General features: G+C 60.8%; 54 protein-coding genes and 1 tRNA gene (2 of these 55 cut by a window edge). 26 read left to right on the forward strand and 29 right to left on the reverse strand.

From position 1 onward, the window contains the following. The 8 genes from ACQZ60_RS22930 to ACQZ60_RS22965 all read right to left on the reverse strand — a co-directional run. A protein-coding gene (locus ACQZ60_RS22930) for an acetoacetate--CoA ligase (RefSeq protein WP_448736193.1) crosses the window boundary here: on the reverse strand, positions 1-294 show its 5' end (the start). The gene continues 1,662 nt to the left of window position 1, outside the view; the window shows 294 of its 1,956 coding nt (coding positions 1-294); the start codon lies at positions 292-294; its stop codon lies beyond the left edge, outside the window. Further along, positions 291-1,175, reverse strand: coding sequence for a 3-hydroxyisobutyrate dehydrogenase (gene mmsB / locus ACQZ60_RS22935; protein ID WP_448736194.1), 885 nt, complete (start codon positions 1,173-1,175; stop codon positions 291-293). Before mmsB ends, ACQZ60_RS22930 begins: the two co-directional genes overlap by 4 nt. A 13-nt stretch (positions 1,176-1,188) precedes the next feature. Then, positions 1,189-2,784 (reverse strand): GMC family oxidoreductase, encoded by a 1,596-nt coding sequence (locus tag ACQZ60_RS22940; RefSeq protein ID WP_031233946.1) that lies wholly within the window; start codon positions 2,782-2,784, stop codon positions 1,189-1,191. A gap of 74 nt (positions 2,785-2,858) precedes the next feature. Further along, a complete protein-coding gene (locus tag ACQZ60_RS22945; RefSeq protein ID WP_020810486.1) occupies positions 2,859-3,866 on the reverse strand; it encodes a branched-chain amino acid ABC transporter permease in 1,008 nt (335 codons plus the stop codon). Between the two features lies 1 nt (position 3,867). Next, a complete protein-coding gene (locus ACQZ60_RS22950) occupies positions 3,868-4,755 on the reverse strand; it encodes a branched-chain amino acid ABC transporter permease (RefSeq protein ID WP_269829397.1) in 888 nt (295 codons plus the stop codon). A 2-nt stretch (positions 4,756-4,757) separates the two neighbouring features. Beyond that, positions 4,758-5,459 carry an ABC transporter ATP-binding protein gene (locus ACQZ60_RS22955; RefSeq protein WP_448736195.1) on the reverse strand — a complete coding sequence of 234 codons (702 nt, stop codon included), beginning with the start codon at positions 5,457-5,459 and terminating at the stop codon, positions 4,758-4,760. Between the two features lies 1 nt (position 5,460). Further along, positions 5,461-6,246 carry an ABC transporter ATP-binding protein gene (locus tag ACQZ60_RS22960; RefSeq protein WP_448736196.1) on the reverse strand — a complete coding sequence of 262 codons (786 nt, stop codon included), beginning with the start codon at positions 6,244-6,246 and terminating at the stop codon, positions 5,461-5,463. Between the two features lie 25 nt (positions 6,247-6,271). Beyond that, the gene (locus ACQZ60_RS22965; RefSeq protein WP_448736197.1) at positions 6,272-7,480 is read right to left on the reverse strand and encodes an ABC transporter substrate-binding protein; all 1,209 of its coding nucleotides are present in this window, start codon (positions 7,478-7,480) and stop codon (positions 6,272-6,274) included. Positions 7,481-7,711: 231 nt separating this feature from the next. Between ACQZ60_RS22965 and ACQZ60_RS22970 the strand changes: the two genes are divergently transcribed. Together ACQZ60_RS22970 and ACQZ60_RS22975 are read left to right on the forward strand one after the other, a co-directional pair. Then, on the forward strand, positions 7,712-8,629 hold the full coding sequence (locus ACQZ60_RS22970) for a LysR family transcriptional regulator (protein ID WP_059756893.1): 918 nt from the start codon (positions 7,712-7,714) through the stop codon (positions 8,627-8,629). 135 nt (positions 8,630-8,764) lie between these two features. Next, entirely contained in the window at positions 8,765-9,787 is a 1,023-nt protein-coding gene (locus ACQZ60_RS22975; protein ID WP_448736198.1) for an LLM class flavin-dependent oxidoreductase, read from the forward strand. Between the two features lie 187 nt (positions 9,788-9,974). On the opposite strand, the gene ACQZ60_RS22980 is transcribed toward ACQZ60_RS22975, so the two are convergent. Next, on the reverse strand, positions 9,975-11,093 hold the full coding sequence (locus tag ACQZ60_RS22980) for a mandelate racemase/muconate lactonizing enzyme family protein (protein ID WP_020809101.1): 1,119 nt from the start codon (positions 11,091-11,093) through the stop codon (positions 9,975-9,977). Between the two features lie 231 nt (positions 11,094-11,324). Here ACQZ60_RS22980 and ACQZ60_RS22985 point away from each other — a divergent pair, with 231 nt between their 5' ends. Continuing rightward, on the forward strand, positions 11,325-11,999 hold the full coding sequence (locus ACQZ60_RS22985) for a GntR family transcriptional regulator (RefSeq protein ID WP_020809100.1): 675 nt from the start codon (positions 11,325-11,327) through the stop codon (positions 11,997-11,999). 108 nt (positions 12,000-12,107) lie between these two features. After that, complete coding sequence (locus ACQZ60_RS22990; RefSeq protein WP_020809099.1) at positions 12,108-13,577, forward strand: mannitol dehydrogenase family protein; 1,470 nt, start codon at positions 12,108-12,110, stop codon at positions 13,575-13,577. Between the two features lie 50 nt (positions 13,578-13,627). On the opposite strand, the gene ACQZ60_RS22995 is transcribed toward ACQZ60_RS22990, so the two are convergent. The 8 genes from ACQZ60_RS22995 to ACQZ60_RS23030 form a co-directional block, all read right to left on the reverse strand. Then, positions 13,628-14,473, reverse strand: a complete 846-nt coding sequence (locus ACQZ60_RS22995) for an ATP-binding cassette domain-containing protein (RefSeq protein ID WP_003522486.1) — start codon at positions 14,471-14,473, stop codon at positions 13,628-13,630. Further along, positions 14,470-15,309, reverse strand: a complete 840-nt coding sequence (locus tag ACQZ60_RS23000; RefSeq protein WP_003522485.1) for an ABC transporter ATP-binding protein — start codon at positions 15,307-15,309, stop codon at positions 14,470-14,472. The genes ACQZ60_RS22995 and ACQZ60_RS23000 overlap by 4 nt, the downstream gene beginning before the upstream one ends. Before the next feature lie 3 nt (positions 15,310-15,312). Further along, complete coding sequence (locus ACQZ60_RS23005; RefSeq protein WP_003522484.1) at positions 15,313-16,227, reverse strand: ABC transporter permease subunit; 915 nt, start codon at positions 16,225-16,227, stop codon at positions 15,313-15,315. Then, on the reverse strand, positions 16,224-17,231 hold the full coding sequence (locus ACQZ60_RS23010; RefSeq protein WP_003522483.1) for an ABC transporter permease subunit: 1,008 nt from the start codon (positions 17,229-17,231) through the stop codon (positions 16,224-16,226). Before ACQZ60_RS23010 ends, ACQZ60_RS23005 begins: the two co-directional genes overlap by 4 nt. A gap of 61 nt (positions 17,232-17,292) precedes the next feature. After that, positions 17,293-18,897, reverse strand: coding sequence for an ABC transporter substrate-binding protein (locus ACQZ60_RS23015; RefSeq protein ID WP_020809098.1), 1,605 nt, complete (start codon positions 18,895-18,897; stop codon positions 17,293-17,295). A gap of 119 nt (positions 18,898-19,016) precedes the next feature. Next, positions 19,017-20,204: a M24 family metallopeptidase gene (locus ACQZ60_RS23020; RefSeq protein WP_448736199.1), complete on the reverse strand. Its 1,188-nt coding sequence runs from the start codon at positions 20,202-20,204 to the stop codon at positions 19,017-19,019. Positions 20,205-20,757: 553 nt separating this feature from the next. Further along, complete coding sequence (locus tag ACQZ60_RS23025; protein WP_031233481.1) at positions 20,758-21,507, reverse strand: SDR family oxidoreductase; 750 nt, start codon at positions 21,505-21,507, stop codon at positions 20,758-20,760. Beyond that, entirely contained in the window at positions 21,504-22,118 is a 615-nt protein-coding gene (locus ACQZ60_RS23030) for a nucleoside 2-deoxyribosyltransferase (protein ID WP_448736200.1), read from the reverse strand. The genes ACQZ60_RS23025 and ACQZ60_RS23030 overlap by 4 nt, the downstream gene beginning before the upstream one ends. 176 nt (positions 22,119-22,294) lie before the next feature. Between ACQZ60_RS23030 and ACQZ60_RS23035 the strand changes: the two genes are divergently transcribed. From ACQZ60_RS23035 to ACQZ60_RS23050, 4 genes are all read left to right on the forward strand, one after another. Further along, entirely contained in the window at positions 22,295-22,921 is a 627-nt protein-coding gene (locus ACQZ60_RS23035) for a ribonuclease D (RefSeq protein ID WP_035263279.1), read from the forward strand. 83 nt (positions 22,922-23,004) lie between these two features. Further along, complete coding sequence (locus ACQZ60_RS23040) at positions 23,005-24,234, forward strand: hypothetical protein (RefSeq protein WP_448736201.1); 1,230 nt, start codon at positions 23,005-23,007, stop codon at positions 24,232-24,234. A gap of 48 nt (positions 24,235-24,282) precedes the next feature. Beyond that, complete coding sequence (locus ACQZ60_RS23045) at positions 24,283-24,591, forward strand: hypothetical protein (protein WP_003522476.1); 309 nt, start codon at positions 24,283-24,285, stop codon at positions 24,589-24,591. Between the two features lie 254 nt (positions 24,592-24,845). Next, positions 24,846-26,393 carry a hypothetical protein gene (locus ACQZ60_RS23050; RefSeq protein ID WP_448736202.1) on the forward strand — a complete coding sequence of 516 codons (1,548 nt, stop codon included), beginning with the start codon at positions 24,846-24,848 and terminating at the stop codon, positions 26,391-26,393. 148 nt (positions 26,394-26,541) lie between these two features. On the opposite strand, the gene rpsA is transcribed toward ACQZ60_RS23050, so the two are convergent. Further along, entirely contained in the window at positions 26,542-28,242 is a 1,701-nt protein-coding gene (gene rpsA, locus ACQZ60_RS23055; protein ID WP_003522474.1) for a 30S ribosomal protein S1, read from the reverse strand. Positions 28,243-28,412: 170 nt separating this feature from the next. After that, the gene (gene cmk, locus ACQZ60_RS23060) at positions 28,413-29,072 is read right to left on the reverse strand and encodes a (d)CMP kinase (protein WP_035263287.1); all 660 of its coding nucleotides are present in this window, start codon (positions 29,070-29,072) and stop codon (positions 28,413-28,415) included. A gap of 200 nt (positions 29,073-29,272) precedes the next feature. Between cmk and ACQZ60_RS23065 the strand changes: the two genes are divergently transcribed. Both ACQZ60_RS23065 and ACQZ60_RS23070 read left to right on the forward strand, forming a co-directional pair. Then, a complete protein-coding gene (locus ACQZ60_RS23065; RefSeq protein ID WP_003522472.1) occupies positions 29,273-29,659 on the forward strand; it encodes a TIGR02300 family protein in 387 nt (128 codons plus the stop codon). A 152-nt stretch (positions 29,660-29,811) separates the two neighbouring features. Further along, positions 29,812-29,887, forward strand: a tRNA-Ala gene (locus tag ACQZ60_RS23070). A 75-nt stretch (positions 29,888-29,962) separates the two neighbouring features. Here the strand turns inward: ACQZ60_RS23070 and ACQZ60_RS23075 are convergent. Beyond that, a complete protein-coding gene (locus ACQZ60_RS23075; RefSeq protein ID WP_035263289.1) occupies positions 29,963-30,463 on the reverse strand; it encodes a hypothetical protein in 501 nt (166 codons plus the stop codon). Positions 30,464-30,536: 73 nt separating this feature from the next. Further along, positions 30,537-30,911: a PAS domain-containing protein gene (locus tag ACQZ60_RS23080; protein WP_035263291.1), complete on the reverse strand. Its 375-nt coding sequence runs from the start codon at positions 30,909-30,911 to the stop codon at positions 30,537-30,539. Positions 30,912-31,117: 206 nt separating this feature from the next. Between ACQZ60_RS23080 and ACQZ60_RS23085 the strand changes: the two genes are divergently transcribed. The 7 genes from ACQZ60_RS23085 to ACQZ60_RS23115 all read left to right on the forward strand — a co-directional run bounded on the left by ACQZ60_RS23085 (position 31,118) and on the right by ACQZ60_RS23115 (position 36,524). After that, positions 31,118-32,020 (forward strand): NUDIX hydrolase, encoded by a 903-nt coding sequence (locus ACQZ60_RS23085; RefSeq protein ID WP_035263305.1) that lies wholly within the window; start codon positions 31,118-31,120, stop codon positions 32,018-32,020. 69 nt (positions 32,021-32,089) lie between these two features. Continuing rightward, positions 32,090-33,061 carry a quinolinate synthase NadA gene (gene nadA, locus ACQZ60_RS23090; RefSeq protein ID WP_035263293.1) on the forward strand — a complete coding sequence of 324 codons (972 nt, stop codon included), beginning with the start codon at positions 32,090-32,092 and terminating at the stop codon, positions 33,059-33,061. Further along, entirely contained in the window at positions 33,058-34,629 is a 1,572-nt protein-coding gene (locus ACQZ60_RS23095) for an L-aspartate oxidase (RefSeq protein WP_035263295.1), read from the forward strand. The genes nadA and ACQZ60_RS23095 overlap by 4 nt, the downstream gene beginning before the upstream one ends. 1 nt (position 34,630) lies before the next feature. Beyond that, entirely contained in the window at positions 34,631-35,488 is an 858-nt protein-coding gene (nadC, locus tag ACQZ60_RS23100) for a carboxylating nicotinate-nucleotide diphosphorylase (RefSeq protein ID WP_035263296.1), read from the forward strand. A gap of 150 nt (positions 35,489-35,638) precedes the next feature. After that, positions 35,639-35,890, forward strand: coding sequence for a GlsB/YeaQ/YmgE family stress response membrane protein (locus tag ACQZ60_RS23105; protein ID WP_003522465.1), 252 nt, complete (start codon positions 35,639-35,641; stop codon positions 35,888-35,890). 12 nt (positions 35,891-35,902) lie between these two features. After that, on the forward strand, positions 35,903-36,313 hold the full coding sequence (locus tag ACQZ60_RS23110; protein ID WP_059756941.1) for a DUF3597 domain-containing protein: 411 nt from the start codon (positions 35,903-35,905) through the stop codon (positions 36,311-36,313). A gap of 22 nt (positions 36,314-36,335) precedes the next feature. Then, positions 36,336-36,524, forward strand: a complete 189-nt coding sequence (locus ACQZ60_RS23115) for a hypothetical protein (RefSeq protein ID WP_003522463.1) — start codon at positions 36,336-36,338, stop codon at positions 36,522-36,524. A 148-nt stretch (positions 36,525-36,672) separates the two neighbouring features. Here ACQZ60_RS23115 and cydX read toward each other — a convergent pair whose 3' ends face one another. The 7 genes from cydX to ACQZ60_RS23150 form a co-directional block, all read right to left on the reverse strand. Then, on the reverse strand, positions 36,673-36,795 hold the full coding sequence (cydX, locus tag ACQZ60_RS23120) for a cytochrome bd-I oxidase subunit CydX (protein WP_003508602.1): 123 nt from the start codon (positions 36,793-36,795) through the stop codon (positions 36,673-36,675). A gap of 22 nt (positions 36,796-36,817) precedes the next feature. Next, entirely contained in the window at positions 36,818-37,975 is a 1,158-nt protein-coding gene (cydB, locus tag ACQZ60_RS23125; RefSeq protein WP_448736203.1) for a cytochrome d ubiquinol oxidase subunit II, read from the reverse strand. Between the two features lie 6 nt (positions 37,976-37,981). Beyond that, complete coding sequence (locus tag ACQZ60_RS23130) at positions 37,982-39,559, reverse strand: cytochrome ubiquinol oxidase subunit I (RefSeq protein ID WP_059756945.1); 1,578 nt, start codon at positions 39,557-39,559, stop codon at positions 37,982-37,984. Between the two features lie 67 nt (positions 39,560-39,626). After that, positions 39,627-41,318, reverse strand: coding sequence for a thiol reductant ABC exporter subunit CydC (gene cydC, locus ACQZ60_RS23135; protein WP_448736204.1), 1,692 nt, complete (start codon positions 41,316-41,318; stop codon positions 39,627-39,629). Then, a complete protein-coding gene (cydD, locus tag ACQZ60_RS23140) occupies positions 41,315-43,111 on the reverse strand; it encodes a thiol reductant ABC exporter subunit CydD (protein WP_448736288.1) in 1,797 nt (598 codons plus the stop codon). The genes cydC and cydD overlap by 4 nt, the downstream gene beginning before the upstream one ends. Before the next feature lie 17 nt (positions 43,112-43,128). After that, positions 43,129-43,707: a GbsR/MarR family transcriptional regulator gene (locus ACQZ60_RS23145; protein WP_003522458.1), complete on the reverse strand. Its 579-nt coding sequence runs from the start codon at positions 43,705-43,707 to the stop codon at positions 43,129-43,131. A 462-nt stretch (positions 43,708-44,169) separates the two neighbouring features. Beyond that, on the reverse strand, positions 44,170-45,201 hold the full coding sequence (locus ACQZ60_RS23150; RefSeq protein ID WP_448736205.1) for an L-idonate 5-dehydrogenase: 1,032 nt from the start codon (positions 45,199-45,201) through the stop codon (positions 44,170-44,172). A gap of 220 nt (positions 45,202-45,421) precedes the next feature. Here ACQZ60_RS23150 and ACQZ60_RS23155 point away from each other — a divergent pair, with 220 nt between their 5' ends. From ACQZ60_RS23155 to ACQZ60_RS23165, 3 genes are all read left to right on the forward strand, one after another. After that, positions 45,422-46,177, forward strand: a complete 756-nt coding sequence (locus ACQZ60_RS23155) for an SDR family oxidoreductase (RefSeq protein WP_003522158.1) — start codon at positions 45,422-45,424, stop codon at positions 46,175-46,177. Positions 46,178-46,265: 88 nt separating this feature from the next. Continuing rightward, positions 46,266-47,159, forward strand: a complete 894-nt coding sequence (locus tag ACQZ60_RS23160; protein WP_035263414.1) for an NAD(P)-dependent oxidoreductase — start codon at positions 46,266-46,268, stop codon at positions 47,157-47,159. Between the two features lie 158 nt (positions 47,160-47,317). Further along, complete coding sequence (locus tag ACQZ60_RS23165; RefSeq protein ID WP_035263421.1) at positions 47,318-48,301, forward strand: aldose 1-epimerase; 984 nt, start codon at positions 47,318-47,320, stop codon at positions 48,299-48,301. 18 nt (positions 48,302-48,319) lie between these two features. Here the strand turns inward: ACQZ60_RS23165 and ACQZ60_RS23170 are convergent, their stop codons facing one another. Then, on the reverse strand, positions 48,320-48,781 hold the full coding sequence (locus ACQZ60_RS23170) for an Lrp/AsnC family transcriptional regulator (protein ID WP_003522155.1): 462 nt from the start codon (positions 48,779-48,781) through the stop codon (positions 48,320-48,322). A 167-nt stretch (positions 48,782-48,948) separates the two neighbouring features. Between ACQZ60_RS23170 and ACQZ60_RS23175 the strand changes: the two genes are divergently transcribed. The 6 genes from ACQZ60_RS23175 to glgA form a co-directional block, all read left to right on the forward strand. Beyond that, a complete protein-coding gene (locus ACQZ60_RS23175) occupies positions 48,949-49,662 on the forward strand; it encodes an aspartate/glutamate racemase family protein (RefSeq protein ID WP_035263412.1) in 714 nt (237 codons plus the stop codon). Then, on the forward strand, positions 49,663-50,433 hold the full coding sequence (locus ACQZ60_RS23180) for a class II glutamine amidotransferase (protein WP_448736206.1): 771 nt from the start codon (positions 49,663-49,665) through the stop codon (positions 50,431-50,433). A 440-nt stretch (positions 50,434-50,873) separates the two neighbouring features. Beyond that, on the forward strand, positions 50,874-53,336 hold the full coding sequence (locus tag ACQZ60_RS23185; protein ID WP_080819958.1) for a glycogen/starch/alpha-glucan phosphorylase: 2,463 nt from the start codon (positions 50,874-50,876) through the stop codon (positions 53,334-53,336). Beyond that, the gene (gene glgB, locus ACQZ60_RS23190; protein ID WP_035263407.1) at positions 53,336-55,543 is read left to right on the forward strand and encodes a 1,4-alpha-glucan branching protein GlgB; all 2,208 of its coding nucleotides are present in this window, start codon (positions 53,336-53,338) and stop codon (positions 55,541-55,543) included. Before ACQZ60_RS23185 ends, glgB begins: the two co-directional genes overlap by 1 nt. A gap of 21 nt (positions 55,544-55,564) precedes the next feature. Then, positions 55,565-56,827, forward strand: a complete 1,263-nt coding sequence (glgC, locus tag ACQZ60_RS23195) for a glucose-1-phosphate adenylyltransferase (protein WP_003522150.1) — start codon at positions 55,565-55,567, stop codon at positions 56,825-56,827. 5 nt (positions 56,828-56,832) lie between these two features. After that, a protein-coding gene (gene glgA, locus ACQZ60_RS23200; RefSeq protein ID WP_035263405.1) for a glycogen synthase GlgA crosses the window boundary here: on the forward strand, positions 56,833-57,048 show its 5' portion. It continues 1,227 nt past the right edge of the window; only the first 216 of its 1,443 coding nucleotides appear in the window; the start codon lies at positions 56,833-56,835; its stop codon lies beyond the right edge, outside the window.

Here is a 57,048-nt window from a genome sequence, read left to right on the forward strand (position 1 = left end):
CAGAAGGTTCTCCGCATAATTGAGCCTCGCGCCCGGATAAAACTCGGCCTCCCTTATCGTCGCTCCCGGTTTGAACGCCGCGTCGCCGCGCGTGCCGATAATGCCGAGTTCGTCCCACAGCGCATTGTAAAATTCATCCGGCGCGTCGATGGACCAGCGCAGCAGGCCGGCATAGTCATTGGCGGCCTGCCCGTGCAGCTTTGCCGTTTTCGTCGCGAAGGCGAAAAGTGCCGAACGCTGCAGCCTCTTCTCCGGCGGCACCCATAAGATGTCGGATGGCGCGGCGTCCATCATGCTTCGCCCCCGCGCAGCATTTCGACGATGGCGGAAAAATCGCGCCCGCCGCTCCCCTCATCGACGAAGTTCTCATAAAGCGCCGCCGCTGCCGCACCGAGCGGAGTGGAAGCCCCGGCTCCATTCGCCGCCTCCTGCGAAAGCTTCAGATCCTTCAGCATCAGGGCCGCCGCAAATCCGGGCTGGTAATCCTTGTTTGCGGGCGATGTCGGCACCGGGCCCGGCACCGGGCAATAGGTGGTGAGCGACCAGCATTGCCCGGAAGAGGTGGAGGCGACATCGAACAGCGCCTGATGCGAAAGACCGAGTTTTTCGCCCAGCACGAAGGCTTCGGAAACCGCGATCATGGAAATGCCGAGGATCATGTTGTTGCAGATCTTGGCCGCCTGGCCGTTACCGCCCTTGCCGCAATGCACGATCTTCTTGCCCATCGCCTCCAGCACCGCCTTTGCCGCAGCGAAGGCCGCAGCCTCGCCGCCGCACATGAAGGTCAGGGTGCCCGCCGCAGCCCCGCCCGTTCCGCCCGATACGGGCGCATCGACCGATGGGCAACGCGCGGAAGCTGCCAGTTCATGCGCCTTCAGGGCACTTTCCATATCTACCGTCGAGCAATCGATAAGCAGCGTTCCAGCAGAAATTTTCCGAACCAGATCGCCATAGACCGACACGACATGTTCGCCCTTCGGCAGCATGGTGATGATCACGTCAGCCGCTTCGATGGCCTCGGCGGAATCCGCCGCTACGGGAACGCCCGCCTCTTTCGCCGCCGCGCGGCAGGCTTCGGAAAGATCGTGACCCCTGACGGCATATCCGGCCTTGACGAGATTGGCGGCCATGGGCAGGCCCATATGTCCCAGCCCGATAAAAGCGACGGTCTTCATCGGAGCGCTCCTTTCAGCGATTATCCGCAAGGATCATGTCGGCGGCCTTTTCGGCAATCATGATCGTCGGGGAATTGGTATTTCCGGATGTGATGCGCGGCATCACCGATGCGTCGGCGACGCGCAGCCCGGCGAGCCGGCGGAATTTCAGCCGCGCATCAACCACGCTTTCCATATCCGACCCCATGCGCAGCGTGCCGACAGGGTGGAAGATGGTGGTGCCGATATCGCCGGCCGCCTTTGCAAGATCATTGTCGTTTTCAAAGGAGGGACCCGGCTTGTATTCCTGCGGCTTGAAGCGCGCGAAGGCCGGTTGGGCGACGATGCGGCGCGTCAGCCGCATGGCGTCGATGGCCACCTGGCGGTCGCCTTCGGTGGAAAGATAGTTCGGGCGGATTTCCGGCTGCATGGCGAAATCCGGTCCTTTCACATGCACTGAGCCCCGGCTTTCCGGCCGCAAATTGCAGACACTTGCGGTAATGGCCGGAAAAGTGTGAACCGGATCGCCGAACTTGTCGAGTGAAACCGGCTGGACATGATATTCCAGATCGGCGGTTTCCTTCTCGGGTGAAGAACGGGTGAAGACACCGAGCTGGCTCGGCGCCATCGACATCGGCCCCGAGCGCGTCAACGCATATTCGAGGCCGATGCGCGCCTTGCCGAACAGGGTGGAGGCCCTTTCATTCAGCGTCAGGACGCCGGAGACCTTGTAGACCATGCGCAGTTGCAGATGGTCCTGCAGGTTCTCGCCCACACCCTGAACCTCCGCCACCGTATCGATACCGGCCGCCTGCAACACATCGCCACGGCCGACGCCGGAAAGCTCCAGAATATGCGGCGAGCCGATTGCGCCGGCGGACAATACCGTCTCGCGCCGCGCCCGCATTGTTTTCAAGACGCCGTCATGGTGAAACTCGACGCCGGTGACACGGCCTTCTTCGATGATGAGGCGCTTGACATGGGCCTTGGTCAGAACCGTCAGGTTCTTGCGGCCGAGCGCCGGTTTCAGGAAGGCTTTCGCCGTGTTCCAGCGCCAGCCCGCCCGCTGGTTGACGTCGAAATAACCGGCGCCTTCATTGTCGCCCCGGTTGAAATCATCGGTCGCGGGAATACCCGCCTCGCCCGCCGCCTTCTGGAAGGCATCCAGCACATCCCAGCGCACGCGGGCCTTTTCCACGCGCCATTCGCCGCCGGCGGAATGCAGATCGCTCTTGCCGCGATAAAAGTCTTCCGACTTCAGGAAATAGGGCAGGATATCGTTCCACCCCCAGCCCTCGCAGCCTAGCTGCCGCCACATATCGTAATCGCGCGCCTGGCCGCGCATGTAGATCATGCCGTTGATGGAGGAGCAGCCGCCAAGCACCTTGCCGCGCGGATAGATCAGCGAGCGACCGTTCAGCCCCGGCTCTTCCGCCGTCTTGAAACACCAGTCGGTGCGCGGATTGTTGATGCAATAGAGATAACCGACCGGAATGTGGATCCAGTGGTAATTGTCGTTGCCGCCCGCTTCCAGAAGCAGCACGCGGTTGTTCGGATCTTTCGAAAGGCGGTTGGCGAGAACGCATCCGGCACTCCCCGCTCCGATGACGATATAGTCATATTCGCCCATACTCTTCTCCATGCGCCGCCCTTGCCGCACCGTCCCGGACGCGGAGGAGGCCTTGTCTGTGTTTTCAAAAATGTCTAGCTACGGTGCTGAAAGCCGAGTTTTCTCCCGAGCCGCGACGCGTAAAATTCGCCGATCAGACCGCGCCGGAACACCAGAACGCAGGCCATGAAAACGAGGCCGGTGATGATGGTGACCGGGAAATCGGACGTCGCGAGATAGTTCTGCAGGGTGACAACGAGACCCGCACCGAAGATCGGGCCAATCATGGTGCCGATACCGCCGAGCAGCGTCATCAGGATCACTTCGCCCGACATCTGCCAGGTCACATCCGTCAGCGTCGCGAACTGGAAGACCAGCGCTTTGAGGCCACCCGCAAGACCGGCCAGCGTCGCCGACATCACGAAAGCACCGAGCTTGTAGCGCTGCACGCTGTAGCCCAGCGAAATAGCGCGCTGTTCGTTTTCGCGGATGGATTTCAGGATCATGCCGAAGGGTGAGTTGACGAAACGCCAGATGACAAGAAGCGCGAGCACAAAGGCGGCCAGCACCGTATAATAGATGTTGAGCGGCGCATTGAGATCGAGAAGGCCGAAGAGATGGCCGCGCGGCACACCCTGCAAACCATCCTCACCATGGGTGAAGGGCGCCTGAAGGCAGAAGAAATAAAACATCTGTGACAGCGCCAGCGTAATCATGGCGAAATAGATGCCCTGGCGGCGGATGGCGAAGAAGCCGATAACGAGGCCGAGAAGGGCAGCACCCGCCATGCCGATGACAAGGCCGATCTCCGGCGTCACGCCCCATTCCTTCACCGAATAGGCGGTGAAATAGGCGGCACCGCCGAAAAACGCCGCATGGCCGAAGGAAAGCAGCCCGGTGTAACCGATCAGGAGGTTGAAGGCGCAGGCAAACAGCGCAAAGCACAGAAGCTTCATCAGAAAGATCGGATAAACGAACATCGGCGCGGCGATGAGGACGGCAAGCCCTGCGAGAATAAGCACGGTCTTGATGGTGCCGGCAGTCGCGGACACTTCCGTCTGCGGTATCGTACCGGCAGTGGGGCTATGGGTGGCTTTGGACATATCAGGCGTCCTTTCCGAAAAGTCCGGCGGGGCGGATGAGCAGCACAAAGGCCATGATGACGAAGATGACGATGTTGGAGGCTTCCGGGTAGAACACCTTGGTCAAGCCTTCGGCGACACCCAGCATGTAACCGGTGACGATGGCGCCCATGATCGACCCCATGCCGCCGACCACGACCACGGCAAAGACGACGATGATGAGGTTCGTGCCCATCAGCGGCGAGACCTGATAGATCGGCGCGGCGAGAACCCCGGTGAACCCGGCAAGGCCGGCGCCCAGCGCGTAAGTCAGCGTCAGGAGAACGGGCACATTGATGCCGAAAGCCTGCACCAGCGTCGGGTTTTCCGTCGCAGCGCGCAGATAGGAGCCAAGCCGCGTCTTTTCGATCAACGCCCAGGTGGCGATGCAGACGATGAGCGAGATGACAACGACGAAAGCGCGGTAATTCGGCAGGAACATGAAGCCGAGATTGGTGCCGCCGGCAAGCTCGCGCGGCACCGAATAGGGTTGGCCCGCCGCGCCATAAAGCCAGCGGAACGTGCCTTCCACCACCAGCGCCAGACCGAAGGTGAATAGCAGCCCGTAAAGCGGATCGAGATCGTAAAGCCGCGACAGCAGGAAGCGTTCGATGATCGCACCGAACAGCGCCACGACGAAAGGTGTGACGATGAGCGCCACCCAGAAATTGATGCCGAAATATTGCAGGCCGAGGAAGGCGACGAAAGCGCCGAGCATATATTGCGCGCCATGGGCAAAATTGATGACGCGCAGCAAGCCGAAAATGACGGCAAGGCCAAGCGACAGCAGCGCATAAAACGACCCGTTGATGAGGCCCACCAGCAATTGCCCGAGCAGCGCCTGAATTGGAACGCCGAAGATCATCGTCATGGTTAAACCCCCAGCACCTTGTTTAGCTCGCCCATGCGGCCGGAAAGCTCGCTGACCGGAAAATTGCTGACCATGTGGCCGTGATCCATCAGGTAGAAACGGTCGGCGATACGGCTGGCAAAACGGAAATTCTGTTCGACCAGAACAATGGTCATGCCGCGGCTCTTCAGTTTCTGCAGCACCTCGCCGATGCGCTGCACGATGACCGGGGCAAGCCCTTCGGTCGGTTCGTCAAGCAGCAGCACCTTCACCCCGGTGCGCAGGATGCGCGCCATGGCCAGCATCTGCTGCTCGCCGCCGGAAAGCTTGGTGCCGGGGCTGGTGCGGCGTTCGTAGAGATTGGGAAACAACTCGTATATCTCATCGAGCGTCATGCCGCCGGACGCGACGACGGGCGGCAGCTTCAGGTTCTCCTCGACGCTCAGCGTCGCGAAGATGCCGCGCTCTTCCGGCACGAAACCGAGGCCGTATTTCGCCGTGCGATGCAGCGGCACCGGCATCAGATCCTTGCCGCCCAGCTTGATGATGCCCTTGCGGTTGCGGATGATGCCCATGATGGTGCGCAGCGTCGTGGTCTTGCCCACACCGTTGCGGCCGAGAATGGTGATGGTTTCGCCCTCGCCGACGGTCAGATCGACGCCGTGCAGCGCCTGGCTTTCACCGTACCAGGATTTCAGGTTGGAGACTTCGAGCATTGCCGCCATATCAAGCCTCCTCCGTGCCCATATAGGCCGTGCGCACACGCGGATCGGCGGAAACGGCGGCATAATCGCCCTCCGCCAGAATTTCACCGCGTTGCAAGACCGTGACGTGGTGGCAGATATCGGCCACAACTTTCAGATTATGTTCGACCATCAGCACCGCGCGTGTCTTTGCCACCTCGCGGATAAGTTCGGCGACGTGGGAGACATCCTCGCCGCCCATGCCGGCCATCGGTTCATCCAGCAGCAGAACCTTCGGATCGAGCGCCAGCGTGGTGGCGATTTCGAGGACCCGCTTGCGGCCGTAGGAAAGATCGGCCGCAAGCGCATGTTTTTCCCGTGTCAGGCCGACCATGGCGATCAGCTCCTCGGCGCGGGCGTTGAGCCTGTCGAGCGAGGAGAGCGGCAGCCAGAACTGCGTTGCAAGGCTGTTGGGCCGCTGCAACGCCACCCGCACATTTTCCAGAACCGTCAGATGCGGAAACACCGCCGATATCTGGAAAGACCTGACGAGGCCGAGACGCGCCACCTTGTCCGGTGGCGTCCTTGTTATGTCCGTTCCCATGAAGGTGATCGCCCCGCCTGTCGGCTGGAGAAACTTGGTCAACAGGTTGAAGACCGTGGTTTTGCCGGCACCGTTCGGACCGATAAGCGCATGCACGCGGGCATGGTGGACGTCGAGATCGACGTTTTTCACGGCCGCGAATGCGCCGAAGGTCTTGGAGAGACCGCGCGCCGAAAGAACGACGCGAGGTTCGGCCTGCCCGGCAAGGGCGGGAGCGATCGTCATCAAGCTTTCCCCTTTTTATTCTTCTTTACTGCGTTACCAGCGGGCAACCGCTCTTTGCGGGGTCCAAGAAGGCTTCCTTGCCGGGGATGGTGGCCAGTACCTTGTAATAATCCCACGGCTGCTTGCTTTCGTCCGGCTTCTTCACTTCCATGAGATACATGTCGTGGATCATGCGGCCGTTGGCGGCCACGTGGCCATCCTTCGAGAACACATCGTTGACCGGCATTTCCTTCATGGCCTTGGCGACGGCATCGGCATCGTCGGTGCCGGCCTTTTCGATGGCCTTCAGGTAGTGCAGCACGGCGGAATAGGTGCCGGCATGAACCATGTTCGGCATGGCGCCGGTGCGTTCCTTGAAGCGTTCGCCGAACTTGCGCGATTCATCGTCGCGGTCCCAATAAAAACCTTCCGTCAGCGTCAACCCTTGAGCCGCTTCGAGACCGAGGCCGTGGACTTCGGCAAGCGTGAAGAGAAGCGCCGCAAGCCGCTGGCCACCGGCCACGATGCCGAATTCGGCTGCCTGCTTGATGGCGTTGGAGGTGTCGAGACCGGCATTGGCAAGGCCGATGACCTTCGCGCCCGAGGACTGCGCCTGCAGCAGGAAGGAGGAATAATCCGTCGTTGCGAGCGGATGGCGCACGGAACCCAGAACCTTACCGCCATTGGACTTGACGAAATTGGCGGTATTTTCTTCCAGCGAATAACCGAAGGCATAGTCGGCGGTCAGGAAGAACCAGCTGTCGCCGCCCTGCTTGACGAGCGCGCCGCCGGTGCCGACCGCCAGCGAATAGGTGTCATAGGCCCAGTGGAAACCATAGGGGCTGCACTGCTTGCCGGTGAGCTCGGTGGTTGCCGCACCCGTATTGATGGTGATCTTCTTCTTGTCCTTGGACAGCGCCTGCACGGCAAGACCGACCGACGACGAGGTCAGTTCCATGATCGAATCGACCTGTTCGGTATCGTACCATTGGCGGGCGATATTGGAGGCCACATCCGCCTTGTTCTGGTGGTCGGCGGTCACCACTTCCACCGGCGCATCGAGCACCTTGCCGCCGAAATCCTCAACCGCCATCTTCGCGGCCTCATAAGAGTATTTGCCGCCGAAATTGGCGTAGACGCCCGACTGGTCGTTCAAAATGCCGATCTTGACCTTGCCGTCCGAAATCTCGGCGGCATAAGCGGCGGTGCCAGCGGCCAGCGCCATAGCCGTGGATAAAACGATACTCTTGCGCATGACTTCTCCTCCCAGAGATGATTGCGAGCCTCAGATTGTCTGTGCAACGGTGAACGAACCGCGTGGGGGACCTGCATGCCATTGCACCTGAACGGTCACACCGCCCTCCTCAAAGCGATGCATCCTGAGCCTAGACTTCTCGAATTCGGCCGTTGACACAAGAGCGGGGCATCATCAAATTGCGAACAGGATCTGTTCATTTTTGAACAGAACTCTTGATGGGAGACAAATATGGCCACCCCTTTCACCTGGGACGACCTGCAATATTTTCTGGCCGTGGCCCGCACCGGACAGCTCTCATCGGCAGCCCGAAGCCTGCGCACCAGCCACGCCACCGTCTCCCGCCATATCGACCGGCTGGAATTCTCGCTTAAAACCAAGCTGTTCGAGCGAAACCCGCGCGGTTATGAACTCACGACCGTCGGGCGGCGGCTGGTGGATACGGTCGAGCGTATCGAGGCGGAAGCGGAAAGGCTGCAATCGGATATTTCCGAAAGCGGCAGCCTGCTGCGCGGCGTGGTGCGCCTTAGCGCGCCTGAAGGTTTTTCCAATTTTTTCTTCGTGGAAAGGCTGAAAGACTTCGCTGTGACCCATCCGCACATCATGGTGGAAATGGTGACGATCCAGCAGATCATGGCGCTTTCCCGAAAGGAGGCGGATGTCGCCGTCACGCTCGATCCGCCGAAGGCCGGTCCCTATATCAACGAACAGATCATCGATTATACGCTGCATATCTATGCCTCGCGTTCCTATCTCGCCGGGCGGCCAAAAATCACCAAGCGCGAGGACCTGCTCGATCACTTCTTCATCGGTTACGTGCAGGACCTGATCTTCTCGCCGGGTCTCGACTATATGCGCGATGTGCTTCCCGGCCTGCGTCCGGGCTTTCAGTCCTCAAGTATTTTCGCGCAGCTGACGGCCACGCTGAGCGGCCGGGGCCTGTGCATCCTGCCGAATTTCATCGCCGCGCGTTTCCCGGACCTGCAGATGGTGCTTGCCGGTGAGGTGGAACTGCGGCGGGGCTACTGGCTGACGAGCCATCAAGACCTTGCCAATGTGCCGCGTGTGCGCTCGCTGATGGATTTCATTCTCACCACGGCGCGCGCGCATGAAAAACTCTTCATCCTCGACCGCAGGACGATGGTCTGAACAGCCATCGTTCACATTTCGGCGACACCGTGTCTACGCGCGGCCGGTTGGAGGATGCGCGTCCCAGCCTATATGACTGACAACAACGAAGCCGGTTTGTGAAGACCGGCATCCTCCGACATCTGGAAGGTCATCATGAAAAAGATCGGATTCCTGTCCTTCGGCCACTGGACGCCCTCGCCCCCGTCGCAGACCCGCTCGGCTGCGGACACGCTGCTGCAATCGATAGACCTCGCCGTCGCGGCGGAAGAGCTGGGCGCCGACGGCGCCTATTTCCGCGTGCACCATTTCGCCCGCCAGCTTGCCTCGCCCTTTCCGCTGCTGGCCGCCGTCGGCGCGCGCACGAAAAAGATCGAGATCGGCACCGGCGTCATCGACATGCGTTATGAAAACCCGTTCTACATGGCGGAGGACGCCGGTTCGGCCGACCTCATCGCCGGTGGCCGACTGCAGCTCGGCATCAGCCGCGGCTCGCCGGAACAGGTGATCGATGGCTGGCGTTATTTCGGTTACCGTCCGGCCGAGGGCCAGAGCGAAGAAGACATGGCGCGTCAGCACACCGAAGTCTTCCTCGAGCTTCTGAAAGGTGAAGGTTTCGCTGAGCCGAACCCGCGCCCGATGTTCCCCAACCCGCCCGGCCTTTTGCGGCTGGAGCCGCATTCCGAAGGGCTGCGCGAGCGCATCTGGTGGGGTTCGAGTTCCAATGCAACGGCGGTGTGGGCGGCAAAGCTCGGCATGAACCTGCAAAGCTCCACCCTGAAGACAGATGAAACGGGCGAGCCTTTCCACGTTCAGCAGGCGCAGCAGATCCGCACCTTCCGGGAAGCCTGGAAGGAAGCAGGCCACACCCGCGAGCCGCGTGTGTCGGTCAGCCGCAGCATCTTCGCCCTCGTCAACGACCGCGACCGGTCCTATTTCGGTTACGGCAACGAAGGCGATGACAAGATCGGTTATATCGACGACAAGACACGCGCGATCTTCGGGCGCAGCTATGCCGCCGAGCCGGAAAAACTGATCGAACAGCTGAAAGCCGACGAGGCCATCGCCGAGGCCGATACGCTGCTTCTGACCGTACCGAACCAGCTGGGCGTCGATTACAACGCCCATGTGATCGAGACGATCCTGAAGCAGGTAGCGCCGGCTCTCGGCTGGCGCTAAATTTGGAAAAATTGCATCATCCACACTCCGTCACCCCGGACTAGATCCGGGGTCTTTCGCGATCAAGTCCTTGATCGCGAAAGACTCTTTTCACGGCGCAGACGCGCCGTGGCTGGATGCCGGATCTAGTCCGGTACGACGGAGGACGTGCTTTCCATCCCTTAAAATCCGGGCTGTATACCCCTGCTCATTTCACCGCCTTGCCATAACGGGCGAAGCTTTCAGCCAGCGGCGTGGTGCTGGCGCCGGGGCGCTCCGGGCGTTTGTAAACACCGTCCCGCACATGGATCGGCTCTTCGAAATGATCCTTGATCCACGGAATATATTCGAGAATGGTCGAAGCCGGGTGCCAGTAGCTCAGATGCACATGCACCTGGCTCATCTCACCGGCATGCGGCACCACGGGCAGGCGATGGGCGAGCGCGAGATCGGCAACCTGAATATATTCGGTGATGCCGCCAAGTCGGGTCACATCCGGCTGGACATAGGCAACCGCACCGGCATCGATGAATGAGCGGAACGCATCCACCGTGTAAAGCTGCTCCCCGAGCGCAATCGGAATCGACGTATTGCGCGCCAGCCGCGCATGGCTCGTCACATCGTCATACCAGAGAGGCTCCTCGAACCAGTAGATATCCAGATCTTTCGCCGCCGCGCAGAAACGCTGGCATGTGGGCAAATCCCACTTGCCGTTGCCGTCGATGGCAATGCGGATGGACGAACCGACACGCTTGCGCACTGCCGCAAGGCGGGCAATATCGATATTCGGGTCTTCATGCCCGACCTTGATCTTCAGCCGGGTGAACCCATCCTCCTCCACCGCCCTTGCGCTGCCCGCGAGCAAATCCTCCAGCGTGAAGGAAAGCCAGCCTATATCGGTATTATAGGCCTCCACCGCCGCCGTGCGCGCGCCGCCGAGATAGTGCCAGAGCGGCACGCCCGCCTTTTTCGCCTTCAGGTCCCAGAGCGCAACGTCAACTGCGGCCAGCGCCAGATGGGTGATGCCCGCCCTGCCGACCCATTGCAGCGCCGGATAACGGGCCAGTTTCGTCCACAGCCTCGAATGCTCCGACGCATCCTCCCCCAGAAGCAAGGGCGCGTAACAATCGCTGATGCAGGATGTGATCAGTCTGTCCGACGGCAGATGCGCGTGGGTGCCGGTAAAACCATAGCCCTCAAGGCCATCGCTGGTGGTGATCTTTGCACCGACGACGCCCCAATGGGTGATGCTGTGGGTGGAATCGGAAATGGATTCCGATGTCAGCGGCAGGTGCAGGATGAAAGGTTCGACGGCGGTAATTTTCATGATCGGTCATTCCTCGATTGCTGATTGCTTACGGGGAGGAATAGACGCCGCGTCCCCGCGACCATGGGCCGCGAAGATGGCTTTGGGGAAATTGCCAGACCGCCCTCCTCCAGCAGCCGGCTTCCGCTGACGGATAGAGCTAAAGCAAAAATGGCCTTTGTAAAATAAAAAATTTTTTATTTTTAATATTCAGCCATTGCCAGCCCTTTAAAGCTGGGCAATGATGCCGCCATGAACTCTCTGGTCAAAGTCACGCTCGCCGAACAGGCGCATCAGGAACTGCGCGCACGCATCGTCAGCGGCAGATTGCGCGGCGGCGAACGCCTGCTGCCCAATGAGCTTGCCGCCGATCTCGGCATCAGCCCCACGCCGGTCAAGGAAGCCTGCCTGAAACTCGAGGCCGATGGGCTGGTGGTCAATTCCTCCCGGCGCGGCATGGTGGTGCGCGATTTCACCGTGGAGGACGTGGAGGAACTTTACGCCGCCAGAATGCTGCTCGAAAAAGGCGCGGTGGAAGTGGCCTTCGACGCCGGGCAACTGGATGGAGCGCTGCACGCGGAACTGCTGGAAAGCCTTGCGAAACATCGCGAATTCGCCAAAGGCTCGACGCTCGACGAATTATCGAAAGCGCTTTTTTACGACCGCAGCTTCCATACGACCCTTGTGTCGGCGGCGCGCATTCCGGTCATTTCCGGCTCGCATGAGCGCATTCTCGACCAGACCCACACGGTTTTCGTCTCGATCCTCGGCGACTACGCCCGCTCGGTCGAGGAGCATCAGAATATCGCCGATGCCATCGCCGCCGGCAGCAAGGCCCAGATCGTCGATGCCCTGTGGCGGCATCTCGAGCGCAGCCGCCAGAATACGCTGCGCCAGGTCCGGCTGCTCAAAGAGGCCGGCGCCTGATCATTCCGCATATAGGGGAGGAACTGACATGATGCGCCACAAGCCGGACGTCGCAATGAGAGGGGCGCGAGCCACTATCGTCCCGTTCCGCATGGGGATTTCGCATCGATGACAGACCGGCTTTACGCTGCAACCCTGCCCCGCCTGCCGCAATCCGTCACGACACCCGCCTATAACCGTCAAAGCGTCACGCCCGGCATCGTCCATCTCGGCGTCGGGGCCTTTCATCGAGCGCATCAGGCGGTTTTCATCGACGATTGCCTTAATCGCGGCGAAACCCGATGGGGCATCGTCGCGGCATCGCTGCGCAGCCCGGATACGCGCGACGCCATCGAGCCGCAGGATAATCTCTACACCTTTTGCCTGCGAGACGGTGAGAGCGAGCGCCTGCGCATCATCGGTTCGATTCTCGAAACCATCGTCGCCCCGGAAGAGCCTGAACGGCTGGTGGAGCGGATGGCCGATCCGCGCGTCCTCATCGTCACCCTGACCGTGACGGAAAAAGGTTACCTGACCAATCTCGCCTCCCGCAGCCTGCTGCGCGATCATCCCGATATCGTCCATGATCTCGAAAACCCGGAGCGGCCGCGCTCCATCTTCGGCTTCATCCTTGCCGCCACACGGCGCAGGCGCAAGGAGGATTCCCGGCCCCTGACGCTCCTGTCCTGCGACAACCTGCCCGCCAACGGCCATGTGCTGCAAAAGCTGCTGCTGGAATTTGCGGAACTGGCCGATCCGGAACTGGCGTCCTTCATCGAAACCAATATTGCCTGCCCCTGCTCGATGGTGGACCGGATCGTTCCCGCCACCACGGATGCGGACCGCGAGCAGATTTCGACCACACTCGGCCTCAGCGATGCCTGGCCGGTGGTGGCCGAACCCTATTTCCGTTTTGTCATTGAGGACCGTTTTCCGCATGGAAGGCCGGCGCTCGAGAAATCAGGCGTGGAATTCGTCGGCAATGTCGAGCCATACGAGCATATGAAGCTCAGAATGCTGAACGGCTCCCACAGCGCCATCGCCGCCATCGGCCAGATTGCCGGCCTTGCGACGGTGGCGGATGCTTGGGGTGAAAAGCCCGTGCGCGATTTCATCGACGCCTATTGGCGCGAGATCAAACGGACGCTCGATCCCGCCGTCAACGGTGCGGAATTCGCAGCCGGCCTGCGGCAGCGTTTCGCCAATCCCTCATTGCAGCACAAGACCATGCAGATCGCCTCCGATGCATCGCAGAAAGTGCCGCTGCGCATTCTCGCCCCGTTGCGTGAATTGCTTGCGGAGAAGGCTGAAAGCCGGACGGTCATTTTCGCCGTCGCGCTCTGGATCAGGTCCTGCGCGGACAAGAATGAAAAGGGGCAGCCGATCACCATTCTCGATCCCGCTTTCAAGGAGTGGGATGCGCCGGATCAACTGGCAATGGCGCCGGATGCGGTCGTCGACCGTTTTCTGACTTTCGAGCGCACATTTGGCAGCGACCTGCCCAGGAACGAAACCTTCGTCCCAGCCCTGAAAGCCGCCTATCGTGACATTCGGGAACACGGCGCGCTTGCGGCAATCGCGCGTTTCCTGAAGTCCTGAAAAAGAACAGGCCGGAAATCCGGCCTGTTTTTAACCTCGGTCGTCAGTCTTCAGGCTGTCGCTGCCAGCCGTGCCGCCTTGCGGCGTTCCACGCGGGCGCGGATGGCATCGACATCCGTGATCGGTGTCGCGGCGAAAAGCTGGCGGGTATAGGGATGTTTCGGGTCGGCGAAGAGTTCCTCGCGCGTGCCCTGCTCCACCGCCACACCCTTCGAAATGACCATCACATCATCGGCGATGTAACGCACCACCGAAAGATCGTGGCTGACGAAAACATAGGTCAGCTCGAATTCTTCCTGAAGGTCGGCGAGAAGGTTCAGCACCTGCGCCTGCACCGAAAGATCGAGCGCGGAGACCGGCTCGTCCAGCACCAGCAGCGCCGGGTTCAGCATCAGTGCGCGCGCAATGGCGATGCGCTGGCGCTGGCCGCCGGAGAACATGTGCGGATAACGGTTGAAATGCTCAGGACCGAGACCGACCTTCACCAGCATGGCTTCGGCCCGCTCGCGGCGCTCGGAAGCCGGTATCTTGGTGTTGATGACCAGCGGTTCCATCAGCACGTCGCCCACCTTCTGGCGCGGATTGAGGCTGCCATAGGGGTTCTGGAACACCATCTGCACCTTGGAGCGCATCTCCGTATCGGGACGGCGCCTGGCGATATCGACCGGCTTGCCCTCGATCTTCAGTTCGCCGCCGGACGCCGGGTCGATCAGCGCGATGATGCGGGCAAGCGTCGATTTACCGGAGCCGGATTCACCGACGATGGCAAGCGTCTTGCCGCGCTCGACGGTAAAGTCGATGCCCTTCAGGGCCTGCACCGTCTTGGCGCCGCCGAACAGGCCGCCGGGAACATGATAGTCGCGGGTAATGCCCTTGCCTTCGACAACGATGCTCATTGAACGCCCTCCTTGCCGAAGAAATCGGAAACCGTGGGCAAACGGTCGCCGGTGGCATTTTCCGGCAGGGCCGAAAGCAGTGCCTTGGTATAGGGATGCTGCGGGGCTTCGAAGAGGCTCAAGACATCCGCCTCCTCCATCTTGCGGCCCTTATATTGCACGACGACGCGGTCGGCGGTTTCCGCCACCACGCCCATGTCATGGGTGATGAGGATCAGCGCCATGCCATATTCCGCCTGCAGGTTCATCAGCAGATCGAGGATCTGCTTCTGGATCGTCACATCAAGAGCGGTGGTCGGCTCGTCGGCGATCAGCAGGCGCGGTTTGGAGGCGATAGCGATGGCGATCATCACGCGCTGGCACTGGCCGCCCGACATCTGGTGCGGATAGGCCTTGAGCTTGGTTTCCGGCTCGGGAATGCCGACAGCCCGGAACAGCTCCAGGGCGCGGGCACGCGCAGCAGCGCCGCTCATGCCGAGATTGAGGCGCAGAACCTCCTCGATCTGGAAACCCACCGTGAAGGACGGGTTGAGCGAGGCGACCGGCTCCTGGAAGATCATGGTGATCTCGCGACCGATCACCCTGCGGCGCTCCTGCGGCGACATGGCCAAAAGGTTCTTGCCATCGAAGGTCATCTCGTCGGCGGTGATCGTCGCGGTATCGGGCAGAAGCCCCATGACGGCGAGCATCGATACCGACTTGCCGGAACCGGACTCGCCGACGATGGCCAGCACCTCGTGCTTGTCCACGGAAACATCGATGCCGTTGACGGCCGTGAACGCTCCGGTGGCGGTGGCGAATTTGACGGTGAGGTTCTTGATTTTCAGCAGGCTCATCGCTCAGCTCCGCTTCAGTTTGGGATCGAGCGCATCGCGCAGGCCGTCACCCATGAGGTTGATGGCGAGCACCGAGATCAGGATCGTCAGGCCCGGAAGGGTCACGACCCACCAGGCGCGCAGGATGAATTCACGCGCTTCCGCCAGCATCGTGCCCCATTCGGAAGCGGGCGGCTGCGCGCCCATGCCGAGGAAGCCGAGAGCGGCGGCATCGAGAACCGCGGACGAGAAGGAAAGCGTTGCCTGAACGATCAGCGGCGCAAGGCAATTCGGCAGGATGGTCTTGAACATCAGCCGGATATTGCCGGCGCCGGCCACGCGGGCGGCGGTGACATATTCTCGTCTCAACTCACTCATGACCGCAGCACGCGTCAGACGCGCGAAATGCGGCTGGTAGACGATGGCAATCGCGATCATGGCATTGGTGAGACCCGGCCCGAGGACCGCCACCAGAACCAGCGCCAGAAGCAGCGACGGAAACGCCAGGATGACGTCCATCACGCGCATGATGACGGTATCCACCCAGCCGCCGAAGAAGCCGGCGACGAGACCGATGACGATACCGCCGACAAGGGCGATGGAGACGACGACGACGCCGATGAACAGCGAATATTGCGCACCGTAGATCAGGCGGGACAGCATGTCGCGGCCCACCGCATCGGTGCCGAAGAAGAAGCCGGCGCGGCCGCCTTCCTGCCAGACCGGCGGGACGAGGAGCGCATCGCGATATTGTTGTGTCGGATCATGCGGGGCCAGGATGGGCGCGAAGATCGCCACCAGCACAAGCAGGATGAAGACGGCAAGCCCGATGACGGCGCCGCGGTTCTGGCGGAAATAGAACCAGAAATCGGCAAGCATCCGGCGGCGGATGGCGGCGTCCGAAAGGCGGACGCCGGGGGTGGTGGTCACATCGGTCATTTGTGACGGATCCTCGGATTGATGAGGCCATAGGTCAGATCGACGAGCAGGTTGACGATCATCACCAGACCCGCGATCAGGAGCAGGCCGCTCTGCACGACCGGATAATCACGGCGCGAGATGGAATCGATCATCCACTTGCCGATGCCCGGCCAGGAAAAGATGGTTTCAGTCAGGATGGCACCAGCCATCAGCACGCCGATCTGCAGGCCGATGGTGGTGATGACCGGGATCATGGCGTTGCGCAGCGCATGGATGCCGACGACGCGGGCGGACGACATGCCCTTGGCGCGGGCGGTGCGCACATAATCCTCACCCATGACTTCCAGCATGGCCGAGCGCGTCTGACGCGCAATCACCGCCAGCGGAATGGTGGCGAGCACGACGGAGGGCAGGATGAGATGCGAAAAGGCCGACGCGAAGGCGCCCTTCTGGCCCGAAATCAGGCTGTCGATCAGCATGAAACCGGTGACGGAGGGGAAGAAATACATCAGCGAGATGCGGCCCGACACCGGCGTCCATTGCAGGATGCCGGAGAACATGATGATGAGCAGCAGCCCCCACCAGAAGATCGGCATGGAGAAGCCGACGAGCGCGGTCGTCATGGAAATCTGGTCGAACCAGGAACCGCGACGGATGGCGGCGATGACGCCGACCGGCACGCCGATCAAGGTTGCGATGATGATGGCGACGAGACCAAGCTCGACCGTCGCGGGGAAGAGCGACAGGAACTCGGTGAGAACCGGCTTCTTGGTGACCAGCGAATTGCCGAGATCGCCCTGAAGCAGCCGTCCGAGGAAATGAAGATATTGCTGCCAGATGGGCTGGCTGAAGCCGAGCTGTTCGGCAAGCTGCGCATGCCGTTCGGGTGAAATGCCGCGTTCGCCCGCCATCAGCAGCACGGGATCTCCCGGCAGGACGCGCACGAAGGAGAAGGCGACAAAGGTGATCCCGAGAAATGTCGGAACGAGATAGAGAAGTTTGCCGAGAATGAACCGGATCATGGCTTTTTCCTGAAAAGACGCGCGGAAGAACAGGGTCCTTCCGCGCGTCCGTTGTTTGGGATTATTCCGCGATGTCGACGTTTTCGAAGGTGAAGTCGCCAAGCGGGCTCATGGTGAAGCCGGAAACCTTGGCGGACATCGGAACGAACTGCGTGGAATGCGCAAGCGTCGCCCACGGAGCCTGTTCCTTGAAGATCACCTGCGCCTGCTCGTAAAGCTTGGTGCGCTCGGCAACGTCAGTCGCCTGCTTCGCCTTGGAAATCAGCTCGGAGAACTCCTTGTTGCACCACTGCGCACGGTTCGTGCCGCCTTCGCCTGCCGAAGCGCAGGAGAGCAGAACGCCCATGAAGTTGTCCGGGTCACCGTTGTCACCGGTCCAGCCGAGGATGACGGCGCCGTCGCGGTTCACTTCGGTCGACTTCTTGAGGTATTCACCCCATTCATAGGAGACGATCTCGGCCTTGACGCCAACCTTGGCGAAATCCGCCTGGATGAGTTCGGCGGTGCGGCGTGCGTTCGGCATGTAAGGACGCTGAACCGGCATTGCCCAGATCTTCATCGACAGATCCTTGACGCCAGCGGCTTCGAGAGCCTTCTTGGCCGCTTCCGGATCGTACGCATCGTCCTTGATGCTGTCGTTATAGGACCACATGGTCGGCGGGATCGGGTTCTTGGCAACCTGACCCGCGCCCTGGAACACGGCGTCGATGATCGCCTGCTTGTTCATCGCCATGTTCAGCGCCTTGCGGACTTCCGGCTTGTCGAAAGGCGCAACGGTGGTGTTATAGGCGAAGTAGGCGACGTTCAGACCCGACTGTTCATCGAGCTTGAGGTTGGAATCGGCGCGGATGGCGGCAAGGTCAGCCGGAGCCGGGTAAGGCATCAGGTGGCATTCGCCAGCCTTCAGCTTCTGCAGACGAACGGCGGCGTCCGGCGTGATCGCGAAGATCAGGTCGTCGATCTTCGGTGCTTCACCCCAGTAGTCGGCGTTCTTCTGGTAGCGGATGACCGCGTCCTTCTGATAGGCGACGAACTTGAACGGGCCTGTGCCGATCGGCAGGTTGTTGAAGTCTTCCTTGGTGCCGGCCTTTTCCAGCGTATCGGCATATTCCTTCGATACGATGGAGGCGAAAGGCATGGCGATGTTGGCGAGGAACGGCGCTTCCGGACGCGTCAGCACGAACTTGACGGTGTAATCGTCGACCTTGACGATTTCCTTGATCAGCGACGGCATTTCCATGGAGTTGAAATATTCGTAGGTGATGCCTGCGATATACTGGTTCCACGGGTTCTTCGCATCGCGCTGGCGGTCGTAGCTGAAGATCACGTCATCGGCGTTGAATTCGCGGCTCGGCGTGAACTTGTCGTTGGAGTGCCACTTCACGCCCTTGCGCAGGTGGAAGGTATATTCCAGACCGTCGCTCGAAACTTCCCATTTTTCGGCAAGGCCGGGCTCAACTTCGGTCGTGCCCTTCTTGAACTCGGTCAGGCGGTTGTAGACCGGATGCGCGGAAGCGTCGAAGGTGCCGCCAGCGGTGTAGGGCGACGGATCGAAGCCTTCCGGCGATGCCTCGGAGCAATAAACGAAGGTCTTCGCCATGGCGGGCATGGCGGAAGTGATCGCAATCGCAGAGGCGATAAGCAAACTGCGGGTCAGCGTTTTCATCTGGTGGTCCTTTCCCTCTTTTTCTGAGTTCCTGCGGCCCCGTCCGGGGGCCTACCTCTTCTGGTCAGCAGCGACATGGGAGCCCCGTGTCGCCGTTCGGTCCTTTGCCTCCCGACCAATTACCCGGCGACCGGCTGAAACAACCGGTCGAGGTTCTTCTCCGGTGGGCAGAACCAGCGCGGTCCCGCCTCCGTCATATAGGCTATATCCTCGAGACGGACGCCGCATTCGCCATAAACGCACAGCATCGGCTCGATGGAAAAACACATGCCCGGCTCCAGCGCCGTGGCATTTCCTGCAACGATATAGGGTTCTTCGTGAATATCCAGCCCAAGCCCGTGGCCGGTGCGGTGCGGCAGGCCGGGAAGCTGATAATCCGGGCCGAAACCGGCCGCTTTCAGGCTGTCGCGCGCGGCCCTGTCCACATCCGAGCAGGCAGCGCCGACTTTGGCTGCGGCAAAGGCCGCCGCCTGCGCGTCGCGCTCGGCGTTCCAGAGGAAACGCTGCCGTTCCGTCGGTTTGCCGAAGACATAGGTGCGGGTGATATCGGAACGATAGCCGTGAAGAATGCCGCCGAGATCGACCAGCACCATATCGCCTTCGCTGAGCGTCTGCGCATGGGGCACGCCATGCGGATAGGCCGTCGCCTCGCCGAACTGCACCGCCACGAAAAGCGGCTTCAGGCCAAGGGCGACATGCGCCGCATTAACGAAATCAGCGACTTCCGTGGTGGAAACGCCGGGACGCAGCCCTTCGAACACGGCCTTCTGCACGCCGTAACTCGCGTCCATCGCCGTCTGGATGATGGCGATCTCGGCTGCGGATTTGACCTGCCGCTGGGCGACGATCATCGGCTGGGCGGAAATGATGCGCCCTTCAAGACGCTGCATGAGGGCCGATGCGAAGACGAAGGGGGTGGCGGGATCGATGGCGACAAGATGACCGGGACAGGCCAGCGCCTCAATGCGCCTTGCCATCAGGTCGAACGGGCTTTCATCCTCTTCCCAGACGGCAACCTCACCCGCAATGCGGATGAGCGTCTGAAGCTTCGGCTCCTCGAAGGTCGGGCTGACATAGACCGGCACACCTTCCGCCGGCACCAGGGCGCCGTGAATGCGCTCGGAAAGACCAAGCGACAGGCCGGTATAATAGGTCAGCGACGATGATGCATCGAGCCAGACCGCCTTGATATTTTGCTGGATCATTCGCGCCTGCAGGCCGCGTAGTCGCAACCTGAGCTCGTCTTCAGCGATCGATGAAACCGCGATCGGCTGAAACCGCTTCAGCGCCTCTTGAAAGTCTGCCATTCTCTCCCCGCCGCTTTCGGGCCGCAGACACAGGCGTGCCGACAACCTCCCAAGCGTTCTTTTGCCCATGCTTAAACACAGGGCGGGGGGTAAGCAATGGCCCGGCAGGGCACGCCACCACAAAACTGTGCAAATTTATCTAGACATAACGAAAATGTGATCGACGCACGCCTGATTTCAACATTCATTGCCTTGACGCGGAAATTCAAAATCCCCCGGAAATCCAAGGGGAGACTGCGGACCGTCTTCAGCACCGAGCCGGTGCACGGGAAGTAAACGGCCAAAAATATTCAAGGAAAAGACGCCCAGAAAAGGAAAAAGCCTGCCGCGGGAGGAGGTGCGGCAGGCTTCAAACTTGATCGGTGATTGGGAGGAGGAGTACCACCGATCCACATCGAGCGACGCTGGGAGGAGGAGTGCGTCGCTTCGATGATTTGAATATAGCGGCATCCGTAATTTTTAACAGAGCAAGTCTCGCAATGCAGCATTGCATTTCTGCATAGCTCGAAAATTCCTGCCCGGTTTTTCAGCACTCCCCAAAATCGCGGGAAAATCAGCTGTCCCGATAGACCTGGAAACCGGCGAAGGACTGGTTGACCGGCATGAGTTCGAGGCTGTTGATGTTGATATGTTTGGGCTGCGAGGCGACCCAGTGGATGGTGTTGGCAATATCGTCAGCCGTGATCGGATTGACGCCCTTGTAGAGATTGTCCGAGGCTTCCTGATTGCCGCCGGTGCGCACCAGCGTAAATTCCGTTTCGCACATGCCGGGCTCGATGGACGTCACCCGCACGCCCTTGCCATGCAGGTCGGAACGCAGGCCGAGCGAAAACTGCCGCAGGAACGCTTTGGTACCGCCATACACATTGCCGCCCGTATAGGGGTAATGCGCAGCCACAGACGAGAGGTTGACGACAATACCCTTGCGCCCGATCAGCGTCGGCAGCAGATGGTGGGTGATGTTCAGGAGACCGGTGATGTTGGTGTCCACCATGATCTGCCAGTCTTTCAAGGGCACCTGCGGTGCGGGCGCGGTGCCGAGTGCGAGACCGGCATTGTTGACGAGAACGTCGATATCCCGGAAGCCTTCCGGCAATCCGGACAGCGCCTTTCCTGTCGCCTCCTCGTCGGTGATATCGAAGGCGAGGCCATGAAAGGCGGAACCGAGCTCCGCGGAAAGCGCCTCCAGCCGTTCCGCCCGCCGGCCCGTGCCGATGACCTTCCAGCCCTCCTTGACGAAGCGCCGCGCCGTGGCCTGTCCGAAGCCGGATGTCGCGCCGGTGATGAGGATGGTTCCGCTCATGATGATGCCTCCACTCTATTGGTTTTTTCAGGGTCAATCGGTGTCAGTAATTTTTCAGCCGCCGCCGCAAGACAGCGCCTGTAGGCCTCGAGATCCGTATACAAAGCCTCTTCGGGAGCATCGCCAACGATGATGACGCCGCCGCGCCGCAAAATCCCGCCATGCAGCATGAGATTGTCGACCATGTCGAAATTCTCGATCGACAGCCCGTCCGGCCCGCGATAACGGCCCGTTTCATCCAGGGTGGCGACGCCGCCATAACGCGCCTTGATGCGGGTGAAGTGATTGGCCGCGACATTGGTATAAGCGAAAACCGGCTTGCCCAGCGCGCACATGAAGCCCAGCTCATAGCTGGTTCCCGTATCGGCGGCGATGCCGCGAAACGGCGTGAGGTTGGCGATCACCGCATCCGCTTCCAGCATCATCCGCTCATCGACGGCATTGATGTTGCAGCCGTGACCGACCCTGGTATCCGCCGGCGGAATTTGCAGATCGCCCGGCGAAAGCGGCGTGAAACCGGCTTCCCGCGCCAGCGAGGCCTTGAGATCGAGCATTTCGCGCGCGTTCGGGAGGAAGACTTCCGGTCCGGCGAGATAGATTTTCTTTGTCATCGGGAATTCATGCGATTTGTCAGGAAAGGATTTCCCGACCCTAACCCGGGGGCTTTCGCAAAGGCAAGTGCCAAGGCCATGCGGCGTGACGCACCGGACGAGCCGATAAAACGGTATCGTCCCGCCGCTCTTTCCGTTATAGCCGGAGCAAGAAACTGGAATTTCTGGAGCAGGACATGGCAGCACCCATCCGTTACCACGAAGGCGATATTTCAGCCGAAGATGCCGCGCGTTACACCGGCGCCATCGCAATCGATACGGAAACGCTGGGACTGGTGCCGCGCCGCGACCGCCTCTGTGTCGTTCAGCTTTCGCCGGGCGACGGCACGGCGGACGTCATACGCATCGCCGCCGGCCAGAGGCAAGCGCCGAACCTCGTGCGGATGCTTGCCGATCCCGCCCGCCAGAAGATTTTTCACTATGGCCGTTTCGATATCGCCGTCCTGTTCCACACCTTCGGCGTGACGACCACGCCGGTCTTCTGCACCAAGATCGCCTCGCGACTGACCCGCACCTATACGGACCGGCACGGGCTGAAGGATAACCTCAAGGAAATGCTGGAAGTCGATATTTCCAAGGCACAGCAATCTTCCGACTGGGCGGCCGAGACCCTGTCGCCGGCGCAGCTCGAATATGCCGCCTCCGACGTGCTGCACCTGCACGCGCTGCGCGACAAGCTGACAGGTCGTCTCGTGCGTGACGGCCGCCTCGACCACGCCGACGCCTGTTTCGCCTTTCTGCCGACGCGCGCGAAGCTCGACCTCCTCGGCTGGGAGGAAACCGATATTTTCGCCCATAGCTGAGCGAGCCCGCATCTGGTTTAAGCACTGATTTACCAGAATTGCCTATTCTCGGCCGCAACTTTGGCGGCCGGGGACTTTGAGGGATGATTACTCCGCTACAGCAGACGGCGGGCATTGCAGTCAGCGACCTCATGCGCTCGATGGTCGAAACCATCGAGGAACGCCAGCGCGAAGAGCAGGAAAAGGCCAACGGTACCAAAAAGGACGATGCGGTCAAGACAAACCCGCAGCCGGACGAAAGCCAGCGCGCCGCCAATGAGAAGATAAGCGCCTATCTCTTCGGCGTCATGAAACCGGATGCCGATGCCTTCGCCTCGCTTGTCTCCCGCTTTTCCTCCGCGCTGGGCATCACACAGGAAAAGGACGAATCGAGCTTTTCCTTCGCACGAAGACTTCAGGATGCGCTGACCCTGACCGACAGTTTCGAAAAAACCGATGCGCAGGGGAAAGCCACGAAGATTTCCCTGAAATCCTTCGGCGTTTCGGAGGCTGAGGTCGTGGACGTGCTGAACAATGGCGTTAACACCAAGACCGATCCCATGGCCGCCCTTGCCGCCCGCATCGCAAAGGGTGCAGGCCTCACAGGCACGGAAGAGGATTTCGGCGAGCAGATGTCGAAAGCCATCATGGCGGCGCGCGCGACCCTGCCGAAAAGCGTCGACGATCTGGAAGAATCGACCGGCCTCAAACAACTCGGCGTCTCCGCCCGGCAGATGATCTCCGCCATCGCCAACCCCTATGGCGATGAGGCGCGCGCCGTGAAGGAGGCCTTGGACGAACAGGCGCAGGGCACCCGCTTCATGACGCGTGAAACCCTGAAGGTCATCCAGCGTCTCGAAGATGTCGCCGATCCCAAAACCAGGGAAGAGTTGCAGGCCGAACGCGGTAAAGATCGTATCGGCGAAATCAACGATGCCGAGGTGAAGGCCGAGCGGGAACAGGATATTCAGGCGCGCGATGCGCAGGGCAAGCTTGAAGACGTGCAGGAGCTTCAGGACGTCGTGAAGGAGCATATCGATGCTTCCGGCGACGAAAAAACGGAAGGCGTCGATCCGCAGGCGTCGGCCGACACATCGTCGGAAACGGCCCTGATCGCCGTGCTTGCGGCTGTGCCGGCTGAGCAAGCCGCCCCGGCGGAAAACGAAAATGAGCCTGCGGAGACAGACGCGGGCACCGATCCGGCCGATGCGGAAGACGACGGCGAAAAACTGCTCGATGCGCAGGCGCTTGTCGAAGACACCCGCAACGCCATTTTGCCGATCTCGATCGACGACAATGGCCTTTATGAACTGCTGAAGAAAAAGGCGGCATGATTGCCGCGTCCGATCGTCACTTGAGCGAAACATGATGTGAGTTCAGACATGACCGATATTTCCGGCCTATCCGGCAGCGCCGTTTACGACACAGAACCCAATGCCGCGCAGGCGCTGCTATCCATGGCCGCCCCGTCGCTCGTTCCGGATGATGCGGCCTTCACCGCGCCCGCTGAGGAAGACAGCCTCATCGACCCGGTCAACATTCAACCGGATCGAAATCTTCCCAAGGCAAGCTGGCTCGATGCCATGCCGCCGGAAGCTTTTGAGACGGCGCCCAGCGATCCCGACCATATTTCCTCGGTCAATTCCGACGATAACGGCCTTTACCGCATGTTCATCGGCGTTTCGCCCTGACCGGACGCGCAATTCCTTGGTTAGCCAAATCTTAATATCTGCAAGCCAAGATTGAGCTTGATGATTCTGTATGCGCTGCAACCGGCATTGCGGTCAGAGGCGTATACGGCGCTCCCGCATGAGCGGGCGAGATGACACCTGTCCATCACCGGCGCGGCGATTTTTCAACATTCAAGCCAGATGCGGATCACAGAGCCAATGGGGATTGGCCCTTTCGCAGCCAGCGGCGGTCACCGATAGAAACGGAGCGCAGCATGTTACCGCCTGTACCGAAAATTGCGGCAACCGATGCCGCCTATGGAACCACGGTTTCACTGACGCCGCGCGAGCAGGTGAAACAGACTGCACCGCCGCAACCGAACACTCCCGCCCCTGAAAACAGCAGCCTTTTTGCCCGCGCGGCAATCGCCTCCCTTACCAGCGAATTTCAGCTCTCGCGCAGCACCGCCGTTCTGGCGGAAGCGCTCGGCAAGCTGATGAACCTGCCCCGGCGGGATGGCGAAGCCATAGAGACCTATGTGACGCGGCTGACGGAGGCGCTCCGCACCCTGCCCGCGCCACAACGCCTGGCGCTGGAACAGCAGGTCGGCAAGGCCCTGCAGGGCCTGACCCTTTCGATGCTCGCCGAAATCCTGAAACAGCCGACCGGGCCGGATGCTGCCCGCCTCGCGTTGTTGATCGAGCTTTCCCGTTACAAGGGAACGGATCTTGCGGCAAAGGCGGTGGTTTCCTCCTATCAGCAGAACAATTCCTCCAATCCTGCCCCTGCGCAATCGGCCCAGCCGAAACAGCAGAACGCACCGAGCCAGAATGCGGAAGCTCGCCCGTCTCCGGCCGCGACAGCGCAGGCGGCAAATTCCGCCACCGTCAGCCGGCTCCTGCCGCTGCTCATCGGGCCGCTCGCGCTCAGTGGCGCAGCGATGAAAGCCACGGTGGCGGCGCTAACGGCGCAACTGGACCCCCGGCCCACGCTTTCCACTCCGCCTGCCGACACACATGATACGCCGACCAATGCCGCAAGGCCGGATGGAAGAGCCGAAAACACGATACGTCCGCTTCCGCCACAAATCGGCAGCGCGATGAAGGAAGTATCGGCCGAGGCCCGCCCGGCAAATCCGCCCCGCGCCGAAACCGGCGAAGCCCGCCCTGCCCTTGCGCATCGGGAGACGATGAAGCCGGAGCAGAAAGAGATCCGCACGGGCCTTACCCCGCCATCCGGTTTGTTCGCAGACGACGCCGAGACCGTGAACAGCCTGCTGCTTGCCGCCACCGCCGGCAAACTTCCGCTCAAGCCGACCGGCACGCAAGAGCCTCCGCCCGCGCCGCAGGGTGTTGCGCAGCAACCGTCCGACGATCAGCCCGCCGAAAAATCGGCCCTCGCAACAGCCGCCGCCCGCCCCTCGGGTGAGGAAACGGAAACGGCGACCCATCGCCCCGAAACCCAGCCGCTGCCTCGGGCCATGCTGGACCCGGAAGCGAGAATGGCGATGCTGGAGCAATCGGCTTCGCAATCGTTGATCGCCGCGGCTCTGGTAAAAGACGGCACACCGCTGCCGCTCGTCGCCTATCCGCCGGCGGATGAGGACTATGAATCGGAAACGCCGCCGCGCGGAGGCGGTCCGTTTTCCGAGGATGAGGCAAATGACGAGGCCGAAGCCGGCGCTGATAATTCCGACGGTCAGGACGAAAAAGAAGAACGTATCGCCGCCAATGACGGGATCGACACGCAGGAAAGCCCGACAGCGGTGGCTTCCGACGACAGCGCGGAAAATTATTATCTGAAGATGAGCGGCATGCTCTGAATTCGGCGTGGTCAGATTGGAATGTAAGTCGCGCCAATGACGTCGAGAGAAGCCTTACCCTTCGCGCTCAAGCGGGCAAGGCCCGTTGAACCCAACAAAAAACCCGCCGGAAATTCCGGCGGGTTCTTCATTTCAAAGATCGGAGCGATTATTCGCCGCGGTTCTTCAGAGCCGCGCCGAGGATGTCGCCGAGCGAAGCGCCCGAGTCGGACGAACCGAACTGTGCGACGGCTTCCTTCTCTTCAGCGATTTCCAGAGCCTTGATCGAAAGCATGACCTTGCGGTCCTTCTTCGAGAAGTTGACGACGCGGGCGTCGACAACCTGGCCAACCGAGAAGCGCTCGGGGCGCTGCTCGTCGCGGTCACGGGAAAGGTCAGCGCGACGGATGAACGAGGTGAGGTCTTCGTGGTTGACGAGCTTCACTTCGATGCCGCCATCGTTGACGCCGATGACTTCAGCGGAAACGACTGCGTTCTTGCGCAGGTCGCCGGAAGAAGCGGCTTCGCCGACAGCATCCTTGCCGAGCTGCTTGATGCCGAGCGAGATGCGTTCCTTCTCGACGTCAACGTCGAGAACGACAGCCTTGACGACGTCACCCTTGTTGTACTCTTCGATGACCTGCTCGCCCGGACGGTTCCAGTCGAGATCCGACAGGTGAACCATGCCGTCGACATCGCCTTCGAGGCCGATGAACAGACCGAATTCGGTCTTGTTCTTGACTTCGCCTTCAACTTCAGTGCCGGCCGGATGGCTGTAGGCAAATGCCTGCCACGGGTTTTCCAGCGTCTGCTTGAGGCCGAGCGAGATACGGCGCTTGGACGGATCGACTTCGAGAACGACAACGTCGACTTCCTGGCTCGTGGACAGGATCTTGCCGGGATGGACGTTCTTCTTGGTCCAGGACATTTCGGAAATGTGGATCAGGCCTTCGATGCCCGGCTCCAGCTCGACGAATGCACCGTAGTCGGTGATGTTCGTGACCGTACCGGAGATCTTCTTGCCAACCGGGTACTTGGCGGAGATGCCATCCCACGGATCGGACTCGAGCTGCTTCATGCCGAGCGAGATACGGTGGGTTTCCTGGTTGATGCGGATGATCTGAACCTTGACCTGCTGGCCAATGTTGAGGATTTCCGAAGGATGGTTGACGCGGCGCCATGCCATGTCGGTGACGTGCAGCAGGCCGTCGATGCCGCCGAGGTCAACGAACGCACCGTAATCGGTGATGTTCTTGACGACGCCGTCAACAACCTGGCCTTCTTCGAGGTTCTGAACGATTTCAGAACGCTGCTCGGCACGCGACTCTTCGAGAACCGTGCGACGCGAAACAACGATGTTGCCGCGACGCTTGTCCATCTTGAGGATTTCGAAGGGCTGCGGGTTGTGCATCAGCGGGGTAACGTCGCGGATCGGACGGATGTCGACCTGCGAACGCGGAAGGAAGGCAACAGCGCCGTCCAGATCGACGGTGAAACCACCCTTGACCTGGTTGAAGATAACGCCTTCGACGCGCTCGCCAGCTTCGAACTTGGCTTCGAGCTTGACCCAGCTTTCTTCGCGGCGAGCCTTCTCGCGCGACAGAACGGCTTCGCCGAGAGCGTTTTCGATGCGCTCGACGTAAACTTCGACTTCGTCGCCGACCTTCAGCGTGCCGTCCTTGGACTTCGCGCCGAATTCCTTCAACGGTACGCGGCCTTCAACCTTGAGGCCGACGTCGACGATGGCAACGTCCTTCTCGATTGCCGTTACGATACCCTTGGCAACATAGCCTTCGGCAAGATCGTTGGAGGCAAAGGATTCTTCGAGAAGCGCTGCGAAATCTTCGCGCGTGGGGGTAGATACTGACATGAAATCTCCTGATTGCATCCGCGCTATGGCGAATACAAAAGCGCCGGTGGGCTAGTGTTGTTGATACCCGACCCCATGCCCGCCTTTTCAAAAGGCTTTCCGGCGCAAGGACATGTCTTCGGGCAATTCCGGACTAAACGCAGACGGCAGGAAGCCGTTCCGCGAGAAACCTATCTCTTCAGGGCGGCGTCGATGATCGTCCGCGCGGCCTGAAACGCCGCCTCTATACTCATTTCCGACGTATCTAGCAAGTGCGCGTCTTCAGCCGGCTTCAACGGGCTGTCGGCGCGGCCCATATCGCGCTCGTCGCGTTTTTTCACTTCAGCGAAAATTGCATCATAATCGCCGCTGCCACCATTGGCCAGAATTTCATCGTAACGGCGTCGCGCCCGCACGTCCGCAGAGGCCGTGACGTAAAGCTTCACCGGCGCCTCAGGGCACACCACCGTGCCGATGTCCCGTCCGTCAAGCACCGTGCCCGGCTCCTTTGCGGCAAAACGCTGCTGCGCCTTCACGAGCGCACGCCTCACCGGCGTCATCACCGCGATTTTGGATGCGGCCTCACCGATATCGTGCCGGGAAAGAACGGCGCGATCGAGCCCCGCAAGATCGACTTCCAGCGCGATCTTCTCAGCCACGGCCTCATCATCGAGCGGCAGGCCCGCATCCAGAAGCGCCTTGGCGGTCGCCCTGTAGGTCAGGCCGGTATCGAGATGGTGGAAACCATAGGTCTCGGCAATCCTGCGCGACAGGGTTCCTTTGCCCGCCGCAGCCGGCCCGTCTATGGCGATCGTGAAGGTCATGAAGCTTTCCGCCTGTGCATTCGTCATTCATATAATTAGAGTGCGCAACACCTTCCTATTTATATCGGCATCCCCGCATAGGGGTTGCGCCGAGGCAGGCGGCACCCGAAGTTTGTCTTTGACACGAAAGAGCGCAACGATTAAGGGGACCGGCTATAAATTTTACCGTCTATGCCGGTTTTACGGCGTACACACCGAAACTCATTCGACAATTTGAGGCTTAGACAGTGGCAAAAGCGGAACTTGGTACCAAGCGCACAGACCCCGATACCGGCAAGAAGTTCTACGACCTGAACCGCGATCCGGTCGTTTCTCCCTACACCGGCAAGTCCTGGCCGCTCTCCTTCTTCGAGGAAAGCACCGCCCAGGCCAAGATGGAGCAGGCTGAAGAAGAGGAAGTGGCGGAAGTCGATACCGAAAACACGGAAGTCGAACTCGTCTCGCTGGAAGATGCCGATGGCGACAACAACGGCGACGATATCCCCGATCTCGGCGACGACGATGACGTCGAAATTGATGACGACGACGACACCTTCCTCGAAACCGACGACGAAGATGACGACGACGACATGTCCGGCATCATCGGCGTATCGGGCGACGACGAAGAAGCTTGATTTTACTTGATAATTCGGCCCGACGACAAAAAAATGACGCCGGGCCGTTTTTTATGCTTGCACTCGTCGGAAAGCCGCAGTAGTAAGCCGCCACCGAACGGAACAACAACCGCTTCGGTTCCCGGAACCGGAAGAAATGCCGGAACCCTTATGGGGCTATAGCTCAGCTGGGAGAGCGCTTGCATGGCATGCAAGAGGTCAGCGGTTCGATCCCGCTTAGCTCCACCAAACCTTCCCAGACAAAAATACCTTCCCTTCGGCCAGTGGCTCTTGCGCATCTCGCAAGCCGTTCGATCCGATCGCCTATTGCAGCAGCGCCCGCACATCCTGCCCGTTGATCCGGCACTCCACGGAACCGCCGGCACCACCTTCCTCCACCGTCCGACATTCCAGATATCTGCCGCGCAGCCGGTTCTCCAGCGCCTTGAAGGCGTTGAGGCCGCAGGCGTAACGGCGGCCGTCGGGGCCGGTGCAGACGCGGTTGCGCTCAACATCCTCCACGCCGGCGAGGCGGAATTCCTGGCCCTTGAAAGTGAAGCGGCTGCTGGAGATGACGCGCAGGCGCTGGTCCGCATGCATTTTCAGCGGATAAAGATCGGGAGGCGTCGGAATGCGCTCGTAATTTTGGCTACGCGGATCGACCCGCACCGGCGAGGTCGTCCAAAGCAGTTCCGTATTGGCCGCAAGGCCTGCTGGCGCCGGGGTTGCCTCGCCATTGATGAGCGAGGCGATGCGGATGCCGGCTATACCGAGGCCAATGGCCAGAACGATCTGAAACAGCAAAATTGCGATCTGCCGGACCATGTCACCGCAACATCAAAACAATGAACGAATTAAAATCGATCGGCCGCCGCCTCGCGAAGAGGTCCGCCGCTTATCACATCAATAAAATCTTGCCGGCACTGACATCACGCACCGTGCCCATGGCCATGATCGGGATCCGGTCGCCATCCAGGATCACCCGCCCCGTTGTCCGCAGCCAGCGGAAACCGCCAACTTTGAGCTCAATGCGGTATTCCTGATCATAAAACACGCCATTTGTCAGCGAATTATAGACCGCCTTGGCGACACGCGCCCGCGAGTCGCTTTCGATCTGCGCGATGAAATCTTCGACCGGAATGCCACAGGCGGCTTCTTCCGGCGAAAATTCGCGCAGGCGGGCGGCCACGGCATCCAGATAAACCAGATTTTGCCCGACATTCCAGGTGTAGTAACCCACAAGTGTCTCTTCGAGAGATATGTTTTCCAACATCGGCCTTCTACAGTCTGAAATGCTCGTGCGGGTCTGTAACATATCAGATGACGGACGACTAACCACAAGAATTCATCCTTTTGTCTGATGGCGTCCCGTTTTCAGTCAGACTACTTATCGACAGCCCTTTTCGGCCGCCATGTTGGCGAAGCAACCTTCCTGTGCCAAAGAAGATTGATCTTGCGCCAACGACCAGAGGAGCCGCCGTGACCATCGGGCTTGCCCATGCCGAACTCATCGCCGTCGTCACCGCCATCACCACGGATGAGCCGCGGGTCATGACCGTTCGGGAAGGCGCAGCGCTTCCGTCGGGACCGTTCGAATTCGGGCACAGAACGCTCCAGAGCGGCTTGCGGGAATGGATTCACGAACAGACCCATCACCCCGTCGGTTATCTCGAACAGCTCTATACTTTTGCCGATCGCGACCGCAACAACGACATTTTAGGCGGCAGAACCATCTCCATCGGTTATCTCGGGCTGGTTCGCGAACAGGAAGCCTCCGGCGGCAAACGCCCGCTCTGGCACGGCTGGTACGAATATTTCCCCTGGGAGGATCACCGTCAGGGACGCCCGGAAGTTCTAGGGGGCATCATCGACAGGCTGCGCGCCTGGGCGGATTCCGATCCCGCCTCAAAAAGCCAGCGCCATTTGCGCGCCGATTTCACCTTCGGCCTCGATGGCGGCGGCTGGAACGAGGAATTGACCCTGCAGCGTTACGAGTTGCTGTATGAAGCCGGGCTGGTCGAAGAGGCGCAGGGCGAACCGCGGATCAATTTCGGCAGGCCGATGTTTGCCGATCACCGCCGCATCCTTGCCACCGGCATCGCGCGTCTGCGGGCCAAGATCAAATATCGACCGGTAGTGTTCGAACTGATGGCCGACGCCTTCACGCTCCTGCAGCTACAGCGCGCCATCGAGGCGCTGGCGGGGCTTACGCTGCACAAGCAGAACTTCCGCCGGCTGATCGAACAGCAGCAACTGGTGGAAGAGACCGGCGAGATGGCCACCGAAACCGGCGGACGCCCGGCAAAGCTCTTCCGCTTCCGACAGACCGTTCTCGATGAACGCGCCCTTTCCGGAACGAAACTGCCGCTCTCCCGCAATTGACATATGCTCACAATGAGAATATGTCTTTGTCCTAGATATACTCAAAAAGAGTATAAATGGGAGAGCACCGTGAACGAGCAGATTTCCGCCGCAAGCCTTTATGACCGCGTTGCCCGCGTCATTCCCAAGGCCGAATGGATGGGCTTTCAGGACGATGTGGAGGCGATCCTCGAGCTGAAGCGCAAGCGCAACGCCGTCATCCTCGCCCATAATTACCAGACACCGGAAATCTTCCACGGCGTCGCCGATATCGTTGGCGACAGCCTCGCCCTTGCCCGCAAGGCGATGGAGGTGGAGGCGGATGTCATCGTTCTGGCCGGCGTGCATTTCATGGCCGAGACGGCAAAGCTGCTCAATCCGGAAAAAACCGTGCTCATTCCGGATATGGCCGCCGGTTGTTCGCTGGCCGATTCCATCACGCCCGAGGACATCGCGCTTCTGCGCAAGGCCTATCCCGGCGTTCCGGTCGTGACCTACGTGAACACCTCCGCCGCGGTGAAGGCGGCGTCTGACATCTGCTGCACCTCCGGCAATGCCCGCCAGGTGGTGGAATCACTCGGCGTACCGCGCGTGCTGATGTTGCCGGATGAATATCTGGCGAAGAACGTGGCGCGGGAAACCAATGTCGAGCTGATCGCCTGGCGCGGCCATTGCGAGGTGCATGAACTGTTCACCGCCGATGATATTCGCGAATTGCGCGAAAGCCATCCGGGCGTCACCGTGCTGGCGCATCCGGAATGTCCGCCCGATGTCGTCGAGGCTGCGGATTTTTCCGGCTCCACCGCCGTCATGTCGGATTATGTCGGCCGCGAGCGCCCTGCCCGCGTGGTGCTTTTGACGGAATGCTCGATGAGCGACAATGTCGCCGTGCATCACCCGGATGTCGAATTCATCCGCCCCTGCAATCTCTGCCCGCATATGAAGCGCATCACGCTTGGCAATATCCGCGCGGCGCTGGAGGAAAACCGCCACGAAGTGACGGTCGACCCGGCCATCGCTGTCGCCGCCCGCCGCGCAGTGGAAAGGATGCTGGAAGTATGAGCGAACGCCTCCCGCTGCATACGGGCTGGACGGTCATTGTCGGCAGCGGCATTGCGGGCCTGATGGCGGCGCTGACGCTTGCGCCGCAACCCGTGCTGCTTCTGACACGTGGCGTTCTCGGCGGCGAAACGTCTAGCGCCTGGGCGCAGGGCGGCATTGCCGCCAGCCTCGGGCCGGACGATAGCGCCGCACTGCATCTTGCCGATACGCTCGCCGCAGGCGACGGCCTCTGCGACGCGGAAATGGCCGCAGAGATCGTTTCCGCCGCTCCCGCCGTCATCGAGGCGCTGGAGCGGGCCGGGGTGCGCTTCGACCGGGATGCCGAAGGCAGGCTCGTTTTCGGGCTGGAGGCCGCCCATGGCAGAAGGCGCATCCTGCATGCCGAAGGGGACGGGTCAGGCGCGGCCATCGTCAGGGCCCTCGCCGCCGCCGTTCTTCGCACGCCCTCCATAACCATTCTGGAAGGCACGGAGGTTCGCCGCCTGCTGACAGAAGACGGCGTCATCGTTGGTCTCGCCTGCATCGGGCCAAAAGGCTGCTTCACTTTGCCGACAAGCCAGGTCGTTCTCGCCACCGGCGGCCTCGGCGGGCTTTATGAGGCGACGACCAATCCCTCCGGCAATTTCGGGCAGGGCATCATGCTCGCCGCCCGCGCCGGCGCTTTCCTCGCCGATATGGAATTCGTGCAATTCCATCCGACGGCGCTTTCCTCGCCCAGACGGCCGCTGGCGCTGGTGAGCGAAGCGGTGCGGGGCGAAGGCGCACTGCTTCTCAATGAAAACGGCGAACGTTTCATGGCGGGAGTTCCGGGTGCGGAACTCGCCTCGCGCGATATAGTCGCCCGCGCCATCGACCGCGAAATACTGCGTGGCGGCAAGGTCTTTCTCGATGCCCGCAAGGCGCTCGGCTCCGGCTTTTCCGCCCGCTTCCCCTTGATCGACCTGCTCTGCCGCGAAGCCGGGATAGACCCCGCCCGTGAGCTCGTTCCGGTGCGCCCGGCGGTGCATTACCATATGGGCGGCGTCGCCACCGATGGTAAAGGCCGAAGCTCGGTGCCGGGTCTCTGGGTTGCCGGCGAAACCGCCTGCACGGGGCTGCATGGCGCGAACCGGCTTGCCAGCAATTCCCTGCTGGAAGCGGCGGCCATGGGCATGCGCGCGGCGCAAGACATTGCCGGCAGGCCGGCATATGCGGGAAAACAGGCAGCGGATATCGCAACGCTCCCCGTGCCCGATTTCCCGGCAGCCGACCTCTCCCCCGTCCGGCCCATCGTTTCCCGCCATCTCGGCATCGTAAGACATGCGGAAGGGCTGACGGGCGCGATCCGCGATCTTCTGCCACTGGCTGAGCGGAGCGGCCCGGCATCCGATCCTGCCCTTGTCGCGCTGGCCATCGCCGTCTTTGCGGCGCTGCGCACGGAATCGCGCGGCGCGCATTTCCGTGACGATTTCCCTGAAAAACATACAACGGCCACGAGGCGCAGGCTGAACCTCAGCGACGTCCTCACCATCGCCCATGAATTCTCCTCTTCCAGCCATTCTTCGGCCAGCCTTGCGCGGAGCGCCTGACATGACCCTTTCACCCCTGCCACGCCTCATCATCGAACCGCTCGTGCGCAACGCTCTTCTGGAAGACCTTGGACTGGCGGGCGACATCACGTCCGCCGCCGTCATTCCCGCCGATCATCGCTCGGTCGTCGTCATGGCCGCGCGCGAACCGGGCGTTATTGCCGGTCTCGACGCGGCGGAACTGGCTTTCCAGCTCGTGGATCCGGCCATCGTGATGAAACGGCATGTGCAGGATGGGGCCGCCGTGGCGCCCGGCGATATCATCGCAACGATCGAAGGCCCCTCGCGCGGCCTTCTGACGGCGGAGCGCACGGCGCTGAATTTTCTCGGCCACCTGTCGGGCATCGCTTCCGTCACCGCAAAAATCGCTGCCGCCATTGCCGGCACCAAGGCCTCGGTCGCCTGCACCCGCAAGACGACGCCGGGGCTGAGAGCGCTGGAAAAATATGCCGTGCGCGCCGGCGGCGGCATGAACCACCGGTTTGCGCTTTATGACGCCGTTCTCATCAAGGACAACCATATCGCCGTGGCCGGCGGCGTGCGCGACGCCATCCGCCGCGCCCGGCAGGGCGTGGGGCATCTCGTCAAGATCGAGGTGGAGGTCGATACGCTTGCGCAGTTGCGCGAGGTCATGGATGAGGGCGTCGATGCGGTCCTTCTCGACAATATGACATCCGAACAGCTGCGCGAGGCGGTGGGGATCGTCGCCGGTCGCGCCATTACCGAAGCGTCCGGCCGCATCAATCCGCAGACGGCCGCAGCCATCGCCGCAACCGGCATCGATCTCATCTCCGTCGGCTGGCTGACCCACAGCGCGCCGGTTCTCGATATCGGCCTCGACTTTCAAAGCCAGAGCTAAAGAATATGCGGCACACAGTTCGCCGCAGGGAACCAATCGCCCATATCATCGTTATTGCTAGGCCTGAGGTCTATTCAAGGCGGGGGGATCAGTGCGCGCAAAAGCCTGTCCATATGCCTGCGGACCTCTCTCACAAAGGAAAGGCTTGTTATGGAAGACGCACAAGTTGGCTGGATTGCAGCAATCATCATCGGCGGCGTAGCCGGTTGGCTCGCCGAACAGTTCATGAAAAGCAATATGGGTCTTTTCATGAACATTATCCTCGGCATTGTCGGCGCCATCGTCGCCAATTTCCTTCTGGGGCTCGTGGGCATTTCGCTCGGAGGCTGGATTGGCTATCTCATCGCCGGTTTCATCGGCGCCTGCATTCTCATCGCCGTCGGGCGGGCATTTCGCCGCTAAGGGGAGGACACCATGAGCTTTTTCGACAAGATCAAGAACGCCATTTTCGGCAAGGCCGAGGCCGCGCCTCAGACTTCGGCTCCGGCCGGCACGCCGGCAGCCACGGCAAGCCCGGCCGCACCGGCAGCACCCGCTCCGACAGCCGCGGCTCCGGCCCCCGCCGGCAATGTCGACGTCGCTTCGATCCTGGATGCGGCGGTCAAGCAGAACGGCCAGAAACTCGACTGGAAACATTCGATCGTCGACCTTCTGAAAGCGCTCAATCTGGACAGCAGCCTCAGCGCCAGGAAGGAACTGGCCGGTGAACTCGGCTATACCGGCGACACTTCGGATTCGGCGACCATGAACATCTGGCTGCACAAGGCCGTCATCAAGAAGCTGTCCGAAAACGGCGGCAAGGTTCCGGCCGACCTTCTGGATTGAACCGATAAACGGGAGCGCCGCGATGGACGACTATTCCAGCCTTCGAGAACAGATCGGCCAGGACCTCGACACCCTGCACAGGACCGAGAATCCGAAGTCGATCTTCGAGATCGCCGACGACTATCTTCTGGGAAATCCAAATCTCAAGAGGGCCATCGTCGAAGACATCATCAAGGAAGAAGCGGACAAGCGCGGCATCGCGATCCACTGACGCCGCGCGTCGCACGCACGGCTGTTTACCCAAAAGGGCGGCATCCCAACCGGATGCCGCCCTTGTATATTTGGCGGAGTTGCATCATCCGCACTCCGTCACCCCGGACCAGATCCGGCATGACGGAGGAGAGGCTTCCGCCGAAGCCCTATTTATCCAGCTTCGCTTCGGCCTTTTTCGCGTTTTCTTCCATCAACTCATACCACATGGCGTTCATGACGGCGAAGATGGCGGCAAGAGGCAGGCCGAGCAGCCAGGCGAAATACCACATGTTCGATCTCCTTCTTTCTCAATCAATAAGCATGACCGCTGTCGTCGCGGATCGCCTTTTCATCCACCTTGCCCCACAGCACGCGATAGACCCATGACGTATAGGCGACGATGATCGGGATGAAGATGAGGGCGACGACCAGCATGATGAACAGCGTCATATGGCTGGAAGATGCATCCCAGACCGTCAGGCTCGACTTCGGATCGACCGAAGACGGCAGGATGAAGGGAAACATCGTCAGCCCCACCGTTGCGATGATGCCGAAAATGGCGAGCGAGCTGGAAAGCAGTGCCAGCACTTCCCTACGGACCCGGAGCAAGACGAAAGCGACAAGCGGGAAGGCAAGACCGAGCGCCGGCGCCAACATCATCCAGGGATGCGCCGCATAATTGGCAAACCAGACACCGCCCGCAACCTCGACTGTCTTCGACAGCGGATTGGACGGACCGTCGGTCACGACCTCCGAGGTGAAGCGATAGCCATCGACACCGAGCCACAGAAAGACGCCGCCGAGCGCAAAAAGAACGGTGGTGGCAAGGGCCGCAATGCTGCCGAAACCGCGAGCGCGGGCCGCGACTGGACCATCCGTTTTCAGCACCAGCCATGCCGCACCGTGCATGACGAGCATGGCGACGGATACGAGGCCGCAGAGGATGGCGTAGGGGTTCAGAAGCTCGAACAGCGTCGTGCCATCGTAGAAAATTCTGAGGTCATCATTGAGGTGGAAGGGAACGCCCTGCAGCACATTGCCGATGGCCACGCCGAAGATCAGCGCGGGAACGAAGCCGCCGATGAACAGAGCCCAATCCCAGCCGGTGCGCCAGGCGGCGCTTTCACGCTTGGAGCGATATTTGAAACCGACCGGCCGCAGGATCAGCGCAAACAGGGTGGCGAACATCGCCAGGTAGAAGCCCGAGAATGACACCGCATAAAGCGGCGGCCAGGCGGCGAAGATCGCGCCGCCGCCAAGGATGAGCCAGACCTGATTGCCCTCCCAGACCGGGCCGATGGAATTGATGACGACACGCCGCTCAATATCCGTTTTCGCCACGAAGGGCAGAAGCGCGCCGGTGCCGAGATCGAAACCGCCGGTCACGGCAAAACCGATCAGCACCACGCCGAGCAGCAGCCACCAGATGACGCGGAGGATTTCGTAGTCGATGAGTTGGTGCAATATCATGATCGTTTACTCCGCAGCGACGAGTTTTTCAGGAACGAGCGGCGCTTCCGGCTCATGGTCCGGCTCGGGCCCCTTGCGGATCGCCTTCAGCATCAGCCCCATTTCGACGATGAACAGCACCGTGTAGATGGCGATGAAACACAGGAGCGTGATGAGGACCGTGGAAGCGCTGAGGCTGGAGACGGCCGCGGCCGTGGGCAACACGCCCTCGATGATCCATGGCTGACGGCCGAACTCGGCCACCACCCAGCCCATTTCCGCCGCGATCCACGGCAGGGGAATGGCGAAGACCGCCACTTTCAGCAGCAACGGATAATGATCCAGCCGGCGGCGGGCCGAAAGATAAAAGAACGTCGCCGTCAGCAGGATGAAGAAGATGCCAAGGCCGACCATGATGCGGAACGACCAGAACAGGGTCGGCACATGCGGAATGGTATCCGCCGCCGCCTTGGCGATCTGCTCTTCATTCGCCTGGCGCGGATCGTCGACATATCGTTTCAGCAGCAGGGCATAACCGAGCTCATGGCCGAGTTCGGCAAAGGTGCCGCGCACCTCTTCCGGCAACTCCGCACCCTTGCCGGTGGCGCGTATCTGCATCAGCGCATCATAGGCCTTGATGCCGTCGCGGATGCGGGTCTTGGCCTGCTCCACCAGATCGTTGATGCCCGGAATTTGCGTGTCGAGCGAGCGGGTGCCGATGAGGCCCATCACCCACGGGATCTTCACCGCGAAATGCGTTTCGCGCGCTTCCTGATCGGGAAAACCGATGGCCGTGAAGGGGGCCGGGGCCGGCTCGGTTTCCCACATGGCCTCGATGGAGGCGAGCTTCATCTTCTGGTGTTCGGTGGAGAGATAGCCGCTTTCATCACCCAGCACGACGACCGACAGCGCGGACGCCAGACCGAAGGAGGCGGCGACCGTCATCGAGCGCTTGGCGAGATCGACATGGCGGCCTTTCAGCACATACCAGGCCGAAACGCCGAGCACGAAGATGGAGGCCGTCACGTAACCCGCAGACACCGTGTGAACGAACTTCGCCTGCGCAACCGGGTTGAACAGGACCTCGAAGAAGTCGGTCACTTCCATGCGCATGGTCTGGGGATTGAAAGCGGAGCCCGTTGGGTTCTGCATCCAGCCATTGGCGATCAATATCCACAGCGCCGAGAAATTCGAACCGAGCGCCACGCACCATGTCGCAACGAGATGGCCGAGTTTCGACAGCTTGTCCCAGCCGAAGAAGAACAGGCCGACGAAGGTGGCTTCCAGGAAGAAGGCCATCATGCCTTCGATCGCCAGCGGCGCACCGAAAATATCGCCGACATAATGGCTGTAATAACTCCAGTTCATGCCGAACTGGAATTCCATGACGATGCCGGTGGAAACGCCGAGCACGAAGTTGATGCCGAACAGCGTGCCCCAGAATTTCGTCATCTGCCGCCAGACCGTGCGGCCGGTCATGACATAGACCGTTTCCATGATGGCGATCACCACCGATAGTCCGATCGTCAGGGGAACGAACAGAAAGTGATATAAAGCCGTCACTGCAAATTGCAGGCGCGACAGCGCCACTATGTCGAGTTCCATAGTCTTATCCACCTTTTCCGGAAGGCCGGCCTTCCATTTTCAAGACGACGCCGGCTCTCAAAAAATCTCAGTCCGGGCGCAGTGTCTCCAGCACTACGCCGTATTCCGGGGTGCCGCTTTGACATTCATCAAATTGACGCCCCTCTTTCAGCACGATGATGCGATCGGCAAATTCCGCCTCGCGACGATTATGGGTGATCATCACGACAGTCTTTTCCTCTGCCCTCGCAAACAGCCGGGTGAGCACGTCGCGTGCGGTCTCGCCATCCAGCCCTTCCGTCACCTCGTCGAGAAGCCAGAGCGGCCGGTCGGCGAGCAGGAAACGGGCGAGCGCCAGCCGGCGCGACTGGCCGCCGGAAAGCCCCTGGCCCGCCTCGCCAAGCCTTGTGTCCAGCCCGGCGGCCAAGGTTTTGACGTGTTCGGCAAGGCCTGCCGCCTCGAGCGCATCCCATAACTCGGCCCCGGTTGCGGCGGGTTTCGCCAGCCGCAGATTGTCGGCGATGCTGTCGCGGAAAAGCTGGCTTCGCTGCGTCATCAGGGTAGACGGCAGGGCGTTGACCGTGCCCGCAGCCGGCCGCAATTCACCCGCCAGAAGCTGGATGAGGCTTGTCTTGCCCGCACCGCTCTGGCCGATGATGGCAACCCGTTCCCCGGAGGCGATTGCAAGGTTGATATCCGTCAGGATCGGATTGTCGTTCCCGTCCCGCTCCAGACGCACGTTTTTTAGATCTGTCGCCATGCCGTCGACCGGCGAGACGGGACAGCGGCCTTCAGACGTTGCCGAAAGACGCGGCGCGATGCGCCTTGCGGAAAACAATGTGCGTCCAAGTTCCATCGCTCCACGGCGCAGCGCCGTGAAAGGCTCCAGCGCGGCAAAACAGACGAGCAGCCCGAGTGCTGCGGCCGGCGCGCTCACCGCCCCCTGTTCCGCAAGCCAGGCCATGCCGAGAAGGGCGGCGCTCAAAAGAACGGCCGCTGAAAACCCGAAGGAAAAACCGGCACTGGTTTCGATACGGTTCAGCGTATCATCGCAGGCAGAGAGGTAATCATCCGCCCGTTTCACCGCCGCGACCTGCGCGGAAAGGCGGCCGGTGGTCAAGAGCTCCGTCTGCCCGCTTACGAGATCGGCCGTGCGGGCGCGAAGGGCTTCCAGCCCGATTGCCCGGCGGCGCGAGAATGTTTCCGCCCGCAAGGCGGCGCGAACCGAAATTCCAAGCCCCGCCGCAATGAGAAAAACCGCCGTCAGAATGCCCGCCAGAGGATGGAGAAAAGCAAGCCCGAGACCTGTCGCGATTGCAGCAAGGACCGCCACGGCGGCGGGAACCAGCACGCGCAGATAAAGCGAATCCAGCGCATCGATATCCGCCGTCAGCCGGTTCAGCAGGCGCGCGGGCCTCGCCTCCAGGGATTTCGCGGTCTGGGGCGCGGCAAACCCGCGAAACAGCTTTTCCCGAAGTGCTGCAAGCACGGAAAGCGTGGCGTCATGGGTCGTCATGCGTTCGCCGTAACGGGCGGCGGTGCGCGCCAGCGCCAGAAGACGAATGGCGGCCGAAGGCGCAAAGACATCGAAAGCATAGGCCGTTGCCGGCAGAAGACCGGCAATCGCCGTTGCGGTGATGAACCAGCCGGAAACGCCGAGAAGGCCGATGCCCGCCAGCACCGTCGTTACCGCCAGAACCGCGCCCGCCATCAACATGCCGCGCCGCGCCGACCAGAACAGGCCGATAATGGGTCTCAATATCGCAAAACGCGCGATCATGGCTGCCCCCTCGAATGGATCGCCGTCATATCCACGATCCTGTCCATGCGCGCCGCAAGCACCGGATCATGGGTCGCCACGATCAATGTCCTGCCATTTGCCAGTTGCAGCAGGTTTTCCGTGACGAGAGCAGCCGTTTCCCGGTCGAGATGGGCTGTCGGCTCATCGGCCAGAACAAGCTGCGTTGCGGGGTCAGCGAAAGCACGCGCAATGGCAAGCCGCACCGCCTCCCCGCCCGAGATTCCATATCCGCCATCGCCGATCTGCAGATTCCGGCGTGCATGCGACAACCCATCGAGCCCGGTGCGGCGCAGCGTCTCTTCCACCATACCGCCACTGACAACCGAACGGCCGAAGCGAATATTCGCCTTCAGCGAACCGGCAAAAAAGAACGGCTTCTGGCTGACCCAGCCGATCGTCCTGCGCAGCCCATCCGCCGTCGCATTATCGAGATTGACGCCGCCGATCCTGATCGAGCCCTCTCCAGCCTCGGCCAACCCGGCAATCAAGGAGAGTACAGTGGATTTGCCACAACCGGAAGGCCCAAGAATTGCTATCCGCTCACCCTGCTGAACGGTCAGGTTGAGATTTTGGATGACAGGTGGGGCGCTCGGATAAGCGAAAGAGAGATTGCCGATCTCCAGCAGGCCGGGTGTCGGGGATAGGACAGACGCCACATCCGCACCCTCGCCCGCGATGGCCGCACCGCCGGCCGTCAATTTGCCGAGCGCATCAAGTGCTGCTTCACCGGCCGCGCGGTCGTGCCAGACGGCGGAGAGTTCCCGCAGCGGCTCGAAAAAGGCCGGCGCCAGAAGCAGGATGAAAAGGCCTTCGGCAAGTGTCAGCTTCTCGCCCCAGGCGCCGAAATCGAGAAATCCGAGCAGATGAAATCCGATATAGACGGCGGTCATGGCAACGCCGAGCGCTGCGAAAAGCTCCAGCACCGCCGAGGAGAGAAAGGCGATCCTGAGCACCGCCATCGTCCGCTTCTTGAGGTTCTGCGCATCGGCGCTGAGACGCTCCGCCGTCAGATCGACGGCTTTCAGCGTGCGGATCGTTTCCAGCCCGCGCAGGCGGTCGAGCAGGAAGGCATTCATATTGCCCGTCTCTGTAAGCTGCTTTTCACTGGCGGCCTTGGCCTGCCAGCCGATGAGCGCCATGAAAAGCGGGATGGTTGGCATGGCGAGCAGCAGCACCAGCGCCGCAATCCAGGTAAAGGGCAGGATCGCCAGCACAAAAACCAGCGGCACGATGGTCGCCTTCATCCGCGCCGGCTGGAAACGGGAAAGATAAGGCACCAGCGCTTCCGCCGCCTCTGCCACGACGCCTGCTGCCTCACCGGAGGCGGTGCGCGACAGATCGAGCGGGGAAACCTTCGCCACGGCCTGCAGCGCTTCCAGCCGCCGCTGCGACAGCGCCGCGCGAGCGGCACGAAACGACAGCCGCGCCGCGATCTTTTCCAGCCATGCCTTGATGAGGCCGAGGATGAGAACCGCGGCCGCAGCCGGCACGATCGCCATCATCGGCGCGCCATCGGCAATTCTTCCGACTGAAAAGGCAAGCAAATCTGCCTGCGGCAGCCAGAGCAAAGCCGCCAGGACATGCAGCAGGGCAACGGATCTACCAACTGCCGGCGAGCGTGTCATTTTCGCCCGCCCGGCGGCTCTGTCGCGAGAGGTTTTGCGATTGGCATTGCTGAAGAAGCGCCGACGCGTTGCATCGGGCGAGACTCCAACCGGAGCGGGACAGACTGCCCCGTCACCATCGGCCCCCTGGCGGATTTCCACGGACATGCTCACGGCCGATCTCCTCACCCGTCCTTCTTCGCGCCACGGGGTCTGGCGAGGGAGACGATCTTGTCCTTGGCCTCCAGAAGCTTCGTAACCTTCGAACCGAGCGCCAGAAGCGAAGCCAGCCTTTCCGTCTCCAGCCGCTTCACATCGTCATACCAGCCGGTGAGCTGCTCGATCAGCGTCTTCATCTCGTCGATGCGCTTTTGCGCATGCCGCTCATCTTCGTTTTCCGGCGTCTCCATCAGAATTTCGCGCAGCACGCTGAGCGTGGGATCGATCTCGCGCTTCTTGCGCTCTTCGGCAAGGGTGCGGAGAATTTGCCAGACATCGTCTGGCGTCGTGAAAAAATCGCGCCGGTCGCCGGGAAAATGCTTGAGAATTGCAAGGTTCCACGCCTGCAACTCCTTCAGGCTCATCGACACGTTGGAACGGGAAATGCCGAGCGCCTCCACAATCTCGTCCGCACACAATGGCTGCGGCGAAATATAAAGCAAAGCATAGACTTGGCCGACGGTGCGGTTGATGCCCCAGCGGCTGCCCATCTCACCGAAATGCAGCACGAAGGACTGAACGAGCGGGGACAGGCTGGTTGGCATTTTTACGTTTCCTGAATTTTCAGTAATTTCTGAAATTTCGATAACGCAAAAAACAGCAGGCGGCAAATCACCTTTTTGACCTGCGTCAAAATGTGCAAACGGGCCGAGACGACGTCGGTAAAGACGGTAGTGGGTGCAGCCCGGAGCCAAATATGCGGCCGTCGTGTTAGGGGGGTATGACAGGCTGGGGCGTTTGCTGGCGTCCGTCACTTTCCCTCCGTCATTCCGGCCTTGAGCCGGAATCCAGTCAGCCCAAGTCCTTGGGCTGAAAGGACTCTCTCGCCGCGCAGACGCGCGCCGGCTAGATTCCGGCTCAAGGCCGGAATGACGCATCTAAAGCAGTTGATGATACCGATAACATCTTCACGAGTCGCCACGGGCAAGAACCCACCGAAAAAAATCGGCGACGGAATGACCCGCCGCCGATCGAAACGTCGGCACATTCGCGCGTAGAAACCTTGCTTACGAAAAAGCGATCTGCACCTTCATCGCACGGCTGCGATCCGAGGCGAATTCGAAGGCCGAGATGGCGTCGGCGAGATCGACGGTCTGGGTGATGAACGGCTTGACGTCGATCAGGCCTTTGCGCATCAATTCCACACCGGTGGCGAATTCCTCGTGGAAGCGGAAAGAGCCGCGCAGATCCAGTTCCTTGGCGGTGATCGCCATCATCGGCAGGCTCATATCGCCGCCAAGGCCGAGCTGGACGATGATGCCGCGCGGACGAAGCGCCGCAATACCCCCGGCAAGCGCCACCGCCGCACCCGAGCATTCATAGAGAACATCGAAGGTTCCCTTGTTCGCACCATAGGCAGCAAGTGCGTCGGGCTCATCCTTGCTGTTGATGACACGATCCGCACCGGCCTCGCGCGCCTTGGCAAGCGTGAAATCGGAAAGATCGGTGGCGACGATCTCAGCCGCGCCGGCCCGACGCGCCGCCAGAATGGACAGGATGCCGATCGGGCCACAGCCTGTGACGAGCACGCGTTTCCCGAGCAAATCACCGGCACGGCGGGTAGCGTGCAGCGTTACCGCCAGCGGCTCCGCCATGGCGGCCTCGCCGGCGGTCAGGCCATCGGCCGGCACGCATTGCAGGGCGTCGGCCACCAGAACCTCACGGAAAGCGCCCTGAATATGCGGGAAAGGCATGGCGCTGCCATAAAAGCGCATGTTGAGGCACTGGTTGTGCAGGCCTTCCTGGCAAAAGCGGCAGGTTCGGCATGGGCGAGACGGCGAAACGGCGACCAGACCGCCGACCTTTAGCCCTTCCACGCCCTCGCCCAGTTCTTCGATGACGGCGGAGACTTCATGGCCGAGCACCATGGGTTCACGAAGCCGCACCGCGCCGAAACCGCCATGGTTGTAATAATGCAGATCGCTGCCGCAAATTCCGCCCCGGACCAGACGAAGCCGCACTTCTCCCGGCCCCGGCGCTTCCTCGGGCCGCTCCTCGATGCGCACATCCTTTGCCCCATGGGCAACAATCGCTCTCATAAATATCTCCCGTTCGACATCGCGCTTGAGCGGCGCGACAAAATAATCCGCATCCCTGTCACCGCCGCCTGCCGAGCATTTGCACGTCGTGCGGCCTCCCCGCCCGCCCGATCCGTACCGAAACCGGGCGTTTAAGCCTTGACATCCACGTCTGAAAGGGATGAATGTTATCGATAACATAAACCTGTATGAATGCAATGTCGAGAGACTGGAGGAAACAGTGGGCCTTAAATTGTTCGATCTTTCCGGCCGCCGCGCCCTGATCACGGGTTCGTCCCAGGGCATCGGCTTCGCGCTGGCGCAAGGGCTGGCGGAAGCGGGAGCGGAAGTGGTGCTGAACGGGCGCGACGAGGCGAAGCTGAAAGCTGCCGCCGCCGGCATCAAGGGTGCGAAAACGCTTGCTTTCGACGCCACCGATCATGAAGCGGTGCGCAAGGCCATCGACGGTTTCGAGGCGGAAGTCGGTCCCATCGATATTCTGGTCAACAATGCCGGCATGCAGCACCGCACGCCGCTTGAGGATTTTCCGGCGGATGCCTTCGAGCGCCTGCTGCAGACCAACATCGCCTCGGTGTTCCACGCCGGACAGGCGGCCGCGCGCCATATGATCAGCCGCGGTCGTGGCAAGATCATCAACATCGCCAGCGTTCAGACCGCCCTTGCCCGCCCCGGCATCGCGCCCTACACCGCCACCAAGGGCGCCGTCGGCAACCTGACGAAAGGCATGGCGACGGACTGGGCCAAATACGGCCTGCAATGCAACGCCATCGCACCCGGCTATTTCGACACGCCACTCAACGCGGCCCTGGTGGCGGACGAGACCTTCTCGGCATGGCTTGAAAAGCGCACGCCCGCCGGTCGCTGGGGCAAGGTCGAAGAGCTTGTCGGCGCCTGCATCTTCCTGTCGTCCGATGCCTCGTCCTTCGTGAACGGACATATTCTCTATGTCGACGGCGGCATCACCGCTTCGCTTTAAAAACACCGAAACCGGATGGCCGGCTGCGGCCGCCATCCGGTTTTGAACCGATGACACCACGACACTTTGGGAGGAGGCCGTGAACACCATGACCGAGAAGAACAAAGTCGCCCTGATCGGCGCCGGCGCCATGGGCGGGGCAATCGGCACACGGCTCATCGAGACAGGAAACCAGCTGACGGTTTTCGATCTGGATGCGGAAAAGGTGGCGGCGCTGACGAGCCTCGGCGCGCAGAGCGCGGGTACGGCGGCGGAAGCGGCTTCGGTTTCCGATGTGGTCATCCTCAGCCTCAATTCGCCGAAAATCGTTCGCATCGCCGTCTTCGGCAAGGATGGTGTCGCGGCGGGGGCGAAGCCCGGCACGCTCATCATCGACATGTCCTCCATCGACCCGGAAGCGACGAAGGAACTGGCGGCCGATGCCGCGGAAAAAGGCCTGCGCTGGGTGGACAGCCCGCTTTCGGGCGGCGCGCCCAAGGCGCTCATCGGGCAATTGACGCTGATGGCCGGCGGCAGCGAAACGGATGTGGCCGATGCGCATCGCGTGCTGCGGCATGTGGCCAGCAATTATACACACATGGGTCCCTGCGGCGCGGGGCAGACGACGAAACTCATCAACCAGGTCCTGTGCGGGCTGAACTTCCTTGCGGTGGCGGAAGCAACCCAACTTGCGCTGGATGCCGGCGTCGATGCCGCCAAAATCCCGCAGGCGCTGAAGGGCGGCCGCGCCGACAGCGCCATCCTGCAGGAATATATGCCGCGTTATGTGGCGAAGGATTACCGCCGCACCGGCCGCATCGACAATATGGTGAAAGACCTCAACGGCGCGCAGGATCTCGCCCGGCGCACCAACACGGCCATGCCGCTGACGGCGGTTTGCGCCGAGGTGCACCGCATGCTGACGGCTGCCGGGCTGGGTGGGGAGGATCAGGCCGCGCTGATGGAATATTTCAGCGGCGCGAAACGCACTTTTCCGGACTGATTGCCCGGCAGCCATGGATGGCAGGAGCCTGTTGATACAGCCCTAGCGGGCCTTTAACGGCCATTGCGAAATTGTCCTTCAGCGAAGATGATCGGGCGAATCGGCACGGCAGCTGCCCCGATGACCGCAGACGCATGCATGCAAAGGACAATTTCCCGATGACACCCTCCACCACAGGCACGGGGATTGCCGGTCTGACCGTTTCTGGAAACGGTTTCACTGCCGAAATCGCTTACGAGGGCGCGACGCTTTTAAGCTGGCGGCCGGTCTCTGCCGATGGCGGCGAAGGCGAGAATCTTGTCGACGGATATTCGACGCCTGCCGAAATGCAGTCGCAAAACGGCGTGAGAAACGGCATTCTCGCGCCCTTCACCAATCGCATCCCGGATGGTCGGTTCAGTTTTGGCGGGCAGATGCACCGCATTGAGCCGGTGCTTGCCCATGAAGCCCTCGTCTTCCACGGATTTGCCAGAGCCCTGCCCTTCGCGCTTGCGCAGTCTTTCGAGGCAAACGGCGCTCACATTCTCGTCTTCCGCGCCGAAATAGCGCCTGCGGATTTTAAGGGTTATCCCTACCGTCTCGCCATCGAGGTGGAATATCGCTTTTCCAGCCATGAGGTCACCATCGACATACGCGGCATCAATCGCGATGAACGGCCCCTGCCTTTCGCCGCCGGCTGGCATCCCTATTTCCGCCTGCCCGGCACGACGTCTATCGACGACCTTCTTCTCACGCTGCCCTCGCGAACGGCGATTGAAACAGACGAAGACCTGATCCCCCTGCGCAACCCACAGGGCGGGGTGGTCAAACGGGACGACACCCGCTTTCTCCATGCGCCGCTGGCCGGCCATGTGCTCGATGTCTGCTTCACCGACCTCATCGCATCCGAAAACGGGCTTTACGAGACGAGGCTCGAAAACCGGCACGACGGTTCGGGCCTGACGGTCTGGCAGGAGCGCGGGCACATGCATGTCTTCACCGGCGATACGCTCGCCCGCGACAGGCGACAATCCATCGCGCTCGAACCGGTGGAAACGCCGACCAACGCCTTCAACCAGCCGGAACTCGCGGATGCGATTGCGCTGCAACCGGGCGAGACGCGAAGCTTCCGCTTCGGCGTTCGTTTCGAGACGGCGCGCTGATTAAGGCTCGATGATCGCTCAGATATGTGTCGTCGGCAGCGAAGACGACAGCTTCACCGTCTCCATGGAGATATAGGCGGACATGTCGTAAAGCTCGACGCGGCGCAGGATCTGTTTGTAGATCGTGTCGTAATATTCGACATTCGGTAGCACGAGTTTCAGAATATAGTCGAAATTGCCGGTCAGCCGGTGAACCTCGACAATTTCCGGTATGGTGCTGACGGCGGCATGGAACCGGTCCAGCCAGTCCTCTGCATGCAGGCCGGTTCTCACCAGCAGGAAAACCGTGGTCGGCAGGTTGATCTTGCGCCGGTCGAGCAGCGCCATCGTGCCCGTCACATAACCTTCCGCCCGCAGCCGCGTGATGCGGCGCGAACAGGCGGATAGCGACAGCGACACTTCCTCCGCAATGTCGGCGAGCGGCGTTTCTGCATTTTCCTGGAGAATCGCAAGGATTCGGCGGTCACGGTCATCAATCATCGGCAAAGAATGCACAGGTTAACGCAATGGCGCAAGAAATTTGCGACCTCTAGAGAAAGAACGCCCTAATTTTGCATCTACGCCGTGAAATCGCTGCAAAAACGCATGCCGTTTTCGTCCCGACGATGGCATCCTTATTTTCAATCAAACTTGATAAGGGAACTCTTATGAAACGGATCGGCCTGATCGGCGGCATGAGCTGGGAATCCACCGCAACCTATTACCGCATGATCAACGAGGCCGTGCGCGACAGCCGCGGCGGCCTGGTCTCTGCCGATATCGTCATGCATTCGCTCGATTTTTCCGAGGTCGTCGCCCTTCAGAAGGCCGATCGCTGGGATGAGGCCGGTGCGCTTCTGGGCGCTGCCGGCGCGCGTCTTGCCAATGCGGGCGCCGATTGCGTGCTGATCTGCACCAACACCATGCATCTGGTCGCTGACACCGTGGAGAAGATGTCCGGCGTGGCGCTGATCGATATCATCGATGAAACCGCCGCAGCCCTGAAGGCGGACGGACGCCGCAAGCCGCTGCTGCTCGCCACCCGCTACACGATGGAACATGGTTTCTACACCGACCGCATGCGCCGCCACGATGTCGAGGTGGTCGTTCCCGATGCGGAAGACCGGGTTGCGATCCACGACATTATTTTCGGCGAACTCTGCCAGGGCGAAATCAAGTCCTGCTCGCGCGAGCGCTATCTCGCGGTCATCGAGAAGGCCCGTGCACTTGGCGTCGATTCCGTCATTCTCGGCTGCACCGAGATTTCGCTGCTGATCGACCCCGATGCCCTGCCGCTGCCGGGTTACGATTCGACCGCCATTCACGCGAAGGCCGCCGTCGGCTTCGCGCTCGGAAACAAGGCCCTGAACAGAGCCGCATGAATGTGCCGCCTCTTTGCCTATTCCGGTAAACCGGTCTGGCTCGACAGTCTTCTGATCGAGCCGGAAGCATCGCTGGTCAGCCAGTCCATGGCCGCAAGGGAAGCGAAAACCGTCGTCAATGGCGATGGCTGCGGCCTTGGCTGGTATGGCGAACGCGGAACGCCCGGCGTTTTTCGCGATACAAGGCCCGCCTGGTCCGATGCCAATCTGGCGGCGCTTTGCCACCAGCTCCGCTCGGGCATGTTCATGGCCCATGTCCGCTCCGCCACGTCAGGCGAAGTGTCCCGAGCCAACTGCCATCCCTTTGCGCATGGGCGATACCTGTTCATGCATAACGGCCAGATCGGCGGTTACGAGCAGATCAGGCGCGACATCGATTCCCTCATCCCCGACGATATCTATGCGTCCCGGCGCGGCACCGGCGATAGCGAAGCCATTTTCCTGATCGCCGTCGGGCATGGCCTCGACACCGAGCCGGTTCGCGCCATTTCCACCGCGCTGCAGCTCTGCCAGGAAAAGATGATGGCGGCAGGCGTGTCTTCCGCGCTGCGATTCAGTGCCGTTCTTATGGATGGCGATTGCCTGCATGCCTTCCGCTGGTCGAGCGACGACAAGCCGCCGACACTCTACTGGCGAGGGCTCGATGACGGCATCGCATTGAGTTCCGAACCCTTTTCCTTCGATTGCGCGCCCTGGTGCACCGTTCCCCCCAATACCAGGGTGACGATCCGCGCCGGCGAGATGGCGATGGAACCTTTTCTCCTGCCGTAAACAGCGCCATTGGCGATGATCGCAGCCGGTTTTTACACCCGCGCCATCACAGGTCGGCGCGGCGGCAGCGCTGCCCTGTTTATTTTCATTGAATTTTCACAACCGCGAAGGCTAGTGTGTGATCCGATAGTTCGAAACAGATTTCAGGACCGGTGAACCATTTCAGAAGTATTGCAGCCTCTTCCCCTTTTCCGAGCGATGCCCGGCATCGCAAGGATCAAGAAAATCCGCTGAAGAACGGCGCAGACAGGGCGATCAATGCCTTCGGCGATCCTTTGGGCGCCGAGAAAAACACTTATTTTTCATTGCGCTAAGCTGTTCAATTTTCCGAAAAAATTGCTGTTGCCACGCCTCCATATCGATGCATAAACTGGCATCAGCAAAGGCAAGCCGGATCAACCTCTCAGACCCTCTCCTCCCACCAAGGTGCTGACCGACCAATGATCAATAATCTTAACGCCGCCGATCTTCCCCGTCCCGCCCCGCGCAGTTCCAACCCGGAAATCATGGCGTCGGAAATCATCGAACGCCTCACCTACCGTATCGGCAAGGATGTCAAGGTTGCCAAGCCCCATGACTGGCTGACCGCAACCATCCTCGTCGTGCGCGACCGCATCATCGACAAGTGGATGGAATCCACCCGCAAGGCCTATGCCAATAATTCCAAGCGCGTCTATTATCTGTCGCTCGAATTCCTGATCGGCCGCCTGATGCGTGACGCCATCTCCAATATCGGCCTGATGCACGAAATCCGCGATGCCCTGTCCTCGCTCGGCGTCGATCTGGATGTCATCGCCGGGCTGGAGCCGGATGCGGCGCTCGGCAATGGCGGTCTCGGCCGGCTTGCGGCCTGTTTCATGGAATCCATGGCGACCGTCGACATTCCCGCCTATGGCTACGGCATCCGTTACGTGCACGGCCTCTTCCGCCAGCAGATGGCGGATGGCTGGCAGGTGGAACTGCCGGAAACCTGGCTGGCGCACGGCAACCCCTGGGAATTCGAGCGCCGCGAAAGCTCCTATGAAATCGGCTTCGGCGGATCGGTGGAAACCATCGGCGGTTATGAAGATCCGCAGCGTTTCGTCTGGAAACCGGCCGAACGCGTGATCGCCATGGCTTACGACACGCCGGTCGTCGGCTGGCGTGGCACCCGCGTCAATACGCTGCGCCTGTGGTCGGCGCAGCCTATCGACCCCATTCTGCTGGCCGCCTTCAACGCCGGCGACCATATCGGCGCCTTGCGCGAAAGCAACAAGGCGGAAAGCCTGACGCGGGTTCTCTACCCTGCGGACGCAACGCCGGCCGGTCAGGAACTGCGCCTGCGGCAGGAGTTCTTCTTCTCCTCCGCCTCGCTGCAGGACATTCTGCGCCGCCATTTGCAGCAATATCCCGATTTCACCTCGCTGCCTGAGAAGGTCTCGATCCAGCTCAACGATACGCATCCGGCCATTTCCATCGCTGAAATGATGCGTCTTCTGTGCGATGTGCACGGGCTGGAATTCGAGGAAGCGTGGAAGATCACGCAGGGCACATTCTCCTATACCAACCACACGCTTCTGCCGGAGGCGCTGGAAAGCTGGCCGGTGCCGCTGCTCGAGCGTCTTCTGCCAAGACATATGCAGATCGTCTATGCGATCAACGCCAACACGCTGGTCTACGCCCGCAAGGAAAAGAAGATGGCGGATCAGCAGATCCGTTCGATCTCGCTGATCGATGAAGGCGGCGAACGCCGCGTGCGTATGGGCAACCTCGCTTTCATCGGCTCGCATTCCATCAACGGCGTTTCCGCCCTTCATACCGACCTGATGAAGGAAACGGTCTTTGCCGACCTGCACAGCCTTTACCCTGACCGTATCAACAACAAGACCAATGGCATCACACCGCGCCGCTGGCTGATGCAGTGCAATCCGGGCCTCACCAGCCTGCTGCGCGAGGCGATTGGCGACGATTTCCTCGACGACGCGGAAAAGCTCACCGCGCTCGACCGTTTCGCCGACGATGCCGGTTTCCGCGAAAAATTCGCCGAGGTGAAGCGTCTGAACAAGGTGCGGCTTGCCAATACGGTGGCGCAGCGCATGGGCATCCGCGTCGATCCCTCGGCCATGTTCGACATCCAGATCAAGCGTATCCATGAATATAAGCGCCAGCTTCTGAACCTCGTGGAGACGGTCGCGCTTTATGACCAGATCCGGTCTCACCCGGAACTGGATTGGGTGCCGCGCGTTAAGTTCTTCGCAGGCAAGGCGGCGCCGAGTTATCACAACGCGAAGCTGATCATAAAGCTTGCCAACGATATTGCCCGGGTCATCAACAACGATCCGGCCGTGCGCGGGCTTCTGAAAGTGGTGTTTGTTCCGAACTATAACGTCTCGCTTGCGGAAATCATGGTTCCCGCCGCCGATCTTTCCGAACAGATCTCGACGGCCGGCATGGAAGCTTCCGGCACCGGCAACATGAAATTCGCACTCAACGGCGCGCTCACCATCGGCACGCTCGATGGCGCCAATGTCGAAATGCGCGATCATGTCGGCGCGGAGAATATCGTCATCTTCGGAATGACAGCGGATGAAGTGGCCAAGGCGCGCGCCGAAGGCCACAATCCCCGCGCGATCATCGAAGGATCGGCCGAGCTGTCGCAGGCGCTGTCTTCCATCGCCTCCGGCGTCTTCTCGCCGGATGACCGCTCCCGTTTCGCCGGCCTGATCGACGGTATCTACAACAGCGACTGGTTCATGGTCGCCGCCGACTTCGACGCCTATGCCAATGCGCAGCGCGAGGTGGACGCGATCTGGAGCGATCCGGATAGCTGGTATGCCAAGACAGTGCGCAACACGGCGCGCATGGGCTGGTTCTCGTCCGACCGGACAATCCGCCAATATGCCACCGAGATCTGGAGAGCCTGATGAAAAAACCGCTCAATTCGGCCGAAGAGAAAAAGACTGGCGACATCACGAAGGCTGAAATCGAGGCGATCAAGAGCGGTTTGCATTCCAATCCCTTTGCCCTTCTCGGCGTTCACGAAACGCCGGAAGGGTTTTCCGCCCGCTGTTTCATTCCCGGCGCCGAGGAGGTTTCCGTCCTGACGCTCGACGGAAATTTCGTGGGCGAATTGAAGCGGCTCGATCCGGATGGCTTTTTCGAAGGCCGGATCGATCTTTCGAAGCGACAGCCGGTGCGGTATCGCGCCAGCCGCGACGATGCCGAATGGGCGGTGACCGACCCTTACAGCTTCGGCCCGGTTCTCGGCCCCATGGACGATTATTTCGTCCGCGAAGGATCGCATCTCAGACTCTTCGACAGGATGGGCGCGCATCCGCTGAAGCTCGAGGGCGTCGAGGGCTTCCACTTCGCCGTATGGGCGCCCAATGCGCGGCGTGTTTCCGTCGTCGGCGATTTCAACAATTGGGATGGTCGCCGGCATGTTATGCGGTTCCGCAAGGATACAGGCATCTGGGAAATCTTCGCGCCTGACGTCTATGCCGGCTGTGCCTACAAGTTCGAAATCCTCGGCGCAAACGGCGAGCTTCTGCCCCTCAAAGCCGACCCCTATGCCCGCCGCGCCGAGTTGCGACCGAAGAACGCCTCCGTTACAGCACCGGAACTCACCCAGAAATGGGAAGACCAGGCTCACCGGGAACATTGGGCGCAGGTGGACCAGCGCCGCCAGCCGATCAGCATTTATGAGGTGCATGCCGGCTCCTGGCGGCGGCGCGAGGACGGCACGTTCCTGAGCTGGGACGAACTGGCCGCCCAGCTCATTCCCTATTGCACGGATATGGGCTTCACCCATATCGAGTTCCTGCCCATCACCGAACATCCCTATGACCCTTCCTGGGGTTACCAGACGACCGGGCTTTATGCGCCGTCCGCCCGTTTCGGCGATCCGGAGGGCTTTGCGCGTTTCGTCAATGGCGCCCACAAGGTCGGCATCGGCATCCTGCTCGACTGGGTTCCGGCGCATTTTCCGACAGACGAGCACGGGCTGCGCTGGTTCGACGGCACCGCACTTTACGAACATGCCGATCCGCGGCAGGGTTTTCACCCCGACTGGAACACGGCCATCTATAATTTCGGCCGTATCGAGGTGATGTCCTACCTCATCAACAATGCGCTTTATTGGGCCGAAAAATTCCATCTCGACGGCCTGCGCGTCGATGCGGTCGCCTCGATGCTCTATCTCGATTATTCCCGCAAGGAAGGCGAGTGGATCCCCAATGAATATGGCGGGCGGGAAAATCTCGAATCCGTCCGCTTCCTGCAGAAGATGAATTCCCTCGTCTACGGCACCCATCCGGGCGTCATGACCATTGCCGAGGAATCCACCTCCTGGCCGAAAGTGTCGCAGCCGGTCCACGAAGGCGGCCTCGGCTTCGGTTTCAAATGGAATATGGGCTTCATGCACGATACGCTGAGTTATTTCTCGCGCGAGCCGGTGCATCGCAAGTTCCACCATCAGGAGCTGACCTTCGGCCTGCTTTACGCCTTCAGCGAAAATTTTGTGCTGCCGCTTTCCCATGACGAGGTGGTGCACGGCAAGGGATCGCTGATCGCCAAGATGTCCGGCGACGACTGGCAGAAATTCGCCAATCTGCGGTCCTATTACGCCTTCATGTGGGGTTATCCCGGCAAGAAGCTGCTGTTCATGGGGCAGGAATTCGCCCAATGGAGCGAATGGAGCGAAAAGGGCTCGCTCGACTGGAACCTGCGCCAATATCCGATGCATGAGGGCATGCGCCGCCTCGTGCGCGATCTAAACCTCACCTACCGTTCAAAACCCGCTTTGCACGCCCGCGACTGCGAACCGGAAGGTTTCCGCTGGCTTGTGGTGGATGACCACGACAATTCCGTCTTCGCCTGGCTGCGCATGGCGCCGGGTGAAAAGCCGGTGGCGGTCATCTGCAATCTCACGCCGGTCTATCGGGAAAACTATTATGTGCCGCTTCCGCTTGCGGGGCGGTGGAGGGAGATTCTCAACACCGACGCCGAAATTTATGGCGGCAGCGGCAAGGGAAATGGCGGACGCGTTCAGGCGGTCGATGCCGGGGGAGACATCGGGACAATGCTCGTGCTGCCGCCGCTCGCAACGATCATGCTCGAGCCGGAAAACTGACAGACAGAGAGGGAGGACACCATGTCGGAAAAAAGAGTTCAGCCTTTGGCACGCGATGCAATGGCCTATGTCCTCGCAGGCGGCAGAGGAAGCCGCCTGAAGGAATTGACGGACCGCCGGGCAAAACCCGCCGTCTATTTCGGCGGCAAGGCGCGCATCATCGATTTCGCGCTCTCCAACGCGCTCAATTCCGGCATTCGCCGCATCGGCGTCGCCACGCAATACAAGGCGCACTCGCTCATCCGCCACCTGCAGCGCGGCTGGGACTTCTTCCGTCCCGAACGTAACGAAAGCTTCGATATTCTGCCGGCCTCCCAGCGCGTTTCCGAAACGCAATGGTATGAAGGCACGGCCGACGCCGTCTACCAGAACATCGACATCATCGAGCCCTATGCGCCGGAATATATGGTCATCCTCGCCGGCGACCATATCTACAAAATGGACTACGAATACATGCTGCAGCAGCATGTCGATTCCGGCGCCGACGTGACGATCGGTTGCCTTGAAGTGCCGCGCATGGAAGCGACCGGCTTCGGCGTGATGCATGTGAATGAAAAAGACGAGATCATCGATTTCATCGAAAAGCCGGCCGATCCGCCGGGCATTCCCGGCAATGAAGGCTTCGCTCTCGCCTCGATGGGCATCTACGTCTTCCACACGAAATTCCTGATGGAAGCCCTGCGCCGCGACGCCGCAGACCCGACTTCCAGCCGCGACTTCGGCAAGGACATCATTCCCTATATCGTCGAGCACGGCAAAGCCGTCGCCCATCGCTTCGCCGATTCCTGTGTGCGTTCGGATTTCGAGCATGGCCCTTACTGGCGCGATGTCGGCACCATCGACGCCTATTGGCAGGCCAATATCGACCTGACGGATGTGGTGCCGGACCTCGATATCTATGACAAGTCCTGGCCGATCTGGACCTATGCGGAAATCACGCCGCCGGCGAAATTCGTGCACGATGACGAGAACCGCCGCGGCTCGGCCGTGTCTTCGGTCGTCTCCGGCGATTGCATCATTTCCGGGGCCTCCCTGCAGCGCAGCCTGCTGTTTACCGGGGTGCGCGCTAATTCATACTCCCGCCTTGAGAATGCCGTAGTACTGCCGAGTGTGAAGATCGGGCGTCATGCCCAGCTCAGCAATGTCGTCATCGACCATGGCGTGGTCATTCCGGAAGGACTGATTGTAGGAGAAGACCCAGAACTGGATGCCAAACGTTTCCGCCGCACCGAAAACGGCATTTGCCTTATCACCCAATCGATGATCGACAAGCTGGACCTGTAGAGCCCATGAATGTCCTTTCGGTTTCATCCGAAATCTATCCCCTGATCAAGACCGGAGGGCTCGCCGACGTTGCCGGCGCGCTCCCCATCGCGCTGGAAGCCCATGGCGTCACGACGCGCACATTGATACCCGGATATCCGGCGGTGAAAGCCGCCGTGACGGACCCCGTCAAATGTTTCGAATTTACCGATCTGCTCGGCGAAAAAGCCGATGTGCTCGAA

It is taken from the genome of Agrobacterium sp. 22-223-1, assembly GCF_053522385.1.

Bases quoted from the DNA above. Each gene is read 5' to 3' on its own strand.
- mmsB (WP_448736194.1), bottom strand. From the start codon at position 1,175: ATGAAGACCGTCGCTTTTATCGGGCTGGGACATATGGGCCTGCCCATG.
- ACQZ60_RS22940 (WP_031233946.1), bottom strand. From the start codon at position 2,784: ATGGGCGAATATGACTATATCGTCATCGGAGCGGGGAGTGCCGGATGC.
- ACQZ60_RS22945 (WP_020810486.1), bottom strand. From the start codon at position 3,866: ATGTCCAAAGCCACCCATAGCCCCACTGCCGGTACGATACCGCAGACG.
- ACQZ60_RS22950 (WP_269829397.1), bottom strand. From the start codon at position 4,755: ATGACGATGATCTTCGGCGTTCCAATTCAGGCGCTGCTCGGGCAATTG.
- ACQZ60_RS22955 (WP_448736195.1), bottom strand. From the start codon at position 5,459: ATGGCGGCAATGCTCGAAGTCTCCAACCTGAAATCCTGGTACGGTGAA.
- ACQZ60_RS22960 (WP_448736196.1), bottom strand. From the start codon at position 6,246: ATGACGATCGCTCCCGCCCTTGCCGGGCAGGCCGAACCTCGCGTCGTT.
- ACQZ60_RS22965 (WP_448736197.1), bottom strand. From the start codon at position 7,480: ATGCGCAAGAGTATCGTTTTATCCACGGCTATGGCGCTGGCCGCTGGC.
- ACQZ60_RS22970 (WP_059756893.1), top strand. From the start codon at position 7,712: ATGGCCACCCCTTTCACCTGGGACGACCTGCAATATTTTCTGGCCGTG.
- ACQZ60_RS22975 (WP_448736198.1), top strand. From the start codon at position 8,765: ATGAAAAAGATCGGATTCCTGTCCTTCGGCCACTGGACGCCCTCGCCC.
- ACQZ60_RS22980 (WP_020809101.1), bottom strand. From the start codon at position 11,093: ATGAAAATTACCGCCGTCGAACCTTTCATCCTGCACCTGCCGCTGACA.
- ACQZ60_RS22985 (WP_020809100.1), top strand. From the start codon at position 11,325: ATGAACTCTCTGGTCAAAGTCACGCTCGCCGAACAGGCGCATCAGGAA.
- ACQZ60_RS22990 (WP_020809099.1), top strand. From the start codon at position 12,108: ATGACAGACCGGCTTTACGCTGCAACCCTGCCCCGCCTGCCGCAATCC.
- ACQZ60_RS22995 (WP_003522486.1), bottom strand. From the start codon at position 14,473: ATGAGCATCGTTGTCGAAGGCAAGGGCATTACCCGCGACTATCATGTT.
- ACQZ60_RS23000 (WP_003522485.1), bottom strand. From the start codon at position 15,309: ATGAGCCTGCTGAAAATCAAGAACCTCACCGTCAAATTCGCCACCGCC.
- ACQZ60_RS23005 (WP_003522484.1), bottom strand. From the start codon at position 16,227: ATGACCGATGTGACCACCACCCCCGGCGTCCGCCTTTCGGACGCCGCC.
- ACQZ60_RS23010 (WP_003522483.1), bottom strand. From the start codon at position 17,231: ATGATCCGGTTCATTCTCGGCAAACTTCTCTATCTCGTTCCGACATTT.
- ACQZ60_RS23015 (WP_020809098.1), bottom strand. From the start codon at position 18,897: ATGAAAACGCTGACCCGCAGTTTGCTTATCGCCTCTGCGATTGCGATC.
- ACQZ60_RS23020 (WP_448736199.1), bottom strand. From the start codon at position 20,204: ATGGCAGACTTTCAAGAGGCGCTGAAGCGGTTTCAGCCGATCGCGGTT.
- ACQZ60_RS23025 (WP_031233481.1), bottom strand. From the start codon at position 21,507: ATGAGCGGAACCATCCTCATCACCGGCGCGACATCCGGCTTCGGACAG.
- ACQZ60_RS23030 (WP_448736200.1), bottom strand. From the start codon at position 22,118: ATGACAAAGAAAATCTATCTCGCCGGACCGGAAGTCTTCCTCCCGAAC.
- ACQZ60_RS23035 (WP_035263279.1), top strand. From the start codon at position 22,295: ATGGCAGCACCCATCCGTTACCACGAAGGCGATATTTCAGCCGAAGAT.
- ACQZ60_RS23040 (WP_448736201.1), top strand. From the start codon at position 23,005: ATGATTACTCCGCTACAGCAGACGGCGGGCATTGCAGTCAGCGACCTC.
- ACQZ60_RS23045 (WP_003522476.1), top strand. From the start codon at position 24,283: ATGACCGATATTTCCGGCCTATCCGGCAGCGCCGTTTACGACACAGAA.
- ACQZ60_RS23050 (WP_448736202.1), top strand. From the start codon at position 24,846: ATGTTACCGCCTGTACCGAAAATTGCGGCAACCGATGCCGCCTATGGA.
- rpsA (WP_003522474.1), bottom strand. From the start codon at position 28,242: ATGTCAGTATCTACCCCCACGCGCGAAGATTTCGCAGCGCTTCTCGAA.
- cmk (WP_035263287.1), bottom strand. From the start codon at position 29,072: ATGACGAATGCACAGGCGGAAAGCTTCATGACCTTCACGATCGCCATA.
- ACQZ60_RS23075 (WP_035263289.1), bottom strand. From the start codon at position 30,463: ATGGTCCGGCAGATCGCAATTTTGCTGTTTCAGATCGTTCTGGCCATT.
- ACQZ60_RS23080 (WP_035263291.1), bottom strand. From the start codon at position 30,911: ATGTTGGAAAACATATCTCTCGAAGAGACACTTGTGGGTTACTACACC.
- ACQZ60_RS23095 (WP_035263295.1), top strand. From the start codon at position 33,058: ATGAGCGAACGCCTCCCGCTGCATACGGGCTGGACGGTCATTGTCGGC.
- nadC (WP_035263296.1), top strand. From the start codon at position 34,631: ATGACCCTTTCACCCCTGCCACGCCTCATCATCGAACCGCTCGTGCGC.
- ACQZ60_RS23105 (WP_003522465.1), top strand. From the start codon at position 35,639: ATGGAAGACGCACAAGTTGGCTGGATTGCAGCAATCATCATCGGCGGC.
- ACQZ60_RS23110 (WP_059756941.1), top strand. From the start codon at position 35,903: ATGAGCTTTTTCGACAAGATCAAGAACGCCATTTTCGGCAAGGCCGAG.
- ACQZ60_RS23115 (WP_003522463.1), top strand. From the start codon at position 36,336: ATGGACGACTATTCCAGCCTTCGAGAACAGATCGGCCAGGACCTCGAC.
- cydX (WP_003508602.1), bottom strand. From the start codon at position 36,795: ATGTGGTATTTCGCCTGGCTGCTCGGCCTGCCTCTTGCCGCCATCTTC.
- cydB (WP_448736203.1), bottom strand. From the start codon at position 37,975: ATGATATTGCACCAACTCATCGACTACGAAATCCTCCGCGTCATCTGG.
- ACQZ60_RS23130 (WP_059756945.1), bottom strand. From the start codon at position 39,559: ATGGAACTCGACATAGTGGCGCTGTCGCGCCTGCAATTTGCAGTGACG.
- cydC (WP_448736204.1), bottom strand. From the start codon at position 41,318: ATGATCGCGCGTTTTGCGATATTGAGACCCATTATCGGCCTGTTCTGG.
- cydD (WP_448736288.1), bottom strand. From the start codon at position 43,111: ATGTCCGTGGAAATCCGCCAGGGGGCCGATGGTGACGGGGCAGTCTGT.
- ACQZ60_RS23145 (WP_003522458.1), bottom strand. From the start codon at position 43,707: ATGCCAACCAGCCTGTCCCCGCTCGTTCAGTCCTTCGTGCTGCATTTC.
- ACQZ60_RS23150 (WP_448736205.1), bottom strand. From the start codon at position 45,201: ATGAGAGCGATTGTTGCCCATGGGGCAAAGGATGTGCGCATCGAGGAG.
- ACQZ60_RS23160 (WP_035263414.1), top strand. From the start codon at position 46,266: ATGACCGAGAAGAACAAAGTCGCCCTGATCGGCGCCGGCGCCATGGGC.
- ACQZ60_RS23165 (WP_035263421.1), top strand. From the start codon at position 47,318: ATGACACCCTCCACCACAGGCACGGGGATTGCCGGTCTGACCGTTTCT.
- ACQZ60_RS23170 (WP_003522155.1), bottom strand. From the start codon at position 48,781: ATGATTGATGACCGTGACCGCCGAATCCTTGCGATTCTCCAGGAAAAT.
- ACQZ60_RS23175 (WP_035263412.1), top strand. From the start codon at position 48,949: ATGAAACGGATCGGCCTGATCGGCGGCATGAGCTGGGAATCCACCGCA.
- ACQZ60_RS23180 (WP_448736206.1), top strand. From the start codon at position 49,663: ATGTGCCGCCTCTTTGCCTATTCCGGTAAACCGGTCTGGCTCGACAGT.
- ACQZ60_RS23185 (WP_080819958.1), top strand. From the start codon at position 50,874: ATGATCAATAATCTTAACGCCGCCGATCTTCCCCGTCCCGCCCCGCGC.
- glgB (WP_035263407.1), top strand. From the start codon at position 53,336: ATGAAAAAACCGCTCAATTCGGCCGAAGAGAAAAAGACTGGCGACATC.
- glgC (WP_003522150.1), top strand. From the start codon at position 55,565: ATGTCGGAAAAAAGAGTTCAGCCTTTGGCACGCGATGCAATGGCCTAT.